The following is a 55,419-nucleotide window of genomic DNA, read 5'->3' as shown; positions in this document are numbered from 1 at the left end:
GACGCCAGTCTCGTAACTCACTGTGAGGTTACGTAGAGTGAGGTAGCTGCGTCAAGCCGAATGGGGCAGTCGTGCGAATGGCCCGCGTCCGCGGTGCGTCGCGGACGTTAACCCGGTGAAGCGGAATGATGGACGCCGGTTTGCCGTCGGGCGCGCTGGTACGATGGCGGGAGCCCGCGCCGCGTCGGCGGGGGCGTTCCAGACATCCTTTAAGGCCCGTCCAGTGAGGCGGGGAAGGAGGTCCGCTTCGGCATGACCACACATCACGAACCGACGCCGCGCCCGCCGCACCAGGTGCTGGACGGCACGGACATCGCCCGGGTGATCACCCGGATAGCGCACGAGATCGTCGAGCGCGCCAAGGGCGCGGAGGACGTCGTGCTGCTCGGCATCCACACCAGGGGCGTGCACCTCGCCCGCCGGCTGCGCGACCGGCTGACCCAGATCACCGGCCGGGAGATCCCGTTCGGGACGCTGGACATCACCATGTACCGGGACGACCTGCGGCTGAAGCCCGCCCGGGCCCTGGAGCACACCGAGATCCCGGCCGGCGGCATCGACGGCAGGCTCGTCGTCCTGGTCGACGACGTGCTCTTCTCGGGCCGCACCATCCGCGCCGCGCTCGACGCGCTCAGCGACATCGGCCGCCCGCGCGCCGTCCAGCTCGCCGTCCTGGTCGACCGCGGCCACCGCGAGCTGCCGATCCGCGCCGACTACGTGGGCAAGAACCTCCCCACCTCGCTGCGCGAGGCCGTGCAGGTCCGCCTCGCGGACAGCGACGGCGTGGACGCCGTGCTGGTCGGCGACCGCGACCACGCGGACGCGTCGCGCCCCCCGCGCAGTGAGCGCAGCTCGCAGGCCCTGGCCGCCCGGCCGTCCGAACCGCACCTCCCGGAGTAACCCGCGTGAAGCGCCACCTCGTCTCCGCCGCCGACCTCACCCGCGACGACGCGCTGCTGATCCTGGACACCGCCGAGGAGCTGGCCCAGCTCTCCGGACGGGCCGTCAAGAAGCTGCCTACGCTCCGTGGTCGAACGGTCGTCAACCTCTTCTTCGAAGACTCCACCCGTACCAAGACCTCCTTCGAGGTCGCCGAGAAGCGGCTCTCCGCCGACGTCATCAACTTCTCCGCCAAGGGCTCCTCGGTCTCCAAGGGCGAGAGCCTCAAGGACACCGCGCTCACCCTCCAGGCGATGGGCGCCGACGCGGTCGTCATCCGGCACCACGCCTCCGGCGCGCCGGCCCGGCTGGCCCAGTCCGACTGGCTGCACGGCAGCGTCATCAACGCCGGCGACGGCACCCACGAGCACCCCACCCAGGCGCTGCTCGACGCCTTCACCATGCGCCGCCACCTCAACGCCGGCCTCGGCCGCGACCTCGCCGGCCGGCGGGTGACCATCGTCGGCGACATCCTGCACAGCCGGGTGGCCCGCTCCAACGTCCACCTGCTCACCACCCTCGGCGCCCAGGTCACCTTCGTGGCCCCGCCGACGCTGCTGCCGATCGGCATCGAGAACTGGCCCTGCGAGGTCAGCTACGACCTGGAGAGCGTGCTCCCCAAGACGGACGCGCTGATGATGCTGCGGGTGCAGCGCGAGCGGATGAACGCCGCCTTCTTCCCGACCGAGCGCGAGTACAGCCGCCGCTACGGCCTGGACGGCAGCCGGATGGCGCAGCTGCCCGAGCACGCCATCGTGATGCACCCCGGCCCGATGGTCCGCGGCATGGAGATCACCGCCGAGGTCGCCGACTCGCCGCGCTGCACCGTGGTCGAGCAGGTCGCCAACGGCGTCTCCGTCCGGATGGCCGTCCTGTACCTGCTGCTCGGCGGCGCCACGCTCGCCGACGCCGCCCCCCGCACCGACTCCGTGGAGACCGCTCAGTGACCACCTACCTGATCCGCAACGCCCAGATCCTCGGCGGCGCCCCGCAGGACCTCCACCTCGCCGACGGTGTGGTCAAGGAGATCGGCACCGGCCTGGCGGTCGAGGCTGACATCGAGATCGACGCCTCCGGCCTGATCGTCCTGCCGGGCCTGGTCGACCTGCACACCCACCTGCGCGAGCCCGGCCGCGAGGACGCCGAGACGGTGCTCACCGGCACCCGGGCCGCCGCGATGGGCGGCTTCACCGCCGTGCACGCGATGGCCAACACCTTCCCGGTGGCCGACACCGCCGGCGTGGTCGAGCAGGTCTGGCGGCTCGGCCAGGAGTCCGGCTTCTGCGACGTGCGCCCGGTCGGCGCCGTCACCGTCGGCCTGGAGGGCAAGAAGCTCGCCGAGCTGGGCGCGATGCACGACTCGGCCGCCGAGGTGCGGGTCTTCTCCGACGACGGCAAGTGCGTCGACGACGCGGTGATCATGCGCCGGGCGCTGGAGTACGTGAAGGCCTTCGACGGGGTCGTCGCCCAGCACGCCCAGGAGCCCCGGCTCACCGAGGGCGCCCAGATGAACGAGGGCCAGGTCTCCGGCGAGCTCGGGCTGGGCGGCTGGCCGGCCGTCGCCGAGGAGGCGATCATCGCCCGCGACGTGCTGCTCGCCGCGCACGTCGGCTCGCGCCTGCACGTCTGCCACGTCTCGACGGCCGGCTCGGTGGAGATCATCCGCTGGGCCAAGGCCAAGGGCTGGAACGTCACCGCCGAGGTCACCCCGCACCACCTGCTGCTCACCGACGAGCTGGTCCGCTCCTACGACCCGGTGTACAAGGTGAACCCGCCGCTGCGCACCGCGGCCGACGTCCAGGCGCTACGCAAGGCGCTCGCGGACGGCACCATCGACGCCGTCGCGACGGACCACGCGCCGCACCCGTCCGAGGACAAGGACTGCGAGTGGGCCGTGGCCGCGATGGGCATGGTCGGCCTGGAGACGGCGCTCTCGGTGGTGCAGCAGACCATGGTCGACACGGGCCTGCTGAACTGGGAGGGCGTCGCGGACCGGATGTCGCACCGACCGGCCCGGATCGGTCGCCTCACCGGCCACGGACGACCCGTCTCGGTCGGTGAGCCCGCCAACCTGGTGCTGTTCGATCCCGCGTACCGTGGTGCCGTGAACCCCGACAGCTTCGCCACCCGCAGTCGCAACACCCCCTACCGTGGCCTCGACCTGCCCGGCCGGGTGCACGCCACCTTCCTGCGCGGCACCGCCACGGTGCTCGCCGGCGAGCTGGTCGAGCAGGGCGGGCTCGCGTGAGCGCCTTCACCGGGCTCGCCCAGGAGCAGGCCAGGGTCACCGACTGGCCCGGGTACATCGGCTGGGCCATCGGCCTGCTGCTGGTGATCGGGCTGGTCTACTGGCTGATGCGCCAGGGCTGGAACTGGCGGCGCACCCTGCAGTCCGGCATCCCGCCGCTGCCCGCCGTGCCGGCCCGGGCCGGCCGGACCATCCTGGAGACCAGCGGCCGGTACCACGGCACCACCACCGCCGGGAACTGGCTGGACCGGGTCGTCGCGCACGGCCTGGGCACCCGCAGCCGGGCCGACCTGACCCTCGGCGCGGACGGCCTGCTGGTGCAGCGCCCCGGCGACGTCGACTTCTGGATCCCGGCCGAGCAGCTGACCGGGGCCCGGACGGACTCCGGGATCGCCGGCAAGGTCGTGCCGTCCGGACTGCTCGTCGTCACCTGGACGCACGAGGGCACCGCGCTGGACTCCGGGTTCCGGGCCGACCACCCCGGCGAGCACGCCGCCTGGGTCGAGGCGATCGCCCACCTCGCAACACGTACGCAGACGAAGACGGAAGAGGCCGCTCAATGACCGCACCTGCCCCCACCACGCAGCGCCAACGGCGGGACCGAGTCCCCGCCGTGCTCGTCCTGGAGGACGGCCGGATCTTCCGTGGCCAGGCCTACGGCGCGATCGGCGAGACCTTCGGCGAGGCCGTCTTCAACACCGGCATGTCCGGCTACCAGGAGACCCTGACCGACCCGTCGTACCACCGCCAGGTGGTCGCGATGACCGCCCCGCAGATCGGCAACACCGGCTGGAACGACGAGGACGACGAGTCCCGCCGGATCTGGGTCGCCGGCTACATCGTGCGCGACCCCGCCCGGGTGACGTCCAACTGGCGCTCGCGCCGCCCGCTCGACGAGGAGCTCGTCACCCAGGGCGTCGTCGGCATCAGCGGCATCGACACCCGCGCCCTCACCCGCCACCTGCGCGAGCGCGGCGCGATGCGCTGCGGCATCTTCTCCGGCCCGGCGCTGGCGGACGACGCCGCGCTGCTGGCCCGGGTGCAGCAGTCGCCCGAGATGAAGGGCGCCGACCTCTGCCCCGAGGTCGCCACCACCGAGCCGTACGTGGTGCCCGCCGTCGGCGAGAAGAAGTTCACCGTCGCGGCGCTGGACCTCGGCATCAAGGCGATGACCCCGCAGCGGATGGCCGAGCGCGGCATCGAGGTGCACGTGCTGCCGGCGAACTCCACGCTGGAGGACATCTACGCCGTCGACCCGGACGGCGTCTTCTTCTCCAACGGCCCGGGCGACCCGGCCACCGCCGACCACCAGGTCGCCGTGGCGCAGGGCGTGCTGGAGCGCCGGACCCCGTTCTTCGGGATCTGCTTCGGCAACCAGATCCTCGGCCGGGCGCTGGGCTTCGGCACCTACAAGCTCAAGTACGGCCACCGCGGCATCAACCAGCCGGTGCAGGACCGCACCACCGGCAAGGTCGAGGTGACCGCGCACAACCACGGCTTCGCCGTGAACGCGCCGCTGGACAAGGTGAGCGACACGCCGTTCGGCCGGGTCGAGGTCTCCCACGTCTGCCTCAACGACGATGTGGTCGAGGGCCTCCAGGCACTGGACGTGCCCGCCTTCAGCGTGCAGTACCACCCGGAAGCGGCGGCCGGCCCGCACGACGCGGCGTACCTCTTCGACCGGTTCGTCGAGCTCATGCGAGGCGACGACAACGACAGTGTTGAGCTCATGGAGGGCCAGCGTGCCTAAGCGCACCGACATCAAGTCCGTCCTGGTCATCGGCTCCGGCCCGATCGTCATCGGCCAGGCCGCGGAGTTCGACTACTCGGGCACGCAGGCCTGCCGGGTGCTCAAGGCCGAGGGCCTGCGGGTCGTCCTGGTCAACTCCAACCCGGCCACGATCATGACCGACCCGGAGATCGCCGACGCCACCTACGTCGAGCCGATCACCCCGGAGTTCGTCGAGAAGATCATCGCCAAGGAGCGCCCGGACGCCCTGCTGCCGACCCTGGGCGGGCAGACCGCGCTCAACACGGCGATCGCGCTGGACGCCAACGGCGTGCTGGCCAAGTACAACGTGGAGCTGATCGGCGCCAAGGTCGACTCGATCCACAAGGGCGAGGACCGCGAGCTCTTCAAGGGCGTCGTCGAGGCCGTCAACGCCAAGATCGGCCACGGCGAGTCCGCCCGCTCGGTGATCTGCCACACCATGGACGACGTGCTGGCCGGCGTCGACACGCTCGGCGGCTACCCGGTCGTGGTCCGCCCCTCCTTCACCATGGGCGGCGCCGGCTCGGGCTTCGCGCACAACGAGGAGGACCTGCGCCGCATCGCCGGCCAGGGCCTGACCCTCTCGCCGACCACCGAGGTGCTCCTGGAGGAGTCCATCCTCGGCTGGAAGGAGTACGAGCTGGAGCTGATGCGCGACAAGAACGACAACGTCGTGGTCGTCTGCTCGATCGAGAACTTCGACCCGATGGGCGTGCACACCGGTGACTCGATCACCGTCGCCCCGGCGATGACGCTGACCGACCGCGAGTACCAGATCCTGCGCGACATCGGCATCGCGGTCATCCGCGAGGTCGGCGTCGACACCGGCGGCTGCAACATCCAGTTCGCGGTCGACCCCGCGGACGGCCGGGTCATCGTCATCGAGATGAACCCGCGCGTCTCGCGCTCCTCGGCGCTGGCCTCGAAGGCGACCGGCTTCCCGATCGCCAAGATCGCGGCGAAGCTCGCCGTCGGCTACACCCTGGACGAGATCCCCAACGACATCACCGAGCAGACGCCGGCGTCGTTCGAGCCGACCCTCGACTACGTCGTGGTGAAGGTCCCGCGGTTCGCGTTCGAGAAGTTCCCGAGCGCCGACGCCACGCTGACCACCACCATGAAGTCGGTCGGCGAGGCCATGGCCATGGGCCGCAACTTCCCCGAGGCGCTCAACAAGGCGCTCCGCTCGCTGGAGAAGAAGGGCTCCCAGTTCACCTGGGCCGGCCCGGTCGGCGACAAGACCGCGCTGCTGGAGAAGGCCGTGGTCCCCACCGACGGCCGGATCAACACCGTCATGGAGGCCATCCGGGCCGGCGCCACCGCAGAGGAGGTGTTCGAGTACACCAAGATCGACCCGTGGTTCGTCGACCAGCTCTTCCTGCTGGACGAGATCGCCGACGAGCTGGCCGAGGCCGCCGAGCTCACCCCCGAGCTGCTGCGCCACGCCAAGCGGCACGGCTTCTCCGACCTGCAGATCGGTGAGATCCGCGGCCTGCGGACCGACGTGGTCCGCGAGGTCCGGCACGCGCTCGGCATCCGCCCGGTGTTCAAGACCGTCGACACCTGCGCCGCCGAGTTCGCCGCCAAGACCCCGTACTTCTACTCGTCCTACGACGAGGAGAACGAGGTCGCCCCGCGCACCAAGCCCGCGGTGATCATCCTCGGCTCGGGCCCGAACCGCATCGGCCAGGGCATCGAGTTCGACTACTCGTGCGTCCACGCCTCCTTCGCGCTGGCCGACGCCGGGTACGAGACCGTGATGGTCAACTGCAACCCGGAGACCGTCTCCACCGACTACGACACCTCCGACCGGCTCTACTTCGAGCCGCTCACCCTGGAGGACGTGCTGGAGATCGTCCACGCCGAGCAGCAGGCCGGACCGCTCGCGGGCGTGATCGTCCAGCTCGGCGGCCAGACCCCGCTCGGCCTGGCCCAGGCGCTCAAGGACAACGGCGTGCCGATCGTCGGCACCCAGCCCGAGGCGATCGACCTCGCCGAGGAGCGCGGCGCCTTCGGCCGCGTGCTGCGCGACGCCGGCCTGCCCGCCCCCAAGCACGGCACCGCCTTCTCCTTCGAGGAGGCCAAGGCGATCGCCGACGAGATCGGCTACCCCGTGCTGGCCCGCCCGTCCTACGTGCTCGGCGGCCGCGGCATGGAGATCGTCTACGACGAGGCCTCGCTCGCCTCCTACCTGGAGCGGCACGCCGGTCTGATCTCCGAGCACCCGGTGCTGATCGACCGCTTCCTCGACGACGCGGTGGAGATCGACGTCGACGCGCTCTACGACGGCACCGAGCTCTACCTCGGCGGCGTCATGGAGCACATCGAGGAGGCCGGCATCCACTCCGGCGACTCGGCCTGCGCGCTGCCCCCGATCACCCTCGGCGGCTACGACATCAAGCGGCTGCGCACCTCCACCGAGGCGATCGCCCGCGGCGTCGGCGTCCGCGGCCTGATCAACATCCAGTTCGCCCTCTCCGGCGACATCCTGTACGTGCTGGAGGCCAACCCCCGCGCCTCCCGCACCGTGCCGTTCACCTCCAAGGCCACGGCGGTGCCGCTGGCCAAGGCCGCCGCCCGGATCTCGCTCGGCGCCACCGTCGCCGAGCTGCGCGCCGAGGGCCTGCTCCCGGCTGAGGGCGACGGCGGCACCCTGCCCGCCGACTGCCCGATCTCCGTCAAGGAGGCCGTGATGCCGTGGAGCCGCTTCCGCGACATCTACGGCCGCGGCGTGGACACCGTGCTCGGCCCGGAGATGCGCTCCACCGGCGAGGTCATGGGCATCGACAAGGTCTTCGGCACGGCGTACGCCAAGTCGCAGGCCGGTGCCTACGGCGCGCTGCCGACCAAGGGCAAGGTCTTCGTCTCCGTCGCCAACCGGGACAAGCGCAACCTGGTCTTCCCGGCCCGCGCGCTGGTCGGCCTCGGGTTCGAGCTGCTCGCCACCGCCGGCACCGCCGAGGTGCTGCAGCGCGGCGGCATCCCCGCCACCGTGGTGCGCAAGCACAGCGAGGGCGAGGGCCCGAACGGCGAGCGGACCATCGTCCAGCTGATCCACGACGGTGAGGTCGACCTCATCATCAACACGCCGTACGGCACCGGCGGCCGTCTCGACGGCTACGAGATCCGCACCGCCGCCGTCGCCCGTTCGGTGCCCTGCCTGACCACCGTCCAGGCGATGGGCGCCGCCGTCCAGGGCATCGACGCGCTGCTGCGCGACGAGGTCGGGGTGATGTCGCTCCAGGAGCACGCCCAGCTGATCAACGCCGGTCGCGCGAAGTAGTACCACCGCAGTGGGGGGCACCGACCGCCGGGTGCCCCCCACTGCCATGCCCACCCGTCGCCCGCCGCCGCCCCTCGACCGACGGGCCGCGCCCGATCCTCTGTTGGGACCCGCCGTGTACAAGCTCCTGTTCGACCTCGTCTTCAAGAAGATGGACCCCGAGAAGGCCCACCACCTGGCGTTCTTCTGGGTCCGGCTGACCTCCTCGGTGCCCGGCCTGCGCACCCTCGTCCGGCTGGTGCTCGCCCCGCGCGACCGGGCGCTGCGCACCACCGCCCTCGGCCTCGACCTGCCCGGCCCGTTCGGCCTGGCGGCCGGCTTCGACAAGAACGGCGTCGGCATCGACGGCCTGTCGATGCTCGGCTTCGACTACGTCGAGATCGGCACCGTCACCGGTGAGCCGCAGCCGGGCAACCCGGCGCCGCGGCTGTTCCGCCTGGTCGAGGACCGCGCGCTGATCAACCGGATGGGCTTCAACAACCAGGGCTCGGCCCGGGTCGCCGCCCGGCTGGCCGCACGCCCGCACACCAGCTCCACACCGGTCGTCGGCGTCAACATCGGCAAGACCAAGGTGGTCGAGGAGGCCGACGCGATCGCCGACTACGTGAAGTCCACCGAGCGGCTCGCCCAGTACGCCGACTACCTGGTGGTCAACGTCAGCTCGCCGAACACCCCGGGCCTGCGCAACCTCCAGGCCGTCTCGCACCTCGGCCCGCTGCTGGCCGCCGTCCGCGAGGCCGCCGACCGCTCCACCGCGCACCATGTGCCGCTGCTGGTCAAGATCGCCCCCGACCTGGCCGACGAGGACGTCGACGCGGTCGCCGACCTCGCCCTGGAGCTGGGCCTGGACGGCATCATCGCCACCAACACCACGATCGGCCGCGAGGGCCTGCGCGCGAGCGCCGCCCGGATCGAGGAGATCGGCATGGGCGGCCTCTCCGGCGCCCCGCTCAAGGCCCGCGCGCTGGAGGTGCTGCAGCGCCTGCGCGCCCGGACCGAGGGCCGGCTGACCCTGGTCTCGGTCGGCGGCATCGAGACCGCCGAGGACGCCTGGCAGCGCATCGTGCACGGCGCCGACCTGGTCCAGGGCTACAGCGCCTTCATCTACCAGGGCCCGTTCTGGTGCCGGCGCATCCACAAGGGCCTCTCCGCCCGCGTCCGGGCCGGCGGCTTCCGCGACCTGGCGGCCGCCGTCGGCAGCGCCAAGGCCTCCTGACCCCCGCCGGACCCCCTCACCCCCGTGCTACGCCCTGGAAGGACGTCATGACCCTCGCCCCCTTCGGTGCCCGCCTGCGGCACGCCCTCGACACCCGCGGCCAGCTCTGCGTGGGCATCGACCCGCACGCCTCCCTGCTCGCCGCCTGGGGGCTGGAGGACTCCGTGGCGGGCCTGGAGACCTTCAGCCGCACCGTGGTCGAGGCCCTGGCCGACCGGGTGGCCGTGCTCAAGCCCCAGGCCGCCTTCTTCGAGCGGTTCGGCTCCCGGGGCGTCGCGGTGCTGGAGCGGTCCGTCCAGGAGGCCCGGGCGGCCGGCGCGCTCGTCCTGATGGACGCCAAGCGCGGCGACATCGGCTCCACCATGGCCGCGTACGCGGAGGCCTTCCTGGCGCCCGGCAGCCCGCTCTTCTCGGACGCCGTCACCGTCAGCCCGTACCTGGGCTTCGGCTCGCTGCGGCCGGCGCTCGACCTGGCGGCGGCAGGCGGCACCGGGGTGTTCGCGCTGGCCCTCACCTCCAACCCGGAGGGCGCCGAGGTGCAGCGCGCGACCGGCGCGGACGGCGAGCCGGTGGCGGCCGCGGTGCTGCGGCAGCTGGCCGCCGAGAACGCCGGCGCGGAGCCGCTCGGCTCGTTCGGCGCGGTGGTCGGTGCGACGCTGGCCGACGCGGGCGTCGACCTGGCGATCAACGGCCCGCTGCTGGCTCCGGGGATCGGCGCCCAGGGCGCCACGATGGCGGACCTGCCGCGGGTGTTCGGCGCCTCGGTGCGCAACGTGGTGCCGAGCGTCAGCCGCGACGTCCTGCGGCGCGGCCCGTCGCCGGCGGCCCTGCGGGAGGCGGCGGACCGCTTCGTCCAGGAGTACGCGGACGCGGTGAAGTAGCGGGCGCCGCAGCGCTTTCGGTGGCACCCGAAGCGTCGCCGCGGAGGTGGCGTGATGTGCCGCGATGGCGTGACGGGGTGGCGCGGGGTCTCACGACGTGACGTGAGCGCCGTCACATCGGTGGTGCCAAAGGTCCGCAATCGCGGTCATTTTGCCCGGGAAAGTCCTGGTCGGCCTTGGCTGACCAGGACTTTTCGTGTTCTTTTCCTGACGTGGCGCCGCAATCCGGGTAGTGTCCGGCGATAGGTCATCGAAGAGCGGCGATTCCCGTTGCTCTCGCAGGTCAGAGCCGTGAGGTTCCCCTGCGGCCGGTGTCCTGGGAACCAAACCAGTCATAGCTCAATCCCTTCCTTCCACACCCTGAGGTGAACGGCGTGGCTCTTCCGCCCCTTACCCCTGAACAGCGCACCGCCGCGCTCGCCAAGGCAGCCGAGGCTCGCCGGGAGCGCGCCGAGGTCAAGAATCGGCTCAAGCACTCCGGCGCCTCCCTGCACGAGGTGATCAAGGCCGGCAAGGCCGACAACGACGTGATCGGCAAGATGAAGGTCTCCGCGCTCCTGGAGTCCCTCCCCGGCGTGGGCAAGGTCCGCGCCAAGCAGATCATGGAGCGCCTCGGCATCAGCGAGAGCCGTCGTGTCCGTGGCCTCGGCACGAACCAGATCGCCTCCCTGGAGCGGGAGTTCGGCGGCGGTGCCGCCTGACCGTGCCCCCGTGGTCCCGGGAGCGTCCGCGATCCGGGATAATCGGTGCATGAGTGAGCGTCCGCGGCTGACCGTGCTCTCCGGCCCCTCGGGGGTCGGCAAGAGCACGGTCGTCGCTCATATGAGGAAGCAGCACCCCGAAGTCTGGCTCTCGGTGTCGGCGACGACCCGCCACCCGAGGCCCGGCGAGCAGCACGGGGTCCAGTACCACTTCGTCGACAACGACGAGTTCGACAAGCTGATCGCCAACGGTGAGCTGCTGGAGTGGGCCGTGTTCGCGGGCAACCGCTACGGCACCCCGCGCCAGGCCGTACTGGAGAAGCTGGAAGCCGGCGTGCCGGTCCTGCTGGAGATCGACCTGCAGGGCGCCCGCCAGGTGCGCGAGTCGATGCCCGAGGCGCAGCTGGTCTTCCTGGCTCCGCCGAGCTGGGAGGAGCTGGTCCGCCGGCTCACCGGCCGGGGCACCGAGCCGCAGGACGTCATCGAGAAGCGGCTGGAGGCGGCGAAGGTCGAGCTGGCCGCCGAGACGGAGTTCGACACGAGCCTTGTCAACACCTCGGTCGAGCAGGTAGCGGCCGAACTGCTAGCCTTGCTCGGTGTAGTCTGACCTGTCTGTCTTTTCCACCTTTCGGAAGGTTTTCGCGTGTCCTCTTCCATGACCGCGCCCGAGGGCATCATCAACCCGCCGATCGACGAGCTGCTTGAGGCCACCGACTCCAAGTACAGCCTCGTGATCTACGCCGCCAAGCGCGCGCGTCAGATCAACGCGTACTACTCGCAGCTCGGTGAGGGCCTGCTGGAGTACGTCGGCCCGCTGGTGGACACCCACGTGCACGAGAAGCCGCTGTCGATCGCGCTGCGCGAGATCAACGCCGGCATGCTCACCGCCGAGGCGGTCGAGGCGGCCTGAGCCGGTCTCCCTGTCTGTTCTGTCGAAGGGCCCGTCGGATCCGTTCCGGCGGGCCCTTCGACGTGCCCGGGGGCGGTGCGGGGTGCACCGTGCCGCCGGCCGGCGGGGGGTCGTAGGGTGAGCACGTCCCGAGCGAGGAGAGAGTGGGAAGCATGAGCGCGAGCACGGACCGGTCGGACGCACCGCGCGTCGTCCTCGGCGTCAGCGGCGGCATCGCCGCCTACAAGGCGTGCGAGGTGCTGCGGCGGTTCACCGAATCCGGCCACCAGGTGACCGTGGTGCCCACCGAGGCCGCGCTGCACTTCGTCGGCGAGGCCACCTGGGCCGCGCTCTCCGGCCGTCCCGCCGCCACCGAGACCTGGGAGCGGGTCCACGAGGTGCCGCACGTGCGGATCGGGCAGAGCGCCGACCTCGTCGTGGTCGCCCCCGCGACCGCCGACCTGATGGCCAAGGCGGCCCACGGGCTCGCCGACGACCTGCTCACCAACACCCTGCTGACCGCGCGCTGCCCGGTCGTCCTGGCGCCGGCGATGCACACCGAGATGTGGGAGCACCCGGCGACCCGGGAGAACGTGGCCACGCTGCGCCGCCGGGGCGTCGTGGTGCTGGAGCCCGCCGTCGGGCGGCTGACCGGCAAGGACACCGGCAAGGGGCGGCTGCCCGAGCCGTCCGCGATCTTCGACGCCTGCCGGGCGCTGCTGCGCCGGGGCGCGACCGCGGCCGACCTGGCCGGCCGGCACGTGGTGGTCTCGGCCGGCGGTACCCGCGAGCCGCTGGACCCGGTGCGCTACCTCGGCAACCGGTCCTCCGGCAAGCAGGGCTACGCGCTGGCCGCGACCGCCGCGGCGCGGGGCGCCCGGGTGACGTTGCTCTCGGCCAACGCGGAGCTGCCCGACCCGGCCGGGGTCGACGTGGTGCACGTCTCGACCGCGCTGGAGCTGCGGGAGGCCGCGACGAAGGCGGCGGCGGACGCCGACGTGGTGGTGATGGCCGCCGCGGTGGCCGACTTCCGCCCGGCCGAGTACGCCAGCGGCAAGATCAAGAAGGTCGAGGGGGTCGAGCCGGCCCCGGTCGCGCTGGTCCGCAACCCGGACATCCTGGCCGAGCTCTCCGCCCACCGGCCCCGTTCGGGTCAACTGGTGGTGGGTTTCGCGGCGGAGACCGACGACGTGCTGGCGAACGGTCGCGCGAAGCTCGCCCGCAAGGGCTGCGACCTGCTGGTGGTGAACGAGGTCGGCAACGGCAAGGCCTTCGGCACGGACGTCAACGAGGCCGTGATTCTGGGCTCGGACGGCACTGAGACGGGGGTGCCGGTGGGGCCGAAGGAGGCGCTCGCCGACGTGGTCTGGGACCTGGTCGCGAAGCGGTGGCAACCGGTCGCCGAGTGATCTCAAGAGGTGAGCAACCGGTCTCCTTTTCCGGAATCGAGTCCCGATAGCCGGTAGCTGACCGTTACACTCCAGGAATCAAGTCTTTCCGGATGTCCCCGGTCCGCCGGGGGCCTTCAGTCAGCAGCCGCTGCAACCCCAGGGAGCGCTGTGTCTCGCCGCCTGTTCACCTCGGAATCCGTGACCGAGGGACACCCCGACAAGATCGCTGACCAGATCAGCGACACCATCCTTGACGCTCTCCTGCGAGAGGACCCGACGTCCCGGGTCGCCGTGGAGACGCTCATCACCACCGGCCAGGTGCACGTGGCCGGCGAGGTGACCACCAAGGCTTACGCGCCGATCGCGCAGCTCGTCCGGGACAAGATCCTGGAGATCGGCTACGACAGCTCCAAGAAGGGCTTCGACGGCGCCTCCTGCGGCGTCTCGGTGTCCATCGGTGCCCAGTCGCCCGACATCGCACAGGGTGTCGACACGGCGTACGAGGCCCGGGTGGAGGGTGACGAGGACGACCTGGACAAGCAGGGCGCCGGTGACCAGGGCCTGATGTTCGGCTACGCGTCCGACGAGACGCCCGAGCTCATGCCGCTGCCGATCACCCTGGCGCACCGCCTCTCGCGTCGCCTCTCCGAGGTCCGCAAGAACGGGACGATCCCGTACCTGCGCCCCGACGGCAAGACCCAGGTCACCATCGAGTACGACGGCGACAAGGCCGTCCGCCTCGACACCGTGGTCGTCTCCTCGCAGCACGCGAGCGACATCGACCTCGACTCGCTGCTCACCCCGGACATCCGCGAGTTCGTCGTGGAGCCGGAGCTCAAGGCGCTCGCCGAGCAGGGCATCAAGCTCGTGACCGAGGGCTACCGCCTGCTGGTCAACCCGACCGGGCGCTTCGAGATCGGCGGCCCGATGGGCGACGCCGGCCTCACCGGCCGCAAGATCATCATCGACACCTACGGCGGCTTCGCCCGGCACGGCGGCGGCGCCTTCTCCGGCAAGGACCCGTCCAAGGTGGACCGCTCGGCCGCCTACGCGATGCGCTGGGTGGCGAAGAACATCGTCGCCGCCGGCCTCGCCAGCCGCGCCGAGGTGCAGGTCGCGTACGCGATCGGCAAGGCCGAGCCGGTCGGCCTCTTCGTGGAGACCTTCGGCACCGAGACCGTGCCGGTGCTCACCATCCAGAAGGCCGTCACCGACGTGTTCGACCTTCGCCCGGCCGCGATCATCCGCGACCTGGACCTGCTCCGCCCGATCTACTCGCAGACCGCCGCGTACGGCCACTTCGGCCGTGAGCTGCCGGACTTCACCTGGGAGCGGACCGACCGGGTCGAGCAGCTGAAGAAGGCCGTACAGGACTGACCCGCGGTCGGCCCGACCGATCGGACCGCAGGCGGCGGCCGCCCCGACACGGGGGCGGCCGCCGCCTGCGGCGTTCCCCGGTCGGGGGCCGGTACGGGCGTCATGTCGGTGTGACCTGGTAGTACTGGGAGCGATGAGCAGCACGCAGGGGAGTGACGAGGCCGGGGCGGCGCCGGAGCAGCTTGCCTTCATCCGGGAGACGGTCCGCCGGGCCAAGCCCCGGACGTGGCACGGCGCCAAGCGGGCCGAGCACCTGCCGGTGGCCCGGGTGGTGGTCGACAAGGGCGTCCTGACCATCGACAAGTTCTTCGACTACGAGGTGCCCGCCGCGATGGCGGACGACGCCCGGCCCGGCGTCCGGGTGCGGGTGCGTTTCGGGGCACGGGTGGTGAAGGGCCAGCGCGAGGGCGGGGAGCTGCACGACGGGTTCATCGTCGAACGGCTGGAGAAGAGCGACTTCCCCGGTCCGCTGGCGCCGCTCGCCCAGGTGCTCTCGCCCGAACCGGTCCTCACCCCGCAGCTGCTCCGGCTCTGCCGCACCGTCGCCGACCGGTACGCCGGCACCCTGGCGGACGTCCTCCAGCTGGCCGTGCCGCCCCGGCACGCCAAGGCCGAGGCCGAGCCCTCGCCGCCGCCCGGCCCGCTGCCCGGGGCACCGCAGCCCGGCGGCTGGTCCCGCTACCCCGCCGGGCCCGACTTCCTCGCCGCGCTGGCCGCCGGCGGCCAGCCGCGCGCGGTCTGGACGGCGCTGCCCGGCCCCGGCTGGCCCTACGAGATCGCCCGGGCGGTCGCCGCCACGCTGGCGAGCGGGCGGGGCGCACTGGTCGTGCTGCCGGAGGGCCGGTCGGTGGCGCGGGTCGACCAGGCGCTGACCGAGCTGCTGGGGGAGGGCATGCACGCGACCCTGGCGGCCGACCTCGGCCCCCGCGAGCGCTACCGGCGCTGGCTCACGGTGAGCCGCGGCTCGGTGCGCGCCGCCATCGGCACCCGCGCCGCCATGTTCGCGCCGGTGCACGACCTCGGGCTGGTGGTCGTCTGGTCGGACGGCGACAGCAGCCACAGCGATCCGCGCAGCCCGCACCCGCACGTGCGGGAGGTCGCGCTGCTGCGCGCGGCGGAGGAGGGCGCCGGCGTCCTGCTCGGCGGGCACGCCGTCACGGTCGAGGGCGCGCAGCTGGTCAGCACCGGCTGGGCCCGGCCGCTGGTGGCCGACCGGGAGACCGTCCGGCAGGTGGCGCCGAGGGTCCGTACCGTCACCGACCAGGACCAGCACCGGGACGCCGCCGCCCAGGCCGCCCGGCTGCCCTCGGTGGCCTGGGAGGTGGCCCGGGAGGCCCTGGCGAGCGGCGGCCCCGTGCTCATCCAGGTGCCGCGCCGCGGCTACGTGCCCCGGCTGTCCTGCGGGAACTGCCGCACGCCGGCGCGCTGCCGCCGCTGCGAGGGCCCGCTGGAGGCCTCGGCCGCCGACGCGCCGCTGCGGTGCGGGTGGTGCGGGGAGGGCGCGGCCGACTGGCACTGCCAGGAGTGCGGCTCGTTCCGGCTGCGGGCCCAGGTGATCGGCGCCCGGCGCACGGCGGAGGAGCTGGGCAAGGCGTTCCCGCGCATCCCGGTCCGGACCTCCGGGCGGGACGCGGTGCTGGCGACCGTCCCCGCCGAGCCCGCCCTGGTGATCTCCACCCCGGGCGCCGAGCCGGTGGTGGAGGGCGGCAGCGGCTACGCGGCCGCCCTGCTGCTGGACGGCTGGGCACTGCTCGGCCGCCCGGACCTGCGGGCCGGCGAGGAGACGCTGCGGCTCTGGCTGACCGCCGCCGCGCTGGTGAAGCCGTCGACGGAGGGCGGCGCGGTGGTCGTGGTGGCCGAGCCGACCGCCCGGCCGGTGCAGGCGCTGGTCCGCTGGGACCCGCTCGGCCACGCCGGGATGGAGCTGGAGGAGCGGGCGCAGCTGCACTTCCCCCCGGTGTCGCGGATGGCCTCGGTCAGCGGCAGCCCGGCGGCGGTGGCGGATCTGCTCGGGCTGATCCGGCTGCCCTCCGAGGCGGATGTGCTGGGGCCGGTGCCGGCGCCCGCGCTGCGGGGGGAGGAGCAGGAGCGGGCGCTGTTGCGGGTGCCGCCCGGGCAGGGCGCGGCGCTGGCGACGGCGCTGAAGGCGGCGCAGATCGCGCGGATCGCGCTGCGGACGCCGGAGGCGGTGAGGGTGCGGATCGATCCGACGGACATCGGGTGAGGTCCGGGGGGCGGTCGGGTGGTCCGGAGGGTGTGGGCCGGGTCTCGGGTGGCGTCGGCCGGGGTCTCGGGTGGTCTCGGTCGGCGTCGGCCGGGCGGGGCCCGTGCGGTTCGGCGTGATCGGCCGGACCGCACGGGCTGCCGTCGGGCTCAGCCGCGCAGGGGGATGCCGGGGCGGTCCAGGGCGCCCCGGTCGTGGGTAGGGCGGTCGTGCGCCGCCGCGCGCTCCAGTACGGCCCGGTCCAGGGCGCTGCGGTCCAGGCCGCCCTGGCGGGCCGCCGGGACGGTCGCGGCCAGTCCGGTCGGGGCGGGAGCGGCGGCCGGCAGCTCCTCGGAGCGGTCCGGCCGGGTCGGACCGGGCACCCCCGGGACGCCGCCGGCCGGCACCCCGCCGGCCGCCAGCAGCTCGCTGGTCGGCCGGCGCATCCCGTAGCGCCGGTGCACCGCCTGCTTGGTGACCCCGAGGGCCGAGCCCACCGAGTCCCAGGAGAAACCCAGCGCGCGGTCGAACTCGACCGCCGCCGCGACCAGCGTCTCCACGCTCTCGCGCAGCTCCTGCGCCAGCCGCACCGTCGGCGCGGGCGCCCGCCCGTACACCACGAACCCGGCCGAAGTACTGGGGCGGCGCGGACGGTAGACGTTGCCCAGCTGGGCGGTGAGCGTCCGCAGCGCGTCGACCTGCCGCCGGACCCGCTCGATGTCCCGCACCAGCAGGTGCAGGCTCGCCCGCGCCCGGGCGTCGTGATTGATCTGCTCGGCCATGGCCTACGTGCCACCTTCCGTACGGTTCAGCTCGGCCGGAACGTGATGTCCCGCGCGTTCCGGCCCCGGTCAATCTCACTTGACCAACGCCGGACCGCCCGCCGGGGTCACGCAGCCGGGCCGACTCGGGATATGCCAGAACACGGTGCCGGGAGCCGAAGGCCTGCGCGGGAGCGGTGCGGAGGAGCGGGCGGTGCCCCGATCCGATTGCATAGACTTGGCCGGTGGTCGGCCCGTCGGGCGGTCGTGGGCGGGTCGGTGACCGGTCGGTGACCGGTCCGTGGCCCGAACTCCCGGGGCCCGCCCGTGGCACGCCGAACGCCCGACACCCGAACGCCGAAGTCCCGCACCTCCCGCACTCCTCAACTCCCCGACGGACAGGAGCCCGTACGCCGTGGCGATCCAGCCGATCCGCATCTTCGGAGACCCCGTCCTGCGGGCCACCGCCCAGCCGGTGACCACCTTCGACAAGGAACTGCGCAACCTGGTCCGGGATCTCACCGAGACCATGCTCGACGCCCCCGGCGCCGGTCTGGCGGCTCCCCAACTCGGCGTCTCCCTAAGGGTGTTCACCTATCACGTGGACGGCGTCACCGGGCACCTGATCAACCCCGACCTGTCGCTGACCGAGGAGGAGCAGGACGGCCCCGAGGGCTGCCTCTCGCTGCCCGGCCTGCGCTACGACACCAGGCGCGCGTACGGCGTGGTCGCCAAGGGCTTCACCATGTACGGCGATCCGGTCACGGTCGAGGGCACCGAGCTGCTCGCCCGCTGCATCCAGCACGAGACCGACCACCTCGACGGCATCATCTTCATCGACCGCCTCGACCGTGAGCGGCGCAAGGAAGCGCTGAAGGCGATCCGCGAAGCGGACTGGGGCGAGGGCCCCGCGCCCGTCGTCCGGGTCTCCCCGCACAGCACCTTCGGCTCCGCGCGCTGACCACCCCGGTCGCCGCTCCTACGGAATTCCCGCTACCAGAAAGGCCCTTGATGCGCCTCGTGTTCGCCGGCACCCCCGAGGTCGCCGTTCCCGCCCTGGACGCCCTGCTCGCCTCCGACCGGCACGAGGTCGTCGCGGTGGTCACCCGCCCCGACGCCCCCGCCGGCCGCGGGCGCAAGCTGGTCGCCAGCCCCGTCGCCCAGCGCGCCGAGGAGGCCGGGATCGAGGTCCTCAAGCCGGTGAAGCCCAGCGACCCGGAGTTCATCGCCCGCCTCACCGAACTCGCCCCCGACTGCTGCCCGGTGGTCGCGTACGGCGCGCTGCTGCGCCCCGGCGCGCTGGAGATCCCCAAGCACGGCTGGGTCAACCTGCACTTCTCGCTGCTCCCGGCCTGGCGCGGCGCCGCCCCCGTGCAGCACGCGGTGCTGGCCGGCGACGAGGTCACCGGCGCGTCCACCTTCCTGATCGAGCAGGGCCTGGACTCCGGTCCGGTCTACGGCGTCATCACCGAGGAGATCCGCCCGGCCGACACCAGCGGCGAGCTGCTCGACCGGCTCGCGCACTCCGGCGCCCGGCTGCTCGCCGCCACCATGGACGGGATCGCCGACGGCTCGCTGCACGCCGTCCCGCAGCCCGCCGAGGGCATCACGCTCGCGCCGAAGCTCACCGTCGAGGACGCCCGGATCGACTGGGCCCACCCCGCCCTGCGGATCGACCGCGTGGTCCGCGGCTGCGCCCCCGCCCCCGGCGCCTGGACGCTGTTCCGCGGTGAGCGGCTCAAGGTCTCCGGCCCGGTGAAGCTGCTGGCGGACGCCTCCGCGCTCGCCCCCGGGGAGCTGGCCGTCGGCAAGAACAGCATCCGGGTCGGCACCGGCAGCCACGAGATCGAGCTGGGCGAGGTGCAGCCGCAGGGCAAGAAGCCGATGCGCGCGGCCGACTGGGCCCGGGGGGCGCGGATCGAGTCCGGCGAGCGCTTCGAGGACGCCGCGCGCCCGTAGGACGGCGCTTCCGCCGGGACAGCGCTTCCGTGCCGGATGCCGTGCCGCCGGTCCCGCCTCGCCCGGGCGGGGCCGCCGGGCCCGGCGCGGGAGCGGTGCGGCGCGGGTCCGGGGTCCGGCACGGGCCGGGGCCGGGGTGTACCTTCGGACGAGTCTCCCCGGGCGACGAGTCTCCCCGGACCATGGGGAATACTGTTCGTTCGATAACCACCGCAGCACTTTGAGGCACCTTTTGAGCACTCCCAGCGCCGGCCGCGCGCCCCGTCCGCACCGTCGTCCCAAGAAGGACCCGGCGCGCATCGTCGCGTTCCGCGCCCTGCGGGCCGTCGACGAGCGCGACGCCTACGCCAACCTGATCCTGCCGTCCCTCCTGCGCGAAGCCGAGCAGAAGGGCATGGACCGGCGCGACGCCGCCCTCGCCACCGAGCTGGTCTACGGCACGCTGCGCCTCCAGGGCACCTACGACGCCGTCATCGCCGCCTGCATCGACCGGCCGCTCAGCAAGGTCGACCCGCCGGTCCTGGACGTCCTGTCGCTCGGCGCCCACCAGCTGCTCACCACCCGCATCCCCAGCCACGCCGCCGTCTCGGCGACCGTCGAGCTGGCCCGGGTGGTCCTCGGCGACGGCAAGGCCAAGTTCGTCAACGCCGTCCTGCGCCGGATCAGCGCCCACGACCTGGACGCCTGGATCGCCAAGGTCGCCCCGCCGTACGAGAAGGACGCCGAGGACCACCTCGCCGTCGTCCACTCGCACCCCCGCTGGGTGGTCGCCGCCCTCTGGGACTCGCTCGGCCGCTGGCAGCCCGACGCCTCCGACCGCACCGCGATCGAGGAGCTGCTGCGCGCCGACAACGAGCGCCCCGAGGTCACCCTGGTCGCCCGCCCCGGCCGGATCGCCGTCGCCGACCTCGCCGAGTCGCTGCCCGAGGCCGAGCCCGGCCGCTGGTCCCCGTTCGCGCTCCGGCTCGCCGAGGGCGGCGACCCGGGCGCGCTCCCGGCCGTCCGGGAGAACCGCGCCGGCGTCCAGGACGAGGGCAGCCAGCTGGTCGCGCTCGCCCTGGCCGCCGCGCCGCTCGACGGCCCGGACCGGGTCTGGCTGGACGGCTGCGCCGGCCCCGGCGGCAAGGCCGCGATGCTCGCCGCCCTGGCCGCCCAGCGCGGCGCCGCCCTGGTGGCCAGTGAGAAGCAGCCGCACCGGGCCCGGCTGGTGGCCCGCACGCTGGAGGGCAACCCCGGCCCGTACACCGTGATCGCCGCCGACGGCACCCGCCCCGCGTGGCGCGCCGACAGCTTCGACCGGGTGCTTGTGGACGTCCCCTGCTCCGGCCTCGGCGCGCTGCGCCGCCGCCCCGAGGCGCGCTGGCGCCGCCGGCCGGCGGACGTCGCCGCCTTCGGCCCGCTCCAGCGCGACCTGCTGCGCGGCGCCATCGACGCCACCCGGATCGGCGGCGTCGTCGGCTACGCGACCTGCTCGCCGCACCTCGCCGAGACCAGGGCCGTGGTGGACGACGTGCTGCGGGAGCAGGGTGGCCGGGTCGAGTGGATCGACGCCCGCCCGCTGCTGCCCGGCGTGCCGTCGCTGGGCGAGGGCCCGGACGTCCAGCTCTGGCCGCACCTGCACGGCACCGACGCGATGTACCTGGCGCTGCTGCGCCGGACGGCGTAGCCGGGAGGCGGGGCAAGGAGGGCCGGTCGCGGGTGCGGCCGGCCCTCCGGCGTCTGCCGGGGGCCGGTTCGTCAGGGCGTCGCGAGTGCGGCGAGGAGTGCGGCGCCCTGGTGGCGGAGCCGGTCGAGCGGGAGGTCGTCGCAGTACAGGTCCGCACCGGGGATGCTGAAGGAGCCGAACCGGTGCACCGCTTGGTAGGCGAGGTACGGGCGGTGGCCGGCCCGGAGGTCCAGGCCGCACGCGAGGGTGGCGAAGTGGCCCTGGTCGCCCTCGCTGTCGGGGGCGGCGAGGTACCACTCGGCCTCGAACGGCTCGGGGCCGGACGGCAGCTCCACGAGGGCTCGGGCCAGCGCGCGGACGTCGTCGGCCGTGTCGAACGGCAGCGACTCGGACACGTACGGGGAGGCCGCGAGCAACTCCCACCCGGCAGGGGTGCGGTGGACGGCGAGCGTGGAGGTGCCCTCGGCGGACGTCCAGTGGCAGAGCAGCGGCGGGTCGGTCAGGTCCATCCGGTCCGTCCGGTCTACTCGGTCCATCGGGGGCCTCCGGGGCGGGGCGTTCGGTCGCGTCGCCACGTTGCCGGAGGCGCTGGAGCAGTCGGCGGCCGGTGTTGGCGGTGGCGTCGCCGCCGCCTGCTCGGCGCGGGTGAGGAGGGCGGTGCCGTGGGCGCCGAGTGCGCCGGTCAGGAAGGGGCCCGCCTGGGTCAGCAGGTCCGCGATCCCGGTGCCCGACAGATGGGACGACCCGGTCATGATCCGCTCAGGCGGACGGCGGCGGGTCGGTGGTCAGGGGGCGGTCGGTGAGGCCGGTGCCGCCGAGGCGGGTGGTCAGGCCGGCGAACAGGGTGACGTCCTCCGGGCTCCAGGAGGGCGCGGCGAACAGCTCGTCGGCGACGCGTTCGGCGGTGGCGCGGATGTCCCGGAGCAGGGTGCGGCCGGTGTCGGTGAGCGCCGCGTAGGCGACCCGGGCGTCCCGGGCGTCCGGCTCGCGGGTCACCAGGCCGATGCGTTCCAGCGGGGCGAGCCCCCGGGTGACGCCGGAGGCGGTGAGGCCGAGCGCCTCGGCGAGGTCCACCCGGCGCATCCGGCCCCCGGGCGCCTGGCCCAGCCGGAGCAGCAGGGTGAAATCGGCCAGGCTGACCCCGTGCAGGCCGCTCAGGCTCGCGTCGAACCGCCGTACCAGGGCCGCCTGCGCCCGGACCAGGCGCAGGGCCGCGTCCAGTGTGGAACTCATTGCCACCTCCTTGACTGCTCAAGTATAGCTGCGGACTGAGCCGTCGAGGAGGTGGCGGAGCGGGGGGTGCGGGATCGTGCGGGGTGGGGTCAGGCGGTGCGGGCGGCGCGGCGCTGGCGCTTGCCGACGGCGGCCTGGGAGAGGTCCTCGGCCTGCGACCGGAGGTTCTTGTAGCCGTAGCCGTGTTCGTCGAGCCAGGCCTTCGCCGCCCCCTCGGCCCGGTCGGCGGCCTCCAGGATGTCCTCCTCGGCCTCGCCCGAGTCCAGGAAGCGGAAGGTGAAGGCGGGGCGCGAGGCGAGGTCGTAGCTGAGGTGCCCCTCGGGCGTGAACGACGCGTACAGCACGTCGTGTTCGGCCGCGCGGGCGAGGAGTTCGGCGTGCTGGTCGGCGTCGAGGCCGTCGAAGGAGCCGCGGACGGTGACGCGGAAGGTGCGAGTGGTCATCCCTCGACCCTAGCCATCGGGGCCGGTCCGGTTCCACCGCGTTTCACCGGTGGGCGGCCCCGGGGTAGCCGGTGGTCGGGCCCGGGGCACCAGGTGGGATCCCCCACCCGGTGCCCCGGCGGGCTCAGGCCTCGCGCAGGGCGGCCTCGGGCGGCGCGAGGCCGTCGGGGCCGGCGGAGGCCGGCGCGGCGGGCTCCGCGTCGTCCGCGCCGCCCAGCGCGGGCCAGCGGATCTGCGTCGCGCAGAGTGAGACGACGGCGGCGGACGCGGCCACCGCGGCCATGCCCCACACCAGGCTGCTGCCGTTGGCGATGAAGCCGATCACCGCCGGCCCCGCGAGCAGGCCCGTCGTCCCGGTGGCGGCGACCAGCGCCAGCGCGTCCGAGCCCTGCCGGGCGGCGGCCACGTAGATGCACGGGGTCACGGCCGCGACGCCCAGCCCCACGCAGGCGAACCCGAGCAGTGTCGGCACCACCCCGCCGGCCAGCAGCGCGAGCGCCAGGCCGCCGCCCGCCAGCAGGCTGCCGAAGCGGACGATCCGCCCGTCGCCGAAGCGGGTGCGCCAGCCGTCGGCGAAGATCCGGGCCGCCACCATCATGACCGAGACGACGGCGATGCCCAGCGGGGCCAGTTGGGGCGCCGCGTTGACGACATCCTTCAGGTAGAGGGCCGACCAGTCGTTCATGGCGCCCTCGGTGATGGTGCCGAACACCATCGCCAGGCCCATCCAGATCGTCACCCGCGAGGGCAGCGTCAGCCCGCGTCGCTTCTTCGGCGCCTGCGGCTCGGCGGCCTCCGGCGCTTCCGCGGCCGCCTTCTGGTCATCCGTCAGCATGCCCGTCTGGGCGAGCCCGAGGAGCAGCAGGAGGACGACGGCGGCGAGGCCGAAGTGCACGGACAGGGTGGTGGTGAAGGCGTTGACGCCGGAGGCGAGCAGGGCGGCGAGCAGCGAGCCGGCGCTGAAGGTGGCATGCAGCCTGGACATCGCCGTCCGCCGGTACTTGACCTCCAGGGCGGCGCCCTGCGCGTTCATCGCGACGTTCAGGCAGCCGACCGCGATGCCGTCGAAGCAGGCCACCACCAGGGTCACCGGGTAGTTGGGCGCCACGGTGAGTCCGAGCAGCACCAGGCCCAGGGCGAGCGCCGACAGGGTGGCGAGCAGCCGTGAACCGAGCCGCTTCATCAGCGCCGCGACCAGCGGGAAGGACACCGCCGCGCCCACCCCGCAGACCATCAGCAGCAGGCCGAGTTCGGCCTCGCTCAGGTCCAGCCGGCTCTTCAGCGCGGGCAGGCGGGAGACCCACGTCGCGTACTGGAAGCCGAGGAAGCAGAACAGGGCCGCGATGGCCAGTTGGGCTCGGCGGTAGTCGTCGCGCAGGCGGAGCATGTTCATCGAACCACTTCGTCTTTCAGGGGCGACCCGGGGAACGGGCCGTGGGGGTGCGGCGGCGCCCCGGAGCCGGCTGCGGCGAGCAGGGCCGTGGGGGTGGGAGCCGCCGGGAGGGGAGGCGCGGCGGGGGGAGCCGTGCGCAGGGACATCGACATGTAGACCGCCTGGGGGCCGTAGCTCGCCGGGAGTTCGACCTCCGGCTCGGCGCGGTAGCCCAGCGGGGCCCAGAGGACCTCGCTGCCCCGGACGGCCACCAGCGAGATGGTCTCGAACCGCCGCAGCCGGGCCGTTCGCGCGAGGTGGCCGAGCACCAGGGGCGCGAGCCCCCGGCCGCGCAGCTCCTCGGCGATCACCAGGTCGTGCGCGTGCATGTTGGTGGACCGGACGCCGGCGGCCTCCGGCCGGCTCAGGTCCGGGCACGCGTGGAGCGGGTAGGGCAGCGCGAGCAGGTAGCCGCCGAGGCGCCCCCGGTGCTCCACCGCGAAGCAGGTGGTGGGCGAGGCCCGGCCCCGGGACTCCAGCGCCGCCCGCCCCTCGGACAGACCGCTCGCGCTGTAGGCGCGGGCCTCCAGTGCCACGACCTCGTCCCAGTCGTCGGCGGCCAGCAGTCGGACGCGGACGCCCTCGGCGATCTCGTTGGCCATCATGCGGGACCTCCCTCGGAGACGGGAACGGGGGTGCGGGCAGGCACAGGGGTGGGGCGGCCGGTGCCGTCGGTCCGGCGGACGCAGGTGTACGGGAGCGGCTCGAACCCGTTGAAGCCCTGGGTCGTGTACGCCGTGGCGTAGGCACCGCAGGAGAAGATCCAGACCGGATCCCCGGAGGCGGCGGCCGCCGGCACCGCGACGAGGCCGTCGTCGTCGGTGTACGCGTCGTCGCTGTCGCAGGTCGGGCCCGCGACGACGGCCGGTAGGTAGCCGCCCTCGGTGGCGGAGTCCCGCGGGTGGGTGGGGAACTCCATCCGGTACTGCAGTTCGTCCATCTCGTACAGGCCGTTGAACTTGCCGCAGCCCAGGTAGAGCCAGTGCTGCCGCTCGCCGTCGAGCTGCTGCCGGGAGGTCAGCCGGGCGACCTGGGTCCGGATGGCGCCGTGGTCCGCGACCAGGTGGCGCCCCGGCTCCAGGAGGAAGTCCAGCGGCGCCGCCGACACCTCCCGGAGTCGCTGCATGCCCTCCCGGAGTACGGCGAACATCTTGTCCACCGGCGGGTCGAGCGGCCGGCCCCGCTTGTCGAGGACGCCGAGGGCGGGCAGGCCGCCGCCGAGGTTGACGTGGTCCAGCAGGATGCCCCGCCGGTCCAGCTCCTCGACCACGGCGGTGAGCGAGTCCAGCGCGCTCTGCCAGGCGTCGGAGGTCATCTGCTGCGACCCGACGTGGACGGAGAGCCCCGACGGGGTCAGTCCCGCCGCGCGCGCCTCCTCCAGGACCAGGACGGCGTCCGCCGGTGAGCAGCCGAACTTCCGGCTCAGGCCCCAGAGCGCGCCGTCCCCGGTGGTGGCGACCCGGCAGAACACCCGGGCACCCGGGGCGTGGACGGCGAGCGCCGCGACGTCCTCCAGGCTGTCCGTCGCGAAGTCCCGGACGCCGAGCCGGTACGCCTCGGCGATATTGCGGTCGGACTTGATGGTGTTGCCGTAGTGGATCCGCTCGACCGGGACGCCGGTGCGCAGGGCCTGGGCGATCTCCTGCGGGCCGGCCGCGTCGAAGCCGGCGCCCAGCTCCGCCAGGTGGGCGAGAACCTCGTCCACCGGGCACGCCTTCATGGCGAAGCGGACGGCGATGCCCGGCAGTTCGCGCAGCAGCGCCGTGTACTGGCCCTCGATCCCGTCCAGGTCGTAGTAGATCCGGTCGTCGGTCGCGGCCGCCAGGGCGGCGCGCAGGAGTGTGTTCTCAGACATCGTCGATAGCTCCAGGCCCGGTCAGCGGGCCAGCTGCTCGGGGCCGGTGGCCTTGCACGCCCGCACCAGCGGACCCCACGCCCCGATCAGCAGTGCGAAGTCCTCGGTGTCCGCCTGTGCCTCGTCGAGCAGGCGGTCCCGCAGGGTGAGCAGATGGTCGGCGAACTCGGCGTACTTGCCGCCGAGTCGGCGGTAGGCGCCGTCCAGGACGGACAGCCGGCGGACGTTCTCCGTCCGGTCCGTCCCGATGCTGCGCCGGACGGAGTCGGCGATCACGGCGACCCGTACGCGGTGCTCGTCGTCGAGCAGCGCACCGCCCGCCGCCTCCATGTCGAAGTACACCGGGTAGAGGTAGAGCATCGACAGCAGGAACTTGGTGAACCGCAGCTGGTAGGCGGTGAATCCGGCGCCCGTGCGGCGCTCGGGGGTGTAGTAGTTCACGATGTGCCGGTTGTGCACCACGCCGGGCAGGGTGGCGTCGCGCACCACGTGCAGGAGGAAGTAGTCGCTGCCGATGGTGTCGGTCGCGGACGGCAGCGGCAGGCGCTCGTACACCGCGTGGTCGAAGCCGATGTTGCACATGTCGACCCGCCAGATGTCCGGGAGGTCCAGGACGGCGCGGTCCTCGGTGAACGGGTCGGTGCCCCCGCCCACGAAGGAGTCGTCGACCAGCTCCCGCTTCTCCTCCTCCGACGCCCCGGCCGGCGCCCAGAGCGCGACGACCTCGTCGTAGACGGCCGGGTCCAGCTCGCGGATCTCGCCGATGTCGACGGAGAGTTCACCGACGAAGGAGCCGCCGACCATCGCCACCGGCTTCTCGGCGTGCGCCGGGTCGAGGGCGTTCTCGGTGACGCCGGCCGCCGCGTCGGCCGCCCGCTTCCCGAGGGACAGCAGCTCGTGGTGGATCGGGAAGACCGGCTTCCCGTCCAGGACCTGGTAGTGGCTGTCGGAGTCCCGGCGGTGGACGGAGCGGCAGCCGAGGGCGGCGGCGATCAGGAACGCCCGGTTGGTGCAGGCGCCGTAGGAGACGGCGTCCGGCAGCATCAGGTCGAGCACCCGGGCCGGTTCGGCGACCGCGGCGGCGTCGATCACCCGCCGCAGGAACGTCCGCTGCCGGGCTTCGTCGAGGTGGTGCACGACCACGCCCGCCGCCCCGGGCAGCGCGTCCACAGCCTTCGCGTGGACGGCGAACGTCGGCTCGTCGGAGGAGTCCAGCACCAGCAGGTGCACCTCGACGCCGAACTGCGCGGCGGCGTAGGCGGCTTCCTCGCCGATGGACGCGATGGTGTCGGCGCAGGCCCGGTTGGTGGGCAGGGTCAGGCAGATCCTGTCCACGCCGGCGGCCCGGTTCACGCGTCGCCGTCCGGGGTGCTGTGTCGGACGGTGTGCTGTGCGGTGTTCGGTTCGGTCTCCGGTCCGGTGCGCTGCTCGGCGTGCCAGGACTCCAGGCCCAGCAGTTTGGCGCCGAGGTCGCTCAGCCCGGCCTTGCCGTAGCGCAGCGACTCGTGCTTCCGCGGGTCGCCCACCAGCGTCTTGTTCCACGTCGGGGTGGAGAGGTCGCGCCAGGAGGCGATCCGCGAGGCCTTGAGCTCCTCGTGCTCCTCCAGCGCCGGCATCATCGAGAGGTACTGGACCGCCCGGACGCCCTGCTCCGAGGTGTTGCGGGCCACGCCGTGGGCGAGCAGGCCGTTCCAGATCAGCAGGTCGCCGGCCTTCAACTCGGGCCGCACGACCGGGAACTCCGCACGGTCGACGGCGGGCCGGATCGGGTCGCGGTCGGCCGGCTGAGCGGCCTGCCACTGGTTGAACCGCCGGAACAGCTCGGGGTTGCACTGGAAGCCGCCGTGGTCCGGCCGGGTGTCGTTGAGCGCGATGATCCCCTGGACGCGCTGTGGCAGGATGCCGAGCGTGGTGTCGACGTCCCAGTGCAGCTCGATGTCGAAGCCCTTGTCCGTCGCCTCGATCAGCGCGCGGTCACGGTTGCCGACGTTCGGCGGGTTGAGGTTGAGCCGGTCCAGCGTCACCCAGAGCTCTTCGCAGTCCCAGACGTCGACGAACGCGTCGTAGACCCGCTGCGCCTGGCGGCTGTCCCAGATCAGCTGGTGCTGGTAGGCCTCGACGAAGCCGTAGATGTGCAGGTGCTGGGCCAGTTCGTCGGCGAACTCCCGCTCCTCGTACCAGGTCTCCGGCCGCTCCGGGTCCAGGCCCTGGAAGTCCCAGGCGAAGTCCAGCAGCCGCTTCGCCGCCTCGGCCGGGATCGCCTCCCGGACGACGACGTAGCCGTACGTCTGCCAGAACGAGTAGTCCTCCTCGGAGAGCACGCGCAGCGGCCGCGCCTTCTCGATGTCCTTCAGCGGTGTCCTGGCGAGGTAGGTCTCGCCGTCGTTGCTGAAGTACGGGGTGTCGGAGGCGGCCCGATACAGGTATCCGTCAGGCTTCGGCATGCAATCACTCCAGAGGTCGGGAAACTACTGCGGCCGGGACGCGGCGCCGGTTCACGGGGCGGCTCCTGCGCCCGTACGCACCGCCGTTCCCGTTCCGCCGCGCGCACGGCGGCATCGCCGCAGGGCGGCGTCGGAGGACGGCCGACCGGCGGCAACGCGTGCTCGGGCGCGGACGGTTCGGGGCGCGGTGGCCACGAACGGCCGGCGGCGGACGGCTCCGGGGAGAGCGCGGCCGAAGGCGCCGGTCGGGTGAAGGGTGAAGGTGAAGGGGAGAGGGCGGAGGGTAGTTGGTCGGGGTGACGGGCGACGGGGCTTCGGACAGCGGGGAGGTTGCGGGTCTCGCGGTTCCCGGCGGCGCTCAGCGCGCGTGCGGTTCCTGCGGGGGTGGCGGGCCCGGTCGGGCCCTCGGGGCTGTCGCATCCAGGGACGGACCGCCCGTTTCCCGCGGGGACGGGGCCGGGATTCCTTCCTCCTTCTTGTGTTCGAAGCCCCCGACGCGTCGTTGACGCCCTCGGTGGACATGCGGCGGCGTCGGCCAACTCGCTTGTCCGGCACGGGGCATCGCCAGGACTTCCCACCTCGTCAAACTTGCTTCCCCTACGGTGGACTAGACCAACTTGTGGTGTCAACCCTTCTCCGGAGGAGGCTCGCGGCCGCCGTCGCGATCCGTGGGAACGGGCGGTGACCAGGCCGGAGTTGCGGCGGAGGAACGGCCTGCGCGGCCGGTGGCGACCCCTGCCCGAAGGCGCCGGGCGGTTGCCCTTTCGGGCAACCGGGGCATGAGCGGCCGCCGGGTCGGCGTTGGTGACGGGGATGGCGACGGCGCTGGAGCCAGTGACGGGCCGGGGTGGGGGGCGGGCCGGGAGCCGGCCTGTCCGGCGCCTAGCGGGCGTGGTCCTCGCGCCGGGCGTGGTCATCCGACGGGCGGCCCTGGGCGGTGCCGGTCGGTGGCGCCGGGTGGTCGGCCGGGGTCTGCTGCGCCGTCCAGGCCAGCAGCAGTCGCAGGGCGTCCTCGGACGGGCTGCCGGGCTCGGGCGCGTAGGTGATCAGCGCCTGGGCCGGGTCGTCGGCCGCCCGCAGGGTCTCGTAGGTCAATTCGAGCGTGCCGACCACCGGGTGGTGGAAGCGCTTGACCCCGGACGTCTTGTCCCGCACCGGGCGTTCGGCCCACCAGGTGCGGAACTCCCGGCTCTTCATCGCGAGTTCACCGATCAGCTCGCGCAGCCGCGGGTCGTCGGGCCGTCGGCCCGCCTCCATGCCCAGATGGGCCACGTTCCCCCGCGCGCACTCGTCCCAGTCCGCGTACAGGGAACGGGACTCGGGGTGCAGGAAGGTGATCCTGGCGATGTTGCGCGCGGCGGGTTCCAGGGCCGCGAAGTCGCCGAACAGCGCGCTCGCCGCCCGGTTCCAGGCCAGCACGTCCATCCGCTGCCCCATCACCAGCGCGGGCAGCTCCGGGAGGGACCGCAGGAGGGTCCGCAGCATCGGCCGGACGCGCTGCGGCTCCTCCGCCGCCGGCGCGGCCCGCCGCGTGGCGGCGGCCGGGCGGGCGATCCGGTGCAGGTGCCGGGTCTCCTGCTCCTCCAGGCGCAGCGCCCGGGCCAGCGCGTCGAGCACCGCCGGTGAGGCGTTGCGGACCCGGCCCTGTTCCATCCGGGTGTAGTAGTCGACGCTGACCCCGGCGAGTTCGGCGATCTCCTCGCGGCGCAGGCCGGCGACCCGCCGCCGGGCGCCCGCGCCGGGCAGGCCGACCTCCTGGGGCAGCAGCCGGGCGCGGCGGGAACGCAGGAAGACGCCGAGGGCGGTCGGGGAACTCATGTGCCGATTCTGGCCGACGCGCCGCCGTCGTGCCTGGTCCTGTCAGGACCAGGCACGACGATCGGCCGGGGCGCGGCGGTCGTGCGGGGGAACCGGTCGGTCGGCCCGGTCCGCCGCCGGGGCGTCGCCGGCCGGGCGGCCGTCGGCCCAGGTCAGGGTGGAGACGAGGGAGCGGAAGGCCGCCCGGTAGGTCCGGGGGCTGGTCCCCGTGTGGTGCTGGAAGTGGTGGCGCAGGTTGGCGGGCGTGCCGAGCCCCGTGCGGGTGGCGATGCGTTCGACCGGCTCGTCGCCGCGCTCCAGCAGGCGCTGCGCGAGCTGGATGCGCGCGCGGAGCAGGTACTGCAGCGGCGGCAGCCCGGTCTCGGCCCGGAAGCGCCTGGTCAGGCCGCGGACGGTGAGTCCGGCGTGGTCGGCGAGGTCGTTCAGCGTCAGCGGCCGGTCGAGGTGGGCCTCCAGCCACCGGAGCGTCGGCCCGAGCCGGGAGCCCCCGGGACCCGGTGCGCGAGCGGTACCGGTGGTGGCCGCCGACGCGGTGGTGGCCGCCGGCCCGGCAGGCCCGTGCAGCTCCAGGAAGACCTGCCGCTCCGTCTCGATGGCGACCGGCTCGCCGTGGTCCAGGGTGATCAGCCGCAGGCAGAGGTCGACCCCGCCGAGCACCCCCGCCGCGCTGTGGAACGGCGCCGCGTCCGTGACCGAGCCGTCCGGATCGACCTCGATCCGGGGGTGGCGCCCGGCCAGTTCGGCGGCGTACCGGCGGCCGGTCGCGGCCCGCCGCCCGTCCAGCAGCCCGGTGGCGGCGAGGGTGAACGTCCCCGTCCCGATCGCACCGATCCGGCTGCCCCCGGCCGCCGCGGCCCGCAGCGCGTCGACGACCCCGGGCGGCGGCTCCGCACGGAAACCGTCGTGGCCGGGCACCAGTACGGTGTCCGCACCCGCCAGCCCCTCCAGACCCCACGGTGTGTCGGGCCGGAACGGTGCCGGCGCCCCCGTCGTACGGAACCCGGGGCCCGCGCAGTACCGCACCTCGTACCCGACGTGCGGGTGGTGGCGCGCGGCGGCGCCGAAGGTGATCCCCGGCGCGGTGAGCTGGTGGCCCGGTACGCCGTCGAGGGCGAGGACAGCGATCACTGGCATGTCCAGAATTTAGCCCAGGGTGACATCGGGGCCGCTGTTCCGGGCGCGGGCCGGTGCGAAGGATGGGCGGTACGCGGCACCCGCACCGCCGGGGCGTCCGCGCCACTCCTGATCCGAACACCCAGAAGCGCGCTCACGCGCACCCCGAACGAAGGACCTGCCATGCCCGCTTTCAGCTCCCTGGCCCGCCGAGCGGCCCGCATCGCCACCGTCGCCCTGGCCGCGACGGTGTGCGCCACCGCCATGACCGGCAGCGCCGGAGCCATCGTCAACGGGACGGACGCCACCGGGCGCTACCCGTACATGGCCTCGATCCCGATGTCGGCTCCGACGCAGGGCCTGGCCGACGGTGTCTGCGGCGCGACACTGATCCACCCGCGGTGGGTGCTGACGGCGGGCCACTGCCTCGACCCCGAGATCGGCGTGGTCCTGGACGGCACCGTCCGGATCGGCTCGGACCGGCGCACGTCCGGCGGCACCGTGCGCACCATCGAGCGGACGATCACCCACCCCGGCTACGGGATCGGCACCGGCGCCGGTGGTGCCAACCAGGACGACCTCGCGCTGATCCGGCTGGACCGCCCGGTGAGCGAGCAACCCGTCCGGATCGCCGACCGCGCGGCCCGGCCCGGTACGCCGACCCGGCTGCTCGGCTTCGGCAGCGTCGCCGACGTGGACACCCCGCAGCGGGCCGAGTTCGCGAACCGGCTCCAGCAGTTGGAGACCCGCCGGGGAGCCGTCGACGAGTGCGCCCCCGGCCGGGCGGGGTGGCTGCGCCTCTGCACGGTCAGCCAGGTGCCGGGCGCGATGGCCTGCTTCGGGGACTCCGGCGGCCCGCAGCTGCAGAAGGGCCGGGGCGGGCGCTGGGAACTCGTCGGCACCACCTCGGGCGACGGCGACACCGACCCGACCTGTTCGACCGGCCCGGGCCTCTACACCAGCGTTCCGGCGTACGCGGACTGGATCCGGCAGACGATCCACCAGAACAGCTGACTCCCGGCGGCGGCAGCGCCGGGCGCTGCCGCCGCCGCACACCGCCCGGTGGGTACACCCGGGGCGGCCGCCGGGACGGTGGCCAGGCCGCCCCGGGCTTCGGGTACATTCCGGGTATGTCGGTCATCGCCGTCCTCGTGCCCGACGGGCTGCCCGGACACCACCTCACCACGCCGGGGCTGGTGTTCGGGACGGCGGCACGTGAGCACCCGGGGGTCGCCTACGAGGTGCGGTTGTGTGCCGCGCCCGGGCCGGTCGGGATCGGGCTGCCGGCGCCGCTGGGCATCACCGTCCCGCACGGGCTGGAGGGCCTCGCCGACGCCGACGTCGTGCTGCTGGCGGGGCGTGACGGCGCCCCGGTGGAGCCGCCGTCCGAGGTCCTCGACGTGCTGCGGGCCGCCGCCGCGCGGGGCGGCCGGATCGGCGCGATCGGCACCGGGGTGTTCACCCTCGCGGCCACCGGCCTGCTCGACGGCCGGCGCGCCACCACCGGTTGGCGGCACACCGCGGAACTGGCCCGGCGGCACCCCCGGATCGAGGTCGACCCGGTCGGCGCGGCGGTGGCCGACGGCCGCTTCCTCACCTCGGCCGGGATCTTCGGCGGGCTGGACGTCTGCCTGCACCTGCTGGCCCAGGACCACGGGGAGCGGACGGCCGGCGAGACCTCGCGGGAGCTCCTCACCCCCCTGCTGCGGCACGCGGACCGCGTCCAGGAGGGCATCGACCGCGAACTCGCCGACAGCGCGGGCCTCGAACCGACCCTGCGCTGGCTGAAGGCCCGCCTCCACCTCCCGCTGACCCCCGCCGACGTCGCCGCGCACGCCGGAATCAGCGTCAGCAGCCTCAACCGCCGGTTCCGTGCCCAGGCCGGCGTCAGCCCGCCGCAGTACCTGCTCCGGCTGCGCCTGGACCGCGCCCGCGAGCTGCTCACGGAGACCGACGAGCCGGTGGAACGGGTGGCGGCGCTGGCCGGTTTCGCGTCGGCCGCGAGCCTGCGGCAGCACTTCGCCCGGCTGACCGGCACCACGCCGCGCTCCTACCGTGCACGGCACCGGGCGGCCGCCGGGGCGCCCGCCCCCGGGTCTACCCCGTAGCCAGGACCCGCGCGAGCGCCGCCCGCCCGGCCGGACCCCAGGTCCGCTGCCCACCGGGGAGGCCGCGCTCCCCGGCCAGGCCGATGCCGATCAGGGAGAGGCAGCGCAGCAGCGCCCAGCCCCGGGCGCGCAGCACCGTCGCCGTGTCCACCTCGGCCGCGGTGGCCTCGGCGTAGGCGTCGAAGAAGCCGTCCGCCGCGCCTTCGGGCAGGAGCAGCCAGGCCGCCGCGAGGTCCGCCGCCGGGTCGCCGGCGCAGAGTTCGCCGAAGTCGAGCACGCCGGACAGCGTTCCGTCCGTGACGACGACGTTCGCCGGGTGGAGGTCGCCGTGCAGCCAGCGCGGCGGGCCCTCCCGGTCGGGCGCGGCGACGGCCTCCGCCCAGACCCGCCGGACGTCTGCCGCGACGCCGTCGGCGACGAGGTGGAGCTGCTGCTCGAAGCCGCCGGCGGCCTCCCTGGGCGGAGCGCCCCGGTTCGAACCGGGGAACGCGCCGGCGGGCGCCTCCCGATGGAGCGCCGCGAGGAACTCCGCGAGCACGCCCGCCGCGTGGTCGCCACGCTCGATCGGCGCCCGGTCGGCCGGCTCGCCCGGGACCCAGCGGACCACGCTCCACGGCCGGGGGAAGAGCGCGGACGGCTCACCGGCCCGAACGTGGACCGGGATCGGCAGGGGCAGCCGCGGGGCCAGCACGGACAGCCACTCCCGCTCCTTCCGCAGCAGCTCCGGCGCCCGTTCCGTGCGGGGGATCCGTACGGCCAACTCCTCGCCGAGCCGCCACTGCTGGTTGTCCCACCCGGCGTCCACCCGGCGGATGTCCAGCCCGGCGAGGTCCGGGTGCTGCTCCCGCAGGAGTTCCCGCATCAGGGTCTCGTCGATCGCGAAGTCGGTCATGCGGGGCTCCGGGTTCCTGTGCTGTGGAGGGTCATGGTGCCCCGGGCGGGGGGAGCCCGATTGCCTCGTTCGGGTGGTCTCGGGTCGATTCCCTGGCGGAGGTGGCGAGTTGGGTATTACCGTGCGGCCATGACCGAGCTCGTCCGCCGTCGTCACGTCGACTACGGCCGCGTGTCCAGCGCGAGTTGTCCGCTCGACCGCTGACGTACGGCCTTCCGCGCGCGCCTCTCCCGTGCCCCGCGCTGTCGCCGTCCGGTCCCGCGAGCCGGCCCCGTGTCCCGAAGCGCCCGAGGCGGCCACGCCGTTCCGGCGTACCCGCCGGTGCCCCGCGGTCGGGCGCCTCCCGCGGTGAACCCTTGTCCTCGCATGTCCTCGCATGTCCTGGAACGTCCTCGAACGTCCTTGAAGGAGACAGTCATGACCGAAGTCGGTGCCGCCACCGAGCACTACCTCCGCAACAACGCCGCCTACGCGGTCGACTTCCAGGGGCCGCTGCCGCTCCCGCCGGGCCGCCGGAGTGCCGTCCTGGCCTGCATGGACGCGCGGCTCGACGTCTACGCGGCGCTCGGGCTCGACGAGGGCGACTCGCACGTGATCCGCAACGCCGGCGGCGTCGCCACGGACGACGCGATCCGCTCGCTGGCGATCAGTCAGCGGCTGCTGGGCACGCAGGAGATCATCCTGATCCACCACACCGACTGCGGCATGCTGACCTTCGGCGACGACGCCTTCCGGGAGTCGATCCGGGAGGAGACGGGCATCAAGCCGCCCTGGGCGGCCGAGGCCTTCGCCGACCTGGAGGCGGACGTCCGGCAGTCCGCCGCCCGGATCCGGCACAGTCCGTTCGTCCCGAGGACCGACGCCCTGCGCGGCTTCGTCTTCGACATCGCGACCGGGAAGCTCGCGGAGGTGGTGCTGTAGCGGGGTGAGCGGTCCCGGTGCCCCGCCGTCGTGCCATGTCGCGCGGGCGGGGTGCCGGGGCCGTCACCAGGCTTGGGCGGCCAGCCAGTCGGCGATCGCGCCGCCGATCGCGTCGGGCCGGTCCTCGGGGGCGTGGTGCCCGGCCGGGCCGCAGTGTTCGACGGTCAGATGGCTGATGTGCTCGCGGCTCCAGGCGATCACGGCCTCGTCGATCAGCAGGGTCGGCGAGGAGTCGAAGGTCAGCAGCAGCTTGGGTACGTCCGTGCTGTTCGCGAGCCACATGCCGTAGGCGGTCATCCGGGCGACGACGTCGGCCGGCTCGCCGTCGATCGGCATCATGCGCGGCCAGGCGAGCAGCGGGCGCCGGCTCGCGGGGGTGGGGTAGGGGGCGCGGTACGGCCGGATGTCCGCCTCGGCGAGCGGGGTCAGCACGCCGCCCGTGAACGCGGTCTCGATGAGGACGTTCTGTTCGAGGACCAGCCGCTCGCCGACCCCGGGGGTGCGGAACGCCTCGAAGCGGGCGCGGGCGGGCGCGGGGAGTTCGGCGGCTGTGAGGGGCTTGAGCATGGTCTCCAGCAGGACCACGCCGCGTACCCGCTCCGGGTGGCGGGCAGCCCGGTCGAGGGCGAGAGCGCCGCCCCAGTCGTGGCCGACCAGGACGACGTCCCGCAGGTCCAGCGCGTCGAACCAGGCGTCCAGGTAGCGGGCCTGGTCGGCGAAGTCGTAGGCGATGTCGGGCTTGCCGGAGGCGCCCATGCCGATCAGGTCGGGGGCGAGGGTGCGGGCGCGGCCGGCGACGTGCGGGGTGACGCCGCGCCACAGGTGGGAGGAGGTCGGGTTGCCGTGCAGGAAGACCACGGCCGGGTGGCCCGGGCCGCTGGCGGTGCCGGCGGCGGGGGTGCTGTCCGTGTAGGCGATGTGGGAGTCGATGACGTCGACGGTGGGCATGGCCGGTCCTCTCGCGGTGCCGCGTGATTCGTTTGCTGTAACAACGTTCGTGGCACTAACGGTTTCGATGTGCTCCCTACCGTATGCCGTTAGTGCGACTAACGCAATGAGTAGAATCAGGGCCCATGGACACCCAGGGCGCCAAGGGCCCCACCCCGAGCCGGACCCCGACCTCGACGGGCTCCGCTGCCGCCCTCCGCGACGCCGGCCCGGCCGACCATCCGGCGCCCGCCCGGGTGCGCGCACTGCCGAGCAGGCTGCTGGCGATGAACGCGATGTACGCCGACCGCCTGGTGGGCGACGGCCTCGCCGCCGAGGGCGCCCGCAAGTGGCACTTCGTGGTCCTGGTCGCCCTCGCCGAGGCAGGCCCGGCCAGCCAGTCGACGCTCAGCCGCCGTACCGGCGTCTACCGCAGTGACATGGTCGCCGTCGTCAACGACCTCGCCGACCGCGGCTTCGTGGAGCGCACGCCCGATCCTGACGACCGCCGCCGCAACGTCGTCACGGTCACCTCGGAGGGGCGTGGGTATCTGCGCCGCCTCGACGCGATCGTCGACGCGGCGCAGGAGGAGCTGCTCGCGCCGCTGAGCGCCGCCGAGCGCGGCACGCTGACCGAGCTGCTGGCCAGGCTCATGGACCACCACGCCAAGGTGGCGCCGCCCGGCTCCGCCGGCTGACCGCCCCGGGCCCGGCCGGTCAGAGCAGGCCGAGGTGGTCCAGGGCGAGGTAGGCCGCGGCGGCGTCGGTCAGCTCGCCGGTGCGGAGCACGCGGGTGCGGAACTCCGCCAGGTCGAGCGTCATGACGTCGATGAACTCGGTTCCCTCGGGCGCCGGTTCGGCGACCCGGACGCAGTCGGTGGCGACGAAGGCGAACCGGTGGGCGTCGGAGTAGGCGTCCAGCCAGTACTGCCCGACCGGCTGGATCTCGCCCCGGTAGCCGGTCTCCTCCAGCAGTTCCCGGGTGATGGCGTCGACCGGGAGTTCGCCCGGCTCCAGCAGGCCACCGGGCAGCTCGTACAGCACCCGGCCGGGCCCGGGCCGGTACTGGCGGGCGAGGACGACCCGCCGGTCGGGAGTGAGCGCGAGCACCGCACCGGCCGGGCTTTCGCGCTTCAGGTAGAAGTCCGCCCGGCTGCCGTCCGGCAGTTCGAAGTCGACCCGGTCGACGGACCGGCCGAACTTGCCGAAGACGGTGGCGCGTTCGAGCTCGCGCCAGGGTGGGGTGGGGGTCTCGGTCGCCATGGCCAGGACTGTACGGCCCCGGCCGGGCGACTCGGCGGACGGCGGCGGGCGGGTGGGCGGGCGGCCGCGCGACGGCGGGTGGGCGACGGCGGGTGGCGGGGGCGGGCAGGATGGGCGGATGGACACGGTGACGATCAGCGACGAAGACCGCCGGCTCCTCGGAGCCTGGACCGCAGACTGCGCCGAGCGCGTCCTGCCGCTGTTCGAGGCGCGGGCCCCCGCCGACACCCGCCCGGGCGAGGCGATCGACGGCATCCGCGTCTTCACCCGCGACGGGAAGCGGACGGGGAGGCTCCGCGCCGTCGCCCTCGCGGCGCTCGCAGCCGCGCGTGACGTCGCCGACCCGGCGGCCACGGCGGCCGCCCGCGCCGCGGGCTACGCGGCGGCGAGCCCCTACATCCACCCGCTGGCCACCCCCCACCAGGCGAAACACGCCCTCGGCCCGGCGATGTACGCGGCGCACGCGCGGGAACTCGCGGCGGCCGGCGACCGGGCGGCCGGTGATGCGGAGATCCGGTGGGCGATCGAGCACGCACCGCCCGCCGTCGGCGCGATCCTGCGCCAGCTGCCGCCCTTCACGCCCGGCCGCAGCCGCCTGGACGCCTTCCGCGACCGCCTCGAAACCGAGCTGCGGGGCTGATCGGGGGCCCGGCCCTGGAGGGCGGACGGCCGCCCGGGGCGGCGGCGGCCGGGCGGGGCCTGCCGGGCTGCGGAAGGTGCCGAACCACCAGCAGGGGGAGCGGTGTTCGGCGCGGTCCGGCTACGGGCCCTCGATGCCGACGACGGTGCCGAACGGGTACCTGGTCGAGGTCGTCCACGCCCCATTACACGACCGGGCCGGCGCCCCGGCGATTGCGCTCGTCATCGGCGGGGTGGAACCCGAACTCAACCCCGGCGATCTCCACCCAGGCGTAGACGGACCCGGTGTCGCTGAGTTTCGTCTTCACGGGCACGCCCAGGAACTCCCCCCACCGCGGGCCGACGCCCCGGGGTCGAGCGCGAAGGTCATCACGGTGGTGACGCTCTTGAACATTCCATGCCTCCAGCGATGTCGGCTACCACCTTGCCGGAATCGGCGGTGTCCTCCTGGGTCGCGCGTACTTCGCGCGTCGCGGCCGGCCGTAGTGGTTCCGCCGGTTCGGTCGGCGCGGCCGGAAGCCGACCGTGCCGTGCGTCCGGTCGTCGTAATCGGTTGGGGGTTGCCGGGGTCGCTGGTTAGCGTGGCGGTATGACTGAGACCCCGGGAGCCGCTGACTGGCGCGCGGTGAATCGTGCCAACTGGGACGAGCGCGTCCCGATCCACACCGCCGGGGCGTTCTACGACGTGCCCGGCTTCGTCGCCGGCCAGGACCCGCTGCGGGACTTCGAGCTCGCCGAGGTCGGCGAGGTCACCGGGAAGACGCTGGTCCACCTGCAGTGCCACATCGGCCTGGACACGCTGGCATGGGCCCGGCGGGGCGCCACGGTCACCGGGCTGGACTTCTCGGCGCCGGCCGTGGCCGAGGCCGAGGGGATCGCCAAGGAGATCGGCGCGGCCACGGCCCGCTTCGTCACCGCCGATGTGTACGACGCCGTCGAGGTGCTCGACGCCCGCACGTTCGACATCGTCTACACCGGGCTGGGCGCGCTGTGCTGGCTCCCCGACATCGACCGGTGGGCCCGGACGGCGGCCGCGCTGGTCGCTCCGGGCGGCTTCCTCTACCTGGCCGAGTTCCACCCGTTCGCCGACATCCTGGCGGAGGACGGCCGGACCGTGGAGACGGACTACTTCCGGCGCGACCCGATGGTCTGGGACGAGCCCGGCACCTATGCCGACCTGGGCGCGGCGACCACCGCCAACGTGACGATCGAGTGGCAGCACGGGATCGGCGAGGTGCTCAGCGCCCTGGTGGCGGTCGGCCTGCGGGTGGAGTTCCTGCATGAGCACGACTTCACGCTGTTCCCCCGCTTCCCCGTCCTGGAGTCGGAGGACGGCGCCTACCGCTACCCGGCCGGGCAGCCGCGTGTGCCGCTGATCTACTCGATCCGCGCGACGAAGCCGGTGTAGCGGGGCCCGCCCCGCCGGGGTCACTTCTCGTAGACGAACTCGTTCGAGGGGCCGGCCGGGGACGAGTAACCGTTCGACAGCACGGTGACGTTGACGGTCTTGGTCTTGCCGAGGCCCACGCCGATGCCCTGCTCCGGCGCGGTGGCGACGATCGTGTCGGGCGGGCTGACATTGACGTGCTTCGAGGCCTTGTCACCGAAGTGGACGGTCGCCGTCGAGCCGAAGTTGACGCCCGTGATGGTGACGGAGGTGCCGGACTCGCCGGTGTCCGGGCCGATGCCGGTCACCACCACGGGGGCCGGGCCGCCGTAGGCGAACTGGCCGAACGGGACCGCCGGGGAGGTGCCCAGGCCGGTGGTGACGCGGACGGGGACGACGCCGACGCCCTGGGGCGCGGGGGTGGAGATCCGGATGCCGGTGGGGAGAACGGCGATGGCCACCTGTGAGCACGGCACCGTGCCGAAGTCGACGCCGGTGTACTGGTCGAACCCGCTGCCGGTGACGCTGATGACGACCTGGGTGCCCGGTGCGCCGGTACTGGGGCTCACGCCGGTCACCACCGGACCGGCGTCCACGTCGGGCGCGTAGAGCAGCCGCAGATAGGTGGAGTTGGCGTGCTGGAAGGCCACCTGCCCCATGAAGTCCTGGACCGACTTCTTCACCACCGACGGGTCGTAGGACCCGGGCGGCCCGTACGTGCCGTTCAGCCTCATGTCGTCGCCCGGCTGGGCGTAGACGTTGGGACCGGGCAGGCCGGCGATCGCCCCGATCACGGCCTTGACGTCCTCGTTCGCCGCCGGGCCGGGCGGATCCGGGTACCACGTCCTGGCCTCGTCGAGGTTGTTCCAGGCCTGCGGGACGAGGTCGTAGGCGTTGTAGTAGCGCTCGTTCGCCTGCCACTTCAGGGAGTTGACGTAGGTCGCGAAGTCCGTACCCCCGGCGGTGGGGGCGGCGAAGGTGTAGAGCGAGAACTGGGGGGTGCCGTCGGGCCAGGTGAGCGTCCGCAGGTACGGCGCGACCATGGTCGCGATGGCGCCGCCCAGGCTGTGGCCGATCACGTGGACCGTCGGGTTCGACGGGGCCTGGCGCAGGGCGGTGGTCAGGGCCTGGACGAGGGTGACACCCGCGCTGGTCATGGTGACGACCTCGGTGAACGCCTCCATCGCGCCCTTGGCGACCGAGACCGGGCCGGGCGGGGTGCCGACGGCGGTGAACGGGACGACCGTGCCGACGCCGAGGTCCTCCAGCAGGTCGGTCACGTTGGCGTCGGTGCCGCGGATCACCACGGCGAAGGTGTTGGAACCGTCGGTGTTGACGGCGAGGTACGCCATGTTGGCGTTGTCCGGACTCAACCCGACCCAGGAGAGCACCCAGGTGCCCCCGGTGGCGAGCGAGGGGTCGGCCAGCTGCAGGGTGATGCCGCGGGCCACCCGGGTGCTCTGGTCCGCGAGGGCCTCGCCCGAGGGGCGCGGGGTGGCGGCGGTCGCCGCGATCGCGGCGAGCGTCATGGCCGCCTGGGCGGCGGCGGAGGGGGGCGCTGCGGTCGCCATGCTCACTCCTGCGTGTTCGTCGGCCGGTTCACGATGGATCGTGTCCAACCTACGGACCGGAGAGCCCGCCCGGCGGGAGCACAACTGTGGGGTCACGCCATCGGGCTAGCGGAGGAGGGAGCGTTCGCCGGACGTGCGGTGCAGGCCCTGCCCGGGCGGGCAGGGCCTGGGACCTCTGTCAGGCGGTGAAGTTGGGGGAGTGGGCTTCGATGGCCTTCACGAAGGCGCTCCACTCGGCCTGGTCGAAGGCGAGGTGGGGGCGGGTGAGGTCCTTGTCGTCGCCGAGCCAGACGTCGCCGTTGGGGAAGCGGGCGATGATCACGCAGTCGCCGTTGCCTTCCCCGGAGAACGGGGACTTGACCCAGTCAGCGGTGGCGGGATCGTGGTCATACGGACTGTGCTTCTCGCTCACGTCAGCTCTTCCAACTTGCGCTCAAGGGCGGTGATGGTGTCTTCCGGAGACAGCGCGCACCGCTCGACTCGTGCGAAGGCCCGCTCGGCTCGCCGTACGTCGCGTCCCGTTCTCCGGGGGAGCATACCGCCGATGGCTTCGACGAATACGAAGCCATTTTCGGGGTCGTCGGGGAATCGCATGAGAGTGATGCCCGAGTTCAGGATGCCCTGTCGTCCCGCGCTCAAGGGGACCATTCGCAGGGTGATGTTGGGCTGTCCGGAGACCCTGATCGCGTGCCGAATCTGTTCGACAAGTACCTTCTGGTCCCCGGCCACGAGCAGCGCGACCTCGCCGAAGTACGCCTCAAAGCTGAGCGTGGGCGCCTCACTCAGCCGTCGCTGGCGAAGGATACGGACCTCCGCTCCAGCTTCGACCAACTCCTCGTTGGGCGCGTCCGTTCCGGCGGCGATCATTTCTTTCGCGTAGCCCTCAGTCTGAACGAGTCCGGGGAACCCTGAGGGGAAGTAGTTCTGCATGTGTGAGGCGTCGGCTTCGAGAGCGAGATACTCCGCGAAGGCCGGCGTGATCGCCTCGGCGTAGTCGAGGCTTCGCCACCACTGCTTGGGCGGACCGCTCCCGAGAAGGTTCTCGAAGTAGTCCCGATCCGCACCCGTCACGCCGTAGTAGTCCATGAGCGTTGCCAGGTCGTTGGCACCGACAGGTTGGTCTGCCCGTTCCATCTTGCTGAGGCGAGCCGGACTCCAGCCGTCCAGGCCACTCGTCACATCGATGAGGGTCTTGTTGTTCTCCAGCCGCAGGGCGCGCAGCTCGTCGCCGAGCCTGATCTGCCTGATCGCGGACAGGTCCTTGCTCAAGTGGGGCCCCTCCCCTCGGGTGTGGACGACCAGTCTTGCCGGACAGAACCGTTCGACTCAAGCCGTTTCAAGATCCACCGATTTTCTAAGGCGTTCTAGTTGCTATTTCGAATCGCCAAGCTCCACACTCAACGTGACCGCACGAACACGCTCCTGACGGGGTGTTGAGATGCGAAGGGGCGAACTATGTCCACTTTGAGCAGACCTGTCCTCCAGACCTGGGAAGCAGTCCTCACCGAGCACGCCGGCTCAGTGCGGACGGCTCGCCATCAGGTCCGTCAACGACTCACCGAGTGGGGGTGGCAGGGCGAGCGCGTCGACGATCTCGTCCTGATCACCTCGGAACTCGTCACCAACGCCGTGGTGCACGCCTGCCAGGGCCACGGTGAAGTCCGGATCTACCTCCAGGAGTTCGGCGGCGATTGCCGCCTGGAGGTGTGGGACCCGCGTTACGACCTGCCGCTCCAGGAGCGGCGTCCGCGCCGCTTCAACGAGGGCGGGCGCGGGATCGAGCTGGTCCGGGAGCTGGCCTTCGACTTCGGCGTGGTCGTGCGGCGCGGTGCGGGCAAGCGCGTCTGGGTGCGCGTCCTGCTGGCGGACGCCGATCCTCCTCCCCTTCTCAGGAATTGAGCACCATGCACTGCCGAGCGAAGCACCGCCGCCGTCCCAAGCACCGCCGCCACATCCTCACCGGACGTGATCACGCCTCGCGCGAAGGTCATCCGGTCCCGCGAGCCGGCTCCGCCGATCGCCCCTCCAGCCGCCCCTCGACCGCCGAACTCGTCACCGTAGCGGTCGTGTTCGCGCTCAGCCTCGGGCTCGCCTTCCTCGCTGCGGCCCTGGTCGGACCCGGTGAGCCCGCCACCGCCCGCGTCGTCTGGTGGACGACCCTCGCCGCCGCCCTGATGCGGGGCGTCACCTGGTCGGACACCCCCCTCGACCGCCGCCACCGGGGGAGGGAGCAGCCCATGGACCCGAGGGGCTCGGGATCGTCCACCCCACCGTGACCAACGTGCCGTTCGCCTGCATGGCGGAGCGCCGGGGCCCGGTCTCCGTACATGTCCAACACGCAGCTGCCCAACCGGGACGCGACCGTCGTCGTCGCCCGTGACTCCCGAGGCTTGGTCGCCGTACTGACCGCGCCGTTTCCTCCGTGCCGGGCTCCACGGCGCGACTCCAGCTCTTCGAGGCCCGTGGCCTGACCGTCGGCCCGCGCAGCTCGCGCCCGGTGAGGACGGGTTCGGGCTGATGTGGTGGTCGATGGACGACGCCCTCGCCGCAGTCGGCGAGGGGTGATTCCTCCTTCCGGGCGGCCCGCCGGCCCTGCTGCTCGCCGACCGGTGGCCGGTGGCGGTCTGAGTCCGGTCGCCCGTGCCCGTCACCCTCGGTGAGAGCTGTGGCGGTGGGCCCCGGGGAGGGGCGGTCGAGGGGCGGTCGAGGGGCAGGAACAGCGCTCCGTCACCGCCTCCCGGTCGGGGCACCGGGGGCGTGAGGTTGTTCGGTGCGCTGATCCGACCGGTGCCCACACGGGTGTGTCAGGCTTGTCGGAGAGGGGCTGGAGCACAACCGCGGTCGGGAGGCTCGCGATGGCCGAGATACAGGTGAACGGGGTGGCGCTGTACTACGAGGCCCGGGGTGCCGGGCCGGGCGTGGTGCTGGTCCACGGGTCCTGGAGCGACGCCGACAGCTGGGCGCGGGTGGTGCCCGGGCTGGCCGAGCAGGCCACCGTGGTCGCCTACGACCGGCGCGGGCACAGCCGCAGCGACGACCTGCTCACCCAGGGATCGGTCCACGAGGACGCGGCCGACCTCGCCGGGCTGATCCAGGGCCTCGGTCTCGCGCCCGTCTTCGTCTGCGGGGACTCCTACGGCTCGCTGATCACGCTGCGCCTCGCCGCCGCCCGCCCGGACCTGGTGCGCGGCGTCGCCGTGCACGAGCCGCCCGGGACGTCGATGCTGCTGGCCGACCCGGACCTGCGGCCCATCGCCACCGCGTTCGCCGGCCGGATCGCCGACGTGCGGGAACTGCTGGAACAGGCGGAGTCGGCGGCCGCGGCGGAGCTGTTCGTGGAGACGCTCGCCTTCGGCCCGGGAGCGTGGGCCCAGCTGCCCGCGCCGATCCGGCACACCTACATCCGCAACGCCCCGACGTACCTGGACGAGCTGCGGGACCCGGACGCGCTGGACCTCGACCTGACCGCGCTGTCCCGTTTCACCGAGCCCGCGCTGCTCACGCAGAGCGATGACAACGCGCCGATGTACGGCGAGGTGCTGGACATGATCGATCTCGTGCTCCCGAAGGCGGAGCGGCACCTGTACGCGGGTGCCGGTCACGCTCCGCATCTGTCGCAGCCGGAGGAATGGGTGCGGGTCACCCTCCCGCGCATCCTGGGGTGAGGCGCGCCCGGGGGGCGTGCGCCCGGAGCGTGCACGCCCCGTGACGGCCGCCGGGGGTTGGTTCACCTGAGGGGAGGAAGGATGTGTGCGGCCCTACGGGAACTCCGCCCCCGTGGGTGGGCCTCGGCGGAGCGCCTCACGCGGCTCCGGGTGTCCTGCGGGTGGCGACGTTCATCCGGTTCCAGGTGTTGACCGTGAAGATCAGCGCGATGAGCTGGGCCAGCGCCTTCTCGTCGAAGTGCGCGGCCGCCTCGTCGTAGACCGCGTCGGAGACGCCCTGCGGCAGCAGCGTCACCGCCTCGGTGAGGGCGAGCGCCGCGCGCTCCTCTGCGGTGAAGAGGCTGGAGTCCTCCCAGGCGCTCAGCTGGTAGATGCGCTCCTCGCGCTCGCCCGCCCGGCGGGCGTCGCCGGTGTGGTAATCGATGCAGTAGGCACAGTGGTTGAGCTGCGAGGCGCGGATCTGCACGAGTTCGACCAGGACCGGGTCGAGGCCCTGGCGGGAGGCTGCGTCCAGCGCCAGGACGGCCTTGAAGACCTTCGGGGCGACGGCGGAGAGGTTCATGCGCTGGGGGATCTGAACGGGTGTCATGCGTACGAGCCTAGGAGCGGATGCGGCCCGCGAGATGGTGCTTTCCGCAGGGGATTCGGTGGGTCAATTCTGCGCGGAAGTCCCGGCTTCGCCGCCCCGCAGCCGGTCGCGCTGCACCCGGTGGGCGAGGGCGCGGCGCACCGAGGCGGAGGCCATGGCGGCCTTCGGTGGACCGGCCGGGGGTGCGGTACGCGCGGCGGGGACGTCCAGGGCCCGGCTGATCGCGTCGTAGGCCGCGCGGTGGCTGCCGGGCAGCCGCTCCCGGTGCACTCGCAGGTCCTCTTCGAGCAGCCGGCGCAGCTCGTCGACGCCCTGGGGGGTGAAGCGCTTGCGGCCCCGGGCGAGTGCGGTGACGTGCCGGGTGCAGTGGGCGCGGTCGTCGAGGGTCTCGGAGACCTCCTCGGCGAGGCCCCAGAGGCGCCCTTCGAGCCAGGGCGTGTCGTGCTGGTCGAGCGAGACGTCCAGCGGGGGGTGCGGCTCGCCGCTCCCGTGCCTGGCCACCTGCTTGGAGACGGCCGGCTGGCTCATCTCGGTGAGCCGGGCGATCCTGCTCTGGCTCCAGCCGAGGCCGACGAGCACCTGGATCATCTCGGTGCGCAGGGTCCGCATCTCCTCACCGGCCCGGATGACCTCGTTCATGCCGGCGATGATCCGCTCGGCCTGGTCCTCGGTCAGGGTCTCGTACGTCGGGTGGGTGTCGCGGTCGCCTGCCATGACTCGGTTATACACCTGCGGCGGCGCTACCCATAACCGGGTTGTATAACCTGGTTATGAGTGCCATGATCCCTGCCATGCCCACCTACTCCGCACCTGACGGCACCCGACTCGCCTACCGCGTCCACGGGGACGGCGACCCGCTGCTCTGCATCCCCGGCGGTCCGGCGGACTCCCGCTACCTCGGCGACCTCGGCGGCCTGTCCGCGCACCGGCGGTTGATCGTCCCGGACCTGCGCGGCACCGGCCGCTCCGCCCTCCCGGAGGATCCCGCCTCGTACCGCTGCGACCGCCTGGTCGACGACGTCGAGGCCCTGCGCCGCCACCTCGGACTCGACCGGGTGGACGTGCTCGGCCACTCCGCCGGCGCGAACATCGCCACGCAGTACGCGGCCCGCCACCCGGCGAACGTCCGCAGGCTGGTGCTGGTCGGCCCCGGGACGCGGGCCGTCGGCATCGAGATCGACGGGGGGACCCGGCGCGAGGTGGCGCGGCTGCGCAGCGGCGAGCCGTGGTTCCCGGCGGCGTACGCCGCGCTGGAGGCGATCACCGAGGGGACCGGCACCGACTGGGCGGCCGTCGACCCGTTCTTCCACGGGCGGTGGGACGCGGCGGCGCGCCAGGTCCAGGAGGCCGGGCGGCCCGGCAACCCGGAGGCCGTCGAGCGGTTCGCGGCCGACGGCGCCTTCACCCCCGGGGCGACCAGGGCGGCGCTCGCCGCCCTCCCCTCGCCCGCGCTGCTGCTGACCGGGGAGTTCGACCTGAACAGCCCGCCGCGCCCGGTCGCGGAGTTCGCCGCACTGTTCCCCGACGCCGAGCCGGTCGTCCAGCCCGGGGCTGGCCACTACCCGTGGCTGGACGACGCCGACCGGTTCGTGGCGACGGTGGCCGGCTTCCTGGGGTGACGGGCCGGCGGGTTGTCCGGGCCGGGCTTTTCCCGGGGTGGCGTGGGCCGGCTTCCCCGGGGTGACGGGCCGGCGGGTTGTCCGGGCCGGGTGCGGGCCGGTGCGGGTCAGCGGCAGAGGGCCGTGCGCACCACGTCGTCGACGCGGGACCGGGACGGCTGGTCGGTCAGCTGGACGGTCACCGCCACGTTGGCGGCCCGGCCGTCGGTGGTGACGCCGCCCCGGGTCTCGAACCCGGGGAAGCTGCCGCCGTGACCCCAGTAGACGCCGGGGCCGCACGGCAGCGGCATGCTCACCAGGCCCAAGCCGTAACCGGCGCCGGGGCCGAAGGTCTCCTCGGCGGGAACGGTGTCCTGCATCTGGCGGAGCTGCTCGGGCAGGAGGAGGCGGCCGGGGGTCAGCAGCGCGCTGTAGAAGCGGTTGAGGTCGGAGTTGGTGGAGACCAGCTGGCCCGCCGCCCAGCCCCAGGAGGGGTCCATGTCCGTGATGTCGACCAGGGCGCCCGCCTCGTCCCGGTAATAGCCGTGGGGGTGGGCCTCCCGGATGGTCGCGTCACCGGGGGCGGGGAAGTAGGTGTGGCGCAGACCGAGCGGCTTGATGATGCGCCGATCGATCTCCGTGGCGAGCGACCGGTGGGTGACGCTCTCGACGATCAGGCCGGCCAGCACGTAGTTGGTGTTGCTGTACGCCCAGCCCTTCCCCGGCTCGAAGTCGGCCGGGTGCCGCAGCGCGATGCCGACGAGCTCGCGGGGGTCGTAGTAGCGGACGTCGTCGTCGAGGTACTTGCTGTAGTTGGGGAGTCCGCTGGTGTGCTGGAGGAGCTGGCGGACGGTGATGCCGTTCCCGTCGATGCCCGCCCCGGCGCCCTCGCCGCGGACCAGGCCCGGCAGGTAGTCCTCGACCTTGGCGCCGAGGTCGATCCTGTGCTGGCCGACCAGCTGCAGCACGACCGCCGCCGTGAAGGCCTTGGTGTTGCTGCCGATCCGGACCTGTCCGTCGTCGGGCACCTTCGCGCCGGTCGTCACGTCGCCCACCCCCGCGGTGTAGGTGCGGGTGCGGCCGTACCGGTCGGTGACGCTCGCCAGTGCACCGGGAGTGCCGTCCGACTGCAGCAGCGCGGTCAGCCCCTGCTGGACGGCGTCCGGCCGGGACGTCCCGGAGGTCGCGGACGTCCCGGAGGCCGCGGAGGCCGCGGGCGCCGCGAGGAGCCCCATCGTCATGGCGCCCCCGGCCACGGCGGCCGCGGCCCGCAGGGCCCTGCGCCGGCCACCGCCCTGCTGCCGGTCGGAAGAACGGAACCTCTGCGATGCCTGCTCGCGCACGGGGCAACTCCTGGGTGATCGTCGGGAATCCAGCGGTAGGTGCTGGTCCCAGCATGTCCAGGGGCGACCGTCCGGGACGATCCTGCTGTCCGCCCAGGTGAGGGTGGGGCTAACCCCCCGTCATACCGGTCCGATCGGGCAGCGGTGGAGAGGGGGCGGAGGCCAGGTGCGGGGTGGCGGCGTCAGTCGGGCGTGCCGGGCGTGCCGGGCGTGGCGGGCTTACCGGGAGTGTCGGGGACGGCGAGGGCATCGGGGACGGCTCGGGTGTCGAGCGTTCCGGGGGTGGCGGCGGCGGTTCCGGTGGGGCTCGGTCTTCTGCACATGAGGGGCTCTCCACGGTTCGACGGCGTGTGCCCGGGACTCTAGTCATGGACGCGTCAGGCCGAAAGGGGGCGTACGGGCGCAGCCGCGCGGGCCCCCGTGCGCCGGGGCCCGCGCGCGAAGGTGAGGTGGTCAGTCGCCGAGGCTGTCGCGGACGGCCTCGACCAGGCGATCGGCCCGCGCGTCGCCGTGGCCGATCATGCGGTTCGCCGTGTAGGCGAAGCCGATGCCGAACTCGTCGTCACCGAAGGCGAACTGGCCGCCGGCGCCGTCGTTGCCGAAGCTGCGGGCGCCGAGCATCGGCCGGAACGACGGCGAGGGTAGCAGGACCCCCGAGCCCCAGCGGGCGCCCAGGTCGAAGCCCAGGAAGCCGGCGCCGGAGGAGAGTTCACGGACGGCGTCGGTGACGGTCGCCGGGGAGAGCAGTCGCTCGCTCCGCCCGCCCGTGGTGCGCTCGACGCCGGTGACGGCGGCCGCGTACAGGCCGGCCAGACCGGTCGCGGAGGCGACGGCGCCCGCCCCCGGCAGCTCGACGGCGTGCAGCGCCGGGTCGTTCCACCCGCGCGGCTCGTCCAGGCCGGGGAAGACGAGCGCGCCGTTCATCGTCACGATCCGGGTCAGCAGGTGCTCCGGGCCGGGCAGCGGGCGGCGGCCCTCGGCCTCCACCAGCCGCGCCAGGCGGCCGAGTTCGGACGGCGGAAGGCCGAGCCAGGCGGACAGCCCGAGCGGCTCGCCGATGGTCCGGCGGAAGAAGGCGCCCGGGGTGAGGCCGGTGATCCGCCGGACGACCTCGCCGAGCAGGAAGCCGAAGACGTGGCCGTGGTACTCGAAGGTCGTACCCGGCTCCCAGAGCGGCTGCTGCTCCTCGATGGCGCGGACGACGGGCGCCCAGGCGGCGATCTCCTCGAAGGAGAGCGCGGCGTCCAGGGCCGGGAGCCCGGCCCGGTGGCCCAGGACCATCCGGCAGGTGATCGCGTCCTTGTCGTACCGGCCCGTGCGCTTCGGATCGGCGTCCGGGCCCGCGAACTCGGGCCAGTAGCGGCTCACCGGCGCGTCGAGGTCGAGCAGGCCCTGCTGCGCGAGGAGGTGGACCGAGATCGCCACGAGGCCCTTGGCGCAGGAGAAGACCGGGACGACGGTGCCGGCCTCCCACGGCCGGCCGGTGCGCTCGTCCGCGACGCCGCCCGACAGCTCGACGACCTTGCGGCCGCCGGCGAAAACCGTGACGGCGGAGCCGAGTTCGGGGAAGTCGGCGTAGTTGCGCGCGAAGGCGTCGGCGACCGCCCCGAACCCTTCGTCGGCCCACCCCTGGTGCTGCTGCATCGGTCCGTCCCTCCGTGTGCGACCGCACCCGGCGGCCAAGATCATCGACTGGCCCACGGTACGGCGCGGGGCGGCCCGGCCACGAACGATTTACGGGGGGAGCAGGGGCCGGAACGGGCCTGCCCCGCCCCGGTTCCGCGCCGTCCGTGGTCACTTGTGGTTACTCAGGAACCGTAGGAGAGTGAGCGCTGACATGGAAGAACGCACTTTCCCGTGACGGGGGAACCTCATGGTGACCAAGCAGTTCGGTGACTCGCCCGAGGAGGCGGACCTCCGGCGGGCGGACTCCCTGGCACGGGAGATCTTCTCGGACGTCGCCAACAAGTGGGCGCTCCTGATCATCGAGGCCGTGGGTGAACGCACCCTGCGGTTCAGTGAGTTGCGTGCCGAGGTGGAGGGCATCAGCCACAAGATGCTGACCCAGAACCTGCGCATGCTGGAGCGCAACGGGCTGGTGGAGCGGCGGGTGTTCCCCGTGGTGCCGCCGCGGGTCGAGTACACCCTCACCGAGCCGGGCCTGGGCCTGCGCGACACCGTCCACCGGATGTGCGACTGGACCCGCCGCAACCTCGACCACATCGAGACCGCACGCAGCCGCTTCGACGCCTGAGGTGTTGCGTCCGGCCCGTGTTGTCCGGACTGCGCTGTCCGGCCTGTGCTGTCGGACTGTCCCGGCCGGTGCGGTGTTCGACCGGCGCCGGGCGCGGGACCCGCCGGGCGCCGGACCAGCCGGACCTGCTATCCGGTCGGGGGAATGTGCTGGACAGCGGGGCCGGTGCGGCAGATGGTGGGCAGCATGGAGTTCACCCATCTCGGCCGTACCGGCCTGACCGTCTCCCGACTCTGCCTGGGCACCATGAACTTCGGCCCGCACACCACGGAGTCCGACGCCCACCAGATCATGGACACCGCCCACGAGCGGGGCATCAACTTCTTCGACACCGCCAACTCCTACGGCCGCGACGAGGAGGGCAACCAGAAGGGCCGCACCGAGGAGATCATCGGCAGATGGTTCGCCCAGGGCGGCGGCCGCCGCGAGCGGACGGTGCTCGCCACCAAGGCGTACGCGCCGATGGGCGACTGGCCGAACGAGGGCCGGCTCTCCGCGCTCGCCATCCGCCGCGCCGTCGAGGCCAGCCTGCGCCGCCTGAACACCGACCACATCGACCTGTACCAGATGCACCACATCGACCGGGACACGCCCTGGGAGGAGATCTGGCAGGCGATGGAGGTCCTGGTCGCCCAGGGCAAGATCATCTACGTCGGGTCCAGCAACTTCGCCGGCTGGCACATCGCCCAGGCCCAGGAGGCGGCCCGCTCCCGGCACTTCCTCGGCCTGGTCAGCGAGCAGTCCCTCTACAACCTGATCGACCGCACGATCGAGCTGGAGGTCGTCCCCGCCCTCCAGCACTACGGCCTCGGCCTGCTGCCGTGGTCCCCGCTGCGCAGTGGTCTGCTCGGCGGCGTGCTGCGCAAGCTGCGCGAGGGCGCCGCCGTCCGCGGCGCGATGGGCCATGCGAGCGAGGTCCTGGAGGCCAACCGCGAGCGCATCCAGGCCTATGAGGACTTCGCCGCCGAACTCGGCGCCGACCCGGCCGACCTCGCCCTCGCCTGGCTGCTCAGCCGCCCCGTGGTCACCGCGCCGATCATCGGCCCGCGCACCGCCGCCCACCTCGACGCGGCCGTCGCCGCGCTGGACCTCAAGCTCGACCAGAAGACCCTCGACCGCCTGGACGAGATCTTCCCCGGCCACCGCCCCGCCCCGGAGGACTACGCCTGGTAGGACGGGCCGGCCTCTGGCGCGGCGTCTCTCGTCCCGTCCCTCTCGTCTCATCCCGCTCGTCGCGCCCTTCGCGCCGTGCCCCGGTCCCGGGCGCGGCGCGAAGGGCTTCGGCGCGGCGCGCACGGGTGGGCCGCGGGCCTTCGGCGTACCCGCCGGTCACCCCGGTGGGCTGTGGTAACACTGGCTGACATGACGGAAAGGCCTGCCGAGCGCAGTAGTTACCACCACGGGTCCCTCCCCGCGGCGCTGGTCGCGGCGGCGCTGGCGCTGCTGGACGAGGAGGGGCAGGCGAAGGTCACCATGCGGGAGGTGGCACGGCGGGCGGGCGTGTCCCCGGGGGCGCCGTTCCGGCACTTCCCCGACCGGCAGGCGCTGCTGACCGAGCTGGCGGACCAGGTGCTGGCCGACTTCGAACGGTGGCAACTGGCCGAGATCCAGCGGAGCGAGGGCCCCGCGATGAAGGCGATGGGGCTGGGGTTCGTCCGCTACACCATCCATCACCCGCACCGGTTCGAGCTGGTCCGCTCCCGGGTGTTCACCGCCTCCCGGCAGCCGGAGCTGCGGGAGCGGCTCGCCGGGATCGACGAGGCGCTCACCGGCTTCATCGTCGCGGACCAGGAGGCGGGCCGGCTGCGCCCCGGGGACCCGGCCCTGGTGGGCCTGGCCGGGCAGGCGCTGGTCTACGGGCTCGCGCAGATGATCCTGGACGGGTACCTGCCGCCGGAGAAGGCGGAGGAGCTGGCGGTGCGGGTGCTGGACACCTTCGGCCAGGGGATCGCCGGCCGGAGCTGACCGAGTGTCAGTCCCGGTCGTCAACCACCTTTTCCGGTAGCGGATTTGAGGGCACGCGGAGCCTTGACCGGACTCCCGCTCGCTGATGTAATCACCGCTTACATAGGTGGAGCAGAGAGCTGGGGGCACACATGTTCGCCAAACCGACTCCGGGATACACCACCGCGGCCGTCACCGGGGACACCGTGGTGCTGCTGATCGGGATGCGCATCAACCGCTTCTGGGCCGTCCACCACTGGATGCCGGTGATGGCGGCGATGTTCCGCATGCTCCACGACCTGGCCAAGGAGCCGGAACGCGGCCTGCGCGGCCGCATCCTCCTGACCGCCTCGCCCCGGACGTACTACATCGTCCAGTACTGGGAGTCCAAGGAGAAGCTGTACGCCTACGCGTCCGCGCCGGACGCCTTCCACCACAAGGTGTGGGGGATGGTGAACCGCAAGATACGCGCCGGGAAGGTCCGCGGGCACGTGGGGCTCTGGCACGAGACGTACATGGTGCCGGAGGGGTCGTACGAGGCGATCTACTTCGACATGCCGCCGTTCGGGCTGGCCGGGGCGCACGGGTCGCTGCCGCTGGAGAGCCGGGGGCGCCGGGCGTCGGACCGGCTCGCCTACCGCTCGGCGGCGGGGGGCCGGAAGGCGCCGGGGGAGACATCCGGGGGCGGGACGGCGCCGCAGTAGTAGGCCGGGCGACCCCCGGGGGGTTCGGCGGGCCGCCCGGGCCCCGGCCTGAGCGAGTGTGTGTCGCGGGCCCGTGGCGGCCGGGCGGCGTGAGAGCGTCGGGGGATGGTGGAGAGCGGTGGCCGGGCGGCCGTGGTGCACGAGGTGCCGTACTACGCGCAGTGGGAATCCCCGGAGCTGGTACAGGAGATCATCGACGGATCGGTGGGCGCGGCGGACGACCCGCGCTGGGGGCAGTCGGGGGCGCAGACGCCGGAGGACTACGCGTACTGGTCCTGGCGGCTCTGCGGAGTGGCGTGCCTGCGGATGGCGCTCGACCGCTGGTGGGGTGTGGCGCCGCCGCAGGTCCCGCTGGCCGCGGAGTGCCTGGCGGCCGGTGCGTACGAGCGGGACGGCGAGCGGCTGCACGGGCTGATCCACACGCCGTTCGCCGCGTATGTCCGGGAACGCTGGGGACTGGCCGCGCAGGCGCGGGAGCTGACGGCCGACGAGGTGGCGGCGGAGGTGACCGCCGGGCGCCTGGTGATGCTGTCCGTGCACCCCACGATCCGCGAACCCGAGGGGCCCGAGCCGCACCGGCGCGGCGGGCACCTGGTGCTGGCGGTGGGCGTCACCGGCACGGCGCTGGTGATCCACAACCCGTCCGGGTTCGCGGGGGAGTCGCAGGCCTACGCGCACGTGCCCTGGCGGCTGTTCGACCGGTTCTACGCGGGGCGCGGGATCGTGCTCGGCCCGCCGGCGCACGGCCGGTCGGCCGAGGCGGGAGAGCGGGAGGCGGCGGAGACGGCGGACGCGGCGGGGGCGGCGGACGCGGCGGACGCGGCGGGGGCGGCGGACGCGGCGGACGCGGCGGGGGCGGCGGGTGCGGCGGGTGCGGCGGACGCGGGGAGTTGAGCGGCGGCCGGATCGGGCGGCTGGGGGGAACCGGCCATCGGCCCGGCCGTCCGGCACCGGCGGTCGAAGTGGCCGGTGCCGGGCGTCCGGTGTCGATGGATCAGGTCCTCGGTGTCAGGCCGTGGTGGCCGGCAGGCCGATCGGGTTGATCGGGGGCAGCGCACTGCGACAGAGCACCGAGATCGGCGTGAGCGCGGCGGCGAGCCGGTCGAGTTCGGTGCGCGGATGGCTCTCCCACACCCGGGCGGCGGCCAGGTCGGTGGCGGCCTCCAGGGACTGGTGACGGATCCGGCCGCACTCGGTGATCGTGCCGCGCTCCGTCAGCCAACCGCGTTCCACCAGACGGGCGGTGGCGGCCGCCCACTCCTCGTCGGTCCAGCCGCGCATCGGCTGCAGCACCTCGCGGCGGACGTCCAGCGCGCAGCGCACCACCAGCGCCTCGCAACCGTCCAGCCCGGCGGAGACCAGCGCCGCGACATGGCCGTCGCCGCGGTGCTCGCGCATCACGGTGGCGGCCTGCCAGAGCCGTCCGTACAGGCCGGCCGGGCGGGGGACGGCGGCGTTGGCGGCGGCCAGCACCCGGCCCGCGCAGTCCAGCCGGTCGACGGCCCGCTCCAGCAGGTCGGCCACCCGTTCGACCTGTTCCGGCTCCACGTGCTCCAGCAGCCGGGCGAGCGCCGCCGAGGCGCCCGCGACCCGGGCCGCCAGGGCGCTGTCCGGATCCGCCCGCTTCCAGACGTCCGGCAGGGCGCGTTCCACCATCGAGGGCGCGAAGTTGAAGAACGCGGCGACCACCGGCGGCGCGTCGACCGCGCCCAGCGGCGCCGCCCGCCCGGCGAAGTAGCCGCGCCAGCCGCCGCGCAGTCCGGCCTCCTCGAACGCCGCGCGGCCCTCGGGGGAGAAGTAGGTGACGGCGTGCACCGGCTCGAAGAGCCACCACAGGGCCCGGGCGGGATGGACCAGATCGGCCAACGGAGGACCTTCCTCGGAGTGAGCACGAAGAGTGCGTGAGGGGGTGGGAGGGGGTAATTCTGCGGCTGCGTGAGGGAGCTGGGCGGGGGTGGCTCCGCGGAGCGGGCAGGGGCCCGCGGGGGGAG

55 protein-coding genes are annotated in these 55,419 nt (G+C 73.4%); 32 read left to right on the top strand and 23 right to left on the bottom strand.

The genetic code is table 11. From position 1 onward, the window contains the following. The first annotated feature begins 252 nt into the window (after positions 1 to 252). The 14 genes from pyrR (at position 253) to ABZ495_RS17075 (ending at position 16,920) form a co-directional block, all read left to right on the top strand. Positions 253 to 900 (top strand): bifunctional pyr operon transcriptional regulator/uracil phosphoribosyltransferase PyrR, encoded by a 648-nt coding sequence (pyrR, locus tag ABZ495_RS17140; RefSeq protein WP_329486779.1) that lies wholly within the window; start codon positions 253 to 255, stop codon positions 898 to 900. Positions 901 to 905: 5 nt separating this feature from the next. Beyond that, positions 906 to 1,886 (top strand): aspartate carbamoyltransferase catalytic subunit, encoded by a 981-nt coding sequence (locus tag ABZ495_RS17135; protein ID WP_329486778.1) that lies wholly within the window; start codon positions 906 to 908, stop codon positions 1,884 to 1,886. Continuing rightward, a complete protein-coding gene (locus ABZ495_RS17130) occupies positions 1,883 to 3,187 on the top strand; it encodes a dihydroorotase (RefSeq protein ID WP_329486777.1) in 1,305 nt (434 codons plus the stop codon). The genes ABZ495_RS17135 and ABZ495_RS17130 overlap by 4 nt, the downstream gene beginning before the upstream one ends. Next, positions 3,184 to 3,750, top strand: coding sequence for a hypothetical protein (locus ABZ495_RS17125; RefSeq protein WP_329486776.1), 567 nt, complete (start codon positions 3,184 to 3,186; stop codon positions 3,748 to 3,750). The genes ABZ495_RS17130 and ABZ495_RS17125 overlap by 4 nt, the downstream gene beginning before the upstream one ends. Then, complete coding sequence (gene carA / locus ABZ495_RS17120; protein ID WP_359836609.1) at positions 3,747 to 4,937, top strand: glutamine-hydrolyzing carbamoyl-phosphate synthase small subunit; 1,191 nt, start codon at positions 3,747 to 3,749, stop codon at positions 4,935 to 4,937. Before ABZ495_RS17125 ends, carA begins: the two co-directional genes overlap by 4 nt. Beyond that, entirely contained in the window at positions 4,930 to 8,241 is a 3,312-nt protein-coding gene (gene carB / locus ABZ495_RS17115) for a carbamoyl-phosphate synthase large subunit (protein WP_359836607.1), read from the top strand. Before carA ends, carB begins: the two co-directional genes overlap by 8 nt. A gap of 115 nt (positions 8,242 to 8,356) precedes the next feature. Beyond that, positions 8,357 to 9,457: a quinone-dependent dihydroorotate dehydrogenase gene (locus ABZ495_RS17110; RefSeq protein WP_359836605.1), complete on the top strand. Its 1,101-nt coding sequence runs from the start codon at positions 8,357 to 8,359 to the stop codon at positions 9,455 to 9,457. 47 nt (positions 9,458 to 9,504) lie between these two features. Further along, positions 9,505 to 10,338 carry an orotidine-5'-phosphate decarboxylase gene (gene pyrF, locus ABZ495_RS17105; protein WP_359836602.1) on the top strand — a complete coding sequence of 278 codons (834 nt, stop codon included), beginning with the start codon at positions 9,505 to 9,507 and terminating at the stop codon, positions 10,336 to 10,338. Positions 10,339 to 10,712: 374 nt separating this feature from the next. Beyond that, entirely contained in the window at positions 10,713 to 11,039 is a 327-nt protein-coding gene (gene mihF / locus ABZ495_RS17100) for an integration host factor, actinobacterial type (RefSeq protein ID WP_030056187.1), read from the top strand. Between the two features lie 49 nt (positions 11,040 to 11,088). Beyond that, the gene (gene gmk / locus ABZ495_RS17095; protein WP_352290776.1) at positions 11,089 to 11,646 is read left to right on the top strand and encodes a guanylate kinase; all 558 of its coding nucleotides are present in this window, start codon (positions 11,089 to 11,091) and stop codon (positions 11,644 to 11,646) included. A 36-nt stretch (positions 11,647 to 11,682) separates the two neighbouring features. Next, positions 11,683 to 11,949: a DNA-directed RNA polymerase subunit omega gene (gene rpoZ, locus ABZ495_RS17090; RefSeq protein WP_030056185.1), complete on the top strand. Its 267-nt coding sequence runs from the start codon at positions 11,683 to 11,685 to the stop codon at positions 11,947 to 11,949. A 152-nt stretch (positions 11,950 to 12,101) separates the two neighbouring features. Continuing rightward, a complete protein-coding gene (gene coaBC / locus ABZ495_RS17085; protein ID WP_359836600.1) occupies positions 12,102 to 13,337 on the top strand; it encodes a bifunctional phosphopantothenoylcysteine decarboxylase/phosphopantothenate--cysteine ligase CoaBC in 1,236 nt (411 codons plus the stop codon). A gap of 150 nt (positions 13,338 to 13,487) precedes the next feature. After that, positions 13,488 to 14,696 carry a methionine adenosyltransferase gene (gene metK, locus ABZ495_RS17080; RefSeq protein ID WP_329486768.1) on the top strand — a complete coding sequence of 403 codons (1,209 nt, stop codon included), beginning with the start codon at positions 13,488 to 13,490 and terminating at the stop codon, positions 14,694 to 14,696. Between the two features lie 133 nt (positions 14,697 to 14,829). Beyond that, entirely contained in the window at positions 14,830 to 16,920 is a 2,091-nt protein-coding gene (locus ABZ495_RS17075) for a primosomal protein N' (RefSeq protein ID WP_359836598.1), read from the top strand. A 149-nt stretch (positions 16,921 to 17,069) separates the two neighbouring features. Here ABZ495_RS17075 and ABZ495_RS17070 read toward each other — a convergent pair whose 3' ends face one another. Further along, complete coding sequence (locus tag ABZ495_RS17070; RefSeq protein ID WP_329486766.1) at positions 17,070 to 17,681, bottom strand: hypothetical protein; 612 nt, start codon at positions 17,679 to 17,681, stop codon at positions 17,070 to 17,072. A gap of 394 nt (positions 17,682 to 18,075) precedes the next feature. Here ABZ495_RS17070 and def point away from each other — a divergent pair, with 394 nt between their 5' ends. From def to ABZ495_RS17055, 3 genes are all read left to right on the top strand, one after another. Next, a complete protein-coding gene (gene def / locus ABZ495_RS17065) occupies positions 18,076 to 18,621 on the top strand; it encodes a peptide deformylase (RefSeq protein WP_352290778.1) in 546 nt (181 codons plus the stop codon). Positions 18,622 to 18,671: 50 nt separating this feature from the next. Then, a complete protein-coding gene (gene fmt / locus ABZ495_RS17060; RefSeq protein ID WP_329486764.1) occupies positions 18,672 to 19,619 on the top strand; it encodes a methionyl-tRNA formyltransferase in 948 nt (315 codons plus the stop codon). A gap of 232 nt (positions 19,620 to 19,851) precedes the next feature. Next, positions 19,852 to 21,285, top strand: a complete 1,434-nt coding sequence (locus ABZ495_RS17055) for a transcription antitermination factor NusB (protein WP_359836596.1) — start codon at positions 19,852 to 19,854, stop codon at positions 21,283 to 21,285. Between the two features lie 71 nt (positions 21,286 to 21,356). On the opposite strand, the gene ABZ495_RS17050 is transcribed toward ABZ495_RS17055, so the two are convergent. The 10 genes from ABZ495_RS17050 to ABZ495_RS17005 form a co-directional block, all read right to left on the bottom strand. Continuing rightward, the gene (locus tag ABZ495_RS17050) at positions 21,357 to 22,037 is read right to left on the bottom strand and encodes a hypothetical protein (RefSeq protein ID WP_359836595.1); all 681 of its coding nucleotides are present in this window, start codon (positions 22,035 to 22,037) and stop codon (positions 21,357 to 21,359) included. A 7-nt stretch (positions 22,038 to 22,044) separates the two neighbouring features. Continuing rightward, the gene (locus ABZ495_RS17045) at positions 22,045 to 22,518 is read right to left on the bottom strand and encodes a MarR family transcriptional regulator (protein WP_359836594.1); all 474 of its coding nucleotides are present in this window, start codon (positions 22,516 to 22,518) and stop codon (positions 22,045 to 22,047) included. An 89-nt stretch (positions 22,519 to 22,607) separates the two neighbouring features. Then, on the bottom strand, positions 22,608 to 22,961 hold the full coding sequence (locus tag ABZ495_RS17040; protein WP_359809638.1) for a DUF6204 family protein: 354 nt from the start codon (positions 22,959 to 22,961) through the stop codon (positions 22,608 to 22,610). Positions 22,962 to 23,085: 124 nt separating this feature from the next. Further along, positions 23,086 to 24,348, bottom strand: a complete 1,263-nt coding sequence (locus tag ABZ495_RS17035; RefSeq protein WP_359836613.1) for an MFS transporter — start codon at positions 24,346 to 24,348, stop codon at positions 23,086 to 23,088. Between the two features lie 2 nt (positions 24,349 to 24,350). Then, complete coding sequence (locus tag ABZ495_RS17030; protein ID WP_359836592.1) at positions 24,351 to 24,998, bottom strand: GNAT family N-acetyltransferase; 648 nt, start codon at positions 24,996 to 24,998, stop codon at positions 24,351 to 24,353. After that, on the bottom strand, positions 24,995 to 26,248 hold the full coding sequence (locus ABZ495_RS17025; RefSeq protein ID WP_359836590.1) for a type III PLP-dependent enzyme: 1,254 nt from the start codon (positions 26,246 to 26,248) through the stop codon (positions 24,995 to 24,997). Before ABZ495_RS17025 ends, ABZ495_RS17030 begins: the two co-directional genes overlap by 4 nt. Positions 26,249 to 26,269: 21 nt before the next feature. Further along, on the bottom strand, positions 26,270 to 27,583 hold the full coding sequence (locus ABZ495_RS17020; RefSeq protein WP_359809672.1) for a DUF6271 family protein: 1,314 nt from the start codon (positions 27,581 to 27,583) through the stop codon (positions 26,270 to 26,272). A gap of 14 nt (positions 27,584 to 27,597) precedes the next feature. Next, positions 27,598 to 28,692 (bottom strand): phytanoyl-CoA dioxygenase family protein, encoded by a 1,095-nt coding sequence (locus tag ABZ495_RS17015; protein ID WP_359836588.1) that lies wholly within the window; start codon positions 28,690 to 28,692, stop codon positions 27,598 to 27,600. An 882-nt stretch (positions 28,693 to 29,574) separates the two neighbouring features. Further along, complete coding sequence (locus ABZ495_RS17010) at positions 29,575 to 30,510, bottom strand: helix-turn-helix transcriptional regulator (protein WP_329486756.1); 936 nt, start codon at positions 30,508 to 30,510, stop codon at positions 29,575 to 29,577. 42 nt (positions 30,511 to 30,552) lie between these two features. Further along, positions 30,553 to 31,644, bottom strand: a complete 1,092-nt coding sequence (locus tag ABZ495_RS17005) for a helix-turn-helix domain-containing protein (protein ID WP_359836584.1) — start codon at positions 31,642 to 31,644, stop codon at positions 30,553 to 30,555. A gap of 162 nt (positions 31,645 to 31,806) precedes the next feature. Between ABZ495_RS17005 and ABZ495_RS17000 the strand changes: the two genes are divergently transcribed. Both ABZ495_RS17000 and ABZ495_RS16995 read left to right on the top strand, forming a co-directional pair. Beyond that, complete coding sequence (locus ABZ495_RS17000) at positions 31,807 to 32,637, top strand: serine protease (RefSeq protein ID WP_359836582.1); 831 nt, start codon at positions 31,807 to 31,809, stop codon at positions 32,635 to 32,637. A gap of 116 nt (positions 32,638 to 32,753) precedes the next feature. Further along, a complete protein-coding gene (locus ABZ495_RS16995) occupies positions 32,754 to 33,731 on the top strand; it encodes an AraC family transcriptional regulator (protein WP_359836581.1) in 978 nt (325 codons plus the stop codon). Here ABZ495_RS16995 and ABZ495_RS16990 read toward each other — a convergent pair. Continuing rightward, the gene (locus ABZ495_RS16990; RefSeq protein ID WP_359836579.1) at positions 33,721 to 34,623 is read right to left on the bottom strand and encodes an aminoglycoside phosphotransferase family protein; all 903 of its coding nucleotides are present in this window, start codon (positions 34,621 to 34,623) and stop codon (positions 33,721 to 33,723) included. The two genes, ABZ495_RS16995 and ABZ495_RS16990, sit on opposite strands and share 11 nt — an antisense overlap. Positions 34,624 to 35,040: 417 nt before the next feature. Here ABZ495_RS16990 and ABZ495_RS16985 point away from each other — a divergent pair, with 417 nt between their 5' ends. Beyond that, positions 35,041 to 35,544: a carbonic anhydrase gene (locus ABZ495_RS16985; RefSeq protein ID WP_359836577.1), complete on the top strand. Its 504-nt coding sequence runs from the start codon at positions 35,041 to 35,043 to the stop codon at positions 35,542 to 35,544. 63 nt (positions 35,545 to 35,607) lie between these two features. On the opposite strand, the gene ABZ495_RS16980 is transcribed toward ABZ495_RS16985, so the two are convergent. Next, positions 35,608 to 36,492: a haloalkane dehalogenase gene (locus ABZ495_RS16980; RefSeq protein ID WP_359836575.1), complete on the bottom strand. Its 885-nt coding sequence runs from the start codon at positions 36,490 to 36,492 to the stop codon at positions 35,608 to 35,610. Positions 36,493 to 36,617: 125 nt separating this feature from the next. On the opposite strand from ABZ495_RS16980, the gene ABZ495_RS16975 reads away from it, so the two are divergent. Then, positions 36,618 to 37,169, top strand: coding sequence for a MarR family transcriptional regulator (locus tag ABZ495_RS16975; RefSeq protein ID WP_359836573.1), 552 nt, complete (start codon positions 36,618 to 36,620; stop codon positions 37,167 to 37,169). Positions 37,170 to 37,188: 19 nt separating this feature from the next. Here the strand turns inward: ABZ495_RS16975 and ABZ495_RS16970 are convergent, their stop codons facing one another. Continuing rightward, positions 37,189 to 37,734: an NUDIX hydrolase gene (locus tag ABZ495_RS16970; RefSeq protein ID WP_359836570.1), complete on the bottom strand. Its 546-nt coding sequence runs from the start codon at positions 37,732 to 37,734 to the stop codon at positions 37,189 to 37,191. Between the two features lie 118 nt (positions 37,735 to 37,852). Between ABZ495_RS16970 and ABZ495_RS16965 the strand changes: the two genes are divergently transcribed. After that, positions 37,853 to 38,374, top strand: coding sequence for a putative immunity protein (locus ABZ495_RS16965; RefSeq protein WP_359836568.1), 522 nt, complete (start codon positions 37,853 to 37,855; stop codon positions 38,372 to 38,374). Between the two features lie 184 nt (positions 38,375 to 38,558). Here ABZ495_RS16965 and ABZ495_RS16960 read toward each other — a convergent pair whose 3' ends face one another. Continuing rightward, on the bottom strand, positions 38,559 to 38,687 hold the full coding sequence (locus ABZ495_RS16960) for a hypothetical protein (RefSeq protein WP_359809302.1): 129 nt from the start codon (positions 38,685 to 38,687) through the stop codon (positions 38,559 to 38,561). A gap of 275 nt (positions 38,688 to 38,962) precedes the next feature. Between ABZ495_RS16960 and ABZ495_RS16955 the strand changes: the two genes are divergently transcribed. Then, positions 38,963 to 39,781: a methyltransferase gene (locus tag ABZ495_RS16955; protein WP_359809304.1), complete on the top strand. Its 819-nt coding sequence runs from the start codon at positions 38,963 to 38,965 to the stop codon at positions 39,779 to 39,781. A 20-nt stretch (positions 39,782 to 39,801) separates the two neighbouring features. Here the strand turns inward: ABZ495_RS16955 and ABZ495_RS16950 are convergent, their stop codons facing one another. The 3 genes from ABZ495_RS16950 to ABZ495_RS16940 form a co-directional block, all read right to left on the bottom strand. Next, the gene (locus ABZ495_RS16950) at positions 39,802 to 41,331 is read right to left on the bottom strand and encodes an IPT/TIG domain-containing protein (RefSeq protein WP_359836566.1); all 1,530 of its coding nucleotides are present in this window, start codon (positions 41,329 to 41,331) and stop codon (positions 39,802 to 39,804) included. A gap of 178 nt (positions 41,332 to 41,509) precedes the next feature. Continuing rightward, complete coding sequence (locus tag ABZ495_RS16945; protein WP_329486737.1) at positions 41,510 to 41,743, bottom strand: DUF397 domain-containing protein; 234 nt, start codon at positions 41,741 to 41,743, stop codon at positions 41,510 to 41,512. Beyond that, the gene (locus ABZ495_RS16940) at positions 41,740 to 42,600 is read right to left on the bottom strand and encodes a helix-turn-helix transcriptional regulator (protein WP_359809308.1); all 861 of its coding nucleotides are present in this window, start codon (positions 42,598 to 42,600) and stop codon (positions 41,740 to 41,742) included. Before ABZ495_RS16940 ends, ABZ495_RS16945 begins: the two co-directional genes overlap by 4 nt. 195 nt (positions 42,601 to 42,795) lie before the next feature. On the opposite strand from ABZ495_RS16940, the gene ABZ495_RS16935 reads away from it, so the two are divergent. The 3 genes from ABZ495_RS16935 to ABZ495_RS16925 all read left to right on the top strand — a co-directional run bounded on the left by ABZ495_RS16935 (position 42,796) and on the right by ABZ495_RS16925 (position 44,996). After that, positions 42,796 to 43,230 carry an ATP-binding protein gene (locus tag ABZ495_RS16935; RefSeq protein ID WP_359836564.1) on the top strand — a complete coding sequence of 145 codons (435 nt, stop codon included), beginning with the start codon at positions 42,796 to 42,798 and terminating at the stop codon, positions 43,228 to 43,230. Positions 43,231 to 43,397: 167 nt separating this feature from the next. Beyond that, the gene (locus tag ABZ495_RS16930; protein WP_359836562.1) at positions 43,398 to 43,607 is read left to right on the top strand and encodes a hypothetical protein; all 210 of its coding nucleotides are present in this window, start codon (positions 43,398 to 43,400) and stop codon (positions 43,605 to 43,607) included. Positions 43,608 to 44,186: 579 nt separating this feature from the next. Beyond that, on the top strand, positions 44,187 to 44,996 hold the full coding sequence (locus ABZ495_RS16925; protein ID WP_359809314.1) for an alpha/beta hydrolase: 810 nt from the start codon (positions 44,187 to 44,189) through the stop codon (positions 44,994 to 44,996). Between the two features lie 136 nt (positions 44,997 to 45,132). Here the strand turns inward: ABZ495_RS16925 and ABZ495_RS16920 are convergent, their stop codons facing one another. Continuing rightward, a complete protein-coding gene (locus ABZ495_RS16920; protein ID WP_359809316.1) occupies positions 45,133 to 45,585 on the bottom strand; it encodes a carboxymuconolactone decarboxylase family protein in 453 nt (150 codons plus the stop codon). A 63-nt stretch (positions 45,586 to 45,648) separates the two neighbouring features. Continuing rightward, positions 45,649 to 46,299, bottom strand: coding sequence for a sigma-70 family RNA polymerase sigma factor (locus ABZ495_RS16915; protein ID WP_359836561.1), 651 nt, complete (start codon positions 46,297 to 46,299; stop codon positions 45,649 to 45,651). A 77-nt stretch (positions 46,300 to 46,376) separates the two neighbouring features. Between ABZ495_RS16915 and ABZ495_RS16910 the strand changes: the two genes are divergently transcribed. Beyond that, positions 46,377 to 47,204 (top strand): alpha/beta hydrolase, encoded by an 828-nt coding sequence (locus ABZ495_RS16910; RefSeq protein WP_359836559.1) that lies wholly within the window; start codon positions 46,377 to 46,379, stop codon positions 47,202 to 47,204. Between the two features lie 107 nt (positions 47,205 to 47,311). Here ABZ495_RS16910 and ABZ495_RS16905 read toward each other — a convergent pair whose 3' ends face one another. Together ABZ495_RS16905 and ABZ495_RS16900 are read right to left on the bottom strand one after the other, a co-directional pair. Continuing rightward, positions 47,312 to 48,526, bottom strand: coding sequence for a serine hydrolase domain-containing protein (locus tag ABZ495_RS16905; protein ID WP_359836557.1), 1,215 nt, complete (start codon positions 48,524 to 48,526; stop codon positions 47,312 to 47,314). Between the two features lie 453 nt (positions 48,527 to 48,979). Then, positions 48,980 to 50,170, bottom strand: a complete 1,191-nt coding sequence (locus tag ABZ495_RS16900) for a serine hydrolase domain-containing protein (RefSeq protein ID WP_359836556.1) — start codon at positions 50,168 to 50,170, stop codon at positions 48,980 to 48,982. 229 nt (positions 50,171 to 50,399) lie between these two features. Between ABZ495_RS16900 and ABZ495_RS16895 the strand changes: the two genes are divergently transcribed. The 5 genes from ABZ495_RS16895 (at position 50,400) to ABZ495_RS16875 (ending at position 54,322) form a co-directional block, all read left to right on the top strand. Next, positions 50,400 to 50,780, top strand: coding sequence for a helix-turn-helix domain-containing protein (locus ABZ495_RS16895; RefSeq protein WP_359836554.1), 381 nt, complete (start codon positions 50,400 to 50,402; stop codon positions 50,778 to 50,780). Positions 50,781 to 50,966: 186 nt separating this feature from the next. Beyond that, entirely contained in the window at positions 50,967 to 51,953 is a 987-nt protein-coding gene (locus ABZ495_RS16890) for an aldo/keto reductase (protein ID WP_352290815.1), read from the top strand. Positions 51,954 to 52,142: 189 nt separating this feature from the next. Then, a complete protein-coding gene (locus ABZ495_RS16885; protein ID WP_359809327.1) occupies positions 52,143 to 52,745 on the top strand; it encodes a TetR/AcrR family transcriptional regulator in 603 nt (200 codons plus the stop codon). Positions 52,746 to 52,876: 131 nt separating this feature from the next. Continuing rightward, positions 52,877 to 53,428 (top strand): DUF4188 domain-containing protein, encoded by a 552-nt coding sequence (locus ABZ495_RS16880; protein WP_359809328.1) that lies wholly within the window; start codon positions 52,877 to 52,879, stop codon positions 53,426 to 53,428. A gap of 105 nt (positions 53,429 to 53,533) precedes the next feature. After that, positions 53,534 to 54,322 (top strand): C39 family peptidase, encoded by a 789-nt coding sequence (locus ABZ495_RS16875; RefSeq protein WP_359836552.1) that lies wholly within the window; start codon positions 53,534 to 53,536, stop codon positions 54,320 to 54,322. A gap of 114 nt (positions 54,323 to 54,436) precedes the next feature. Here ABZ495_RS16875 and ABZ495_RS16870 read toward each other — a convergent pair whose 3' ends face one another. Beyond that, a complete protein-coding gene (locus ABZ495_RS16870) occupies positions 54,437 to 55,294 on the bottom strand; it encodes a hypothetical protein (RefSeq protein WP_359836550.1) in 858 nt (285 codons plus the stop codon). Between the last annotated feature and the right edge of the window lie 125 nt (positions 55,295 to 55,419).

Origin of the sequence: Kitasatospora sp. NPDC005748, assembly GCF_040630735.1 — a bacterium.
GTDB lineage: Bacteria > Actinomycetota > Actinomycetes > Streptomycetales > Streptomycetaceae > Kitasatospora.
This window is presented reverse-complemented; position numbering and strand designations above follow the sequence as displayed.

Bases quoted from the DNA above. Each gene is read 5' to 3' on its own strand.
- pyrR (WP_329486779.1), top strand. From the start codon at position 253: ATGACCACACATCACGAACCGACGCCGCGCCCGCCGCACCAGGTGCTG.
- carA (WP_359836609.1), top strand. From the start codon at position 3,747: ATGACCGCACCTGCCCCCACCACGCAGCGCCAACGGCGGGACCGAGTC.
- pyrF (WP_359836602.1), top strand. From the start codon at position 9,505: ATGACCCTCGCCCCCTTCGGTGCCCGCCTGCGGCACGCCCTCGACACC.
- gmk (WP_352290776.1), top strand. From the start codon at position 11,089: ATGAGTGAGCGTCCGCGGCTGACCGTGCTCTCCGGCCCCTCGGGGGTC.
- coaBC (WP_359836600.1), top strand. From the start codon at position 12,102: ATGAGCGCGAGCACGGACCGGTCGGACGCACCGCGCGTCGTCCTCGGC.
- ABZ495_RS17075 (WP_359836598.1), top strand. From the start codon at position 14,830: ATGAGCAGCACGCAGGGGAGTGACGAGGCCGGGGCGGCGCCGGAGCAG.
- ABZ495_RS17070 (WP_329486766.1), bottom strand. From the start codon at position 17,681: ATGGCCGAGCAGATCAATCACGACGCCCGGGCGCGGGCGAGCCTGCAC.
- fmt (WP_329486764.1), top strand. From the start codon at position 18,672: ATGCGCCTCGTGTTCGCCGGCACCCCCGAGGTCGCCGTTCCCGCCCTG.
- ABZ495_RS17050 (WP_359836595.1), bottom strand. From the start codon at position 22,037: ATGACCGGGTCGTCCCATCTGTCGGGCACCGGGATCGCGGACCTGCTG.
- ABZ495_RS17045 (WP_359836594.1), bottom strand. From the start codon at position 22,518: ATGAGTTCCACACTGGACGCGGCCCTGCGCCTGGTCCGGGCGCAGGCG.
- ABZ495_RS17040 (WP_359809638.1), bottom strand. From the start codon at position 22,961: ATGACCACTCGCACCTTCCGCGTCACCGTCCGCGGCTCCTTCGACGGC.
- ABZ495_RS17035 (WP_359836613.1), bottom strand. From the start codon at position 24,348: ATGCTCCGCCTGCGCGACGACTACCGCCGAGCCCAACTGGCCATCGCG.
- ABZ495_RS17030 (WP_359836592.1), bottom strand. From the start codon at position 24,998: ATGATGGCCAACGAGATCGCCGAGGGCGTCCGCGTCCGACTGCTGGCC.
- ABZ495_RS17025 (WP_359836590.1), bottom strand. From the start codon at position 26,248: ATGTCTGAGAACACACTCCTGCGCGCCGCCCTGGCGGCCGCGACCGAC.
- ABZ495_RS17015 (WP_359836588.1), bottom strand. From the start codon at position 28,692: ATGCCGAAGCCTGACGGATACCTGTATCGGGCCGCCTCCGACACCCCG.
- ABZ495_RS17010 (WP_329486756.1), bottom strand. From the start codon at position 30,510: ATGAGTTCCCCGACCGCCCTCGGCGTCTTCCTGCGTTCCCGCCGCGCC.
- ABZ495_RS17005 (WP_359836584.1), bottom strand. From the start codon at position 31,644: ATGCCAGTGATCGCTGTCCTCGCCCTCGACGGCGTACCGGGCCACCAG.
- ABZ495_RS17000 (WP_359836582.1), top strand. From the start codon at position 31,807: ATGCCCGCTTTCAGCTCCCTGGCCCGCCGAGCGGCCCGCATCGCCACC.
- ABZ495_RS16995 (WP_359836581.1), top strand. From the start codon at position 32,754: ATGTCGGTCATCGCCGTCCTCGTGCCCGACGGGCTGCCCGGACACCAC.
- ABZ495_RS16990 (WP_359836579.1), bottom strand. From the start codon at position 34,623: ATGACCGACTTCGCGATCGACGAGACCCTGATGCGGGAACTCCTGCGG.
- ABZ495_RS16985 (WP_359836577.1), top strand. From the start codon at position 35,041: ATGACCGAAGTCGGTGCCGCCACCGAGCACTACCTCCGCAACAACGCC.
- ABZ495_RS16980 (WP_359836575.1), bottom strand. From the start codon at position 36,492: ATGCCCACCGTCGACGTCATCGACTCCCACATCGCCTACACGGACAGC.
- ABZ495_RS16975 (WP_359836573.1), top strand. From the start codon at position 36,618: ATGGACACCCAGGGCGCCAAGGGCCCCACCCCGAGCCGGACCCCGACC.
- ABZ495_RS16970 (WP_359836570.1), bottom strand. From the start codon at position 37,734: ATGGCGACCGAGACCCCCACCCCACCCTGGCGCGAGCTCGAACGCGCC.
- ABZ495_RS16965 (WP_359836568.1), top strand. From the start codon at position 37,853: ATGGACACGGTGACGATCAGCGACGAAGACCGCCGGCTCCTCGGAGCC.
- ABZ495_RS16955 (WP_359809304.1), top strand. From the start codon at position 38,963: ATGACTGAGACCCCGGGAGCCGCTGACTGGCGCGCGGTGAATCGTGCC.
- ABZ495_RS16950 (WP_359836566.1), bottom strand. From the start codon at position 41,331: ATGGCGACCGCAGCGCCCCCCTCCGCCGCCGCCCAGGCGGCCATGACG.
- ABZ495_RS16925 (WP_359809314.1), top strand. From the start codon at position 44,187: ATGGCCGAGATACAGGTGAACGGGGTGGCGCTGTACTACGAGGCCCGG.
- ABZ495_RS16920 (WP_359809316.1), bottom strand. From the start codon at position 45,585: ATGACACCCGTTCAGATCCCCCAGCGCATGAACCTCTCCGCCGTCGCC.
- ABZ495_RS16915 (WP_359836561.1), bottom strand. From the start codon at position 46,299: ATGGCAGGCGACCGCGACACCCACCCGACGTACGAGACCCTGACCGAG.
- ABZ495_RS16910 (WP_359836559.1), top strand. From the start codon at position 46,377: ATGCCCACCTACTCCGCACCTGACGGCACCCGACTCGCCTACCGCGTC.
- ABZ495_RS16900 (WP_359836556.1), bottom strand. From the start codon at position 50,170: ATGCAGCAGCACCAGGGGTGGGCCGACGAAGGGTTCGGGGCGGTCGCC.
- ABZ495_RS16895 (WP_359836554.1), top strand. From the start codon at position 50,400: ATGGTGACCAAGCAGTTCGGTGACTCGCCCGAGGAGGCGGACCTCCGG.
- ABZ495_RS16890 (WP_352290815.1), top strand. From the start codon at position 50,967: ATGGAGTTCACCCATCTCGGCCGTACCGGCCTGACCGTCTCCCGACTC.
- ABZ495_RS16885 (WP_359809327.1), top strand. From the start codon at position 52,143: ATGACGGAAAGGCCTGCCGAGCGCAGTAGTTACCACCACGGGTCCCTC.
- ABZ495_RS16880 (WP_359809328.1), top strand. From the start codon at position 52,877: ATGTTCGCCAAACCGACTCCGGGATACACCACCGCGGCCGTCACCGGG.
- ABZ495_RS16875 (WP_359836552.1), top strand. From the start codon at position 53,534: ATGGTGGAGAGCGGTGGCCGGGCGGCCGTGGTGCACGAGGTGCCGTAC.